The following is a 51,071-nucleotide window of genomic DNA, read 5'->3' on the forward strand; positions in this document are numbered from 1 at the left end:
CCTCAACGCCGAAACCGCGTGACGGGTCCCTTCACCAGGGTCTCCGTGGCTCTGTACGCAGGCTCACGAAGGCCAGCTGCGCCGGGAGCTCGGTGACGACCAGGCCGAGCGGGTCCAGCCGCGGCCGGCGACGCGCGAGGCCTTCGCCGTGTCGCTGAGGAGGCCTACGGACAGTGGATAGGGTCACCGGGGTCAGGGCTCGCGAGGCGGACGGGGTGTGTCGGGTGGCTCGGGTTGCGGTGCTCTCCGCGGGGTCGTGGGGGACGACGATGGCGAAGGTGTTCGCCGACGCCGGCAGCGACGTCACGATCCACGCCCGGCGACCCGAGGTCGTCGCCGAGATCAACGTCCGGCACCAGAACGCCCGGTACCTGCCCGACGTCGTCCTGCCCGACCGGCTCCGCGCGACGGCGGACCCGGTCGAGGCGCTCGCCGGGGCCCGACATGTAATGCTGTCGATCCCGGCGCAGACGCTGCGGGAGAACCTCGCCGCCTGGGCCCCGCACATCGAGCCGGACGCGGTCGTGGTGAGCTCGATGAAGGGCATCGAGACGCATTCCGGGCTGCGGATGTCGGAGGTGATCCACCAGGTCACGGGCATCCCGTTCGAGCGGATCGCGGTGCTGTCCGGGCCGAACCTGGCCCGGGAGATCGCCGACGGTCAGCCCGCCGCGTCCGTGATCGCCTGCCCCGACGAGACGGCCGCGGTCGCACTGCAGAAGGCGTGCCACACCCCGTACTTCCGCCCTTACACGGGCACGGACGTGGCGGGCTGCGAGCTCGGCGGGGCGATCAAGAACGTCATCGCACTTGCTGTCGGTCTCGCGGCCGGTTTGGGCATGGGCGACAACTCCCGTGCCCTGCTCGTCACCCGGGGCCTCGCGGAGACCGCGCGACTCGGCCAGGCGATGGGCGCCGACCCGCTGACCTTCTCCGGCCTCGCAGGGGCCGGCGACCTCATCGCCACCTGCTCCTCGCCGCTGTCCCGGAACCGGACCTTCGGCGAGCACCTCGGGCAGGGAATGAGCATGGAGGAAGCCACGACGGCGACGGGGCAGACGGCTGAGGGTGTGAAGTCGTGCCGGGCCATCCTGGACCTGTCGCGGGCCCACGGGGTCGAGATGCCGATCACCGAGGTCGTCGCCGCGGTGATCGACGGCACGACCAGCGTCCCGGACGCGACCGCCGCGCTCATGTCCCGGACGCCGAAGCCCGAGCAGTACAGCGCGTGATCGCCATCCGTGCAGGTCGCGCATACGCAAGAGCCGAGGTGGGGCCGCTTCGCCCCGCCACCACCCCTCAATGCACCCGTGCGACCCTCCAACTGGCGCCGCTCGAAGCCAACATGCCGGGGCGTCACAGCCAGCGTGGAGCTCCGGTGCGGCCGACATGGGAGGCCAGGAGGCCAGGTGAGCTGCGGAAGCCGGTAACAGGGATCAGTTCTCGAGACGCAGATCGGCGAGTTCTGCAAAACCGCATGGCCCATCACCCTCGACGCCCCACTGAGCTCCGGTGGGGCGTCGAGGGTGTCGGCACCTGCCAGCGAAAGAGACCGCAAGCACTCTTCTCCGGTGGTGGGTGTGCGATCCGATCAACGAGAGCAGAGAGCTCACCGCCGAATACGACACGAAGCCCGGTCTGATCCTGGATCGACAGGCTGCCACGCGGTGACGAGGGACGGGACGCGGGATTTCGGTTTTCGGCCGATCTGTTCCGTCAGTTGATCGGGGGGGCGCGGTCCCGACCCCGTCGGTCATCCGAGTGGTTCCAACTGGTGCGCACCCACCCGGTCCTGCTGCGCTGGGGCCTCTACCAGGCCGCCGTGTCCGGGGCGTTCAACGCCTTCTGGACGACCGTCTCCTTCGTCCTGACCGGGCCCCGCTTCCACTACTCCCCCATCGGGGTGGGCGTGTTCGCTCTCGTCGGCGCGGCGGGTCCCGCTATCGCCCCGTTCGCGGGGCGGTGGGCCGACCGGGCACTGGTGCGCCCGATGACCGGCGCCACCTTCGCGGTCGCGGGCTTCGGCGGACACAGCGTCGTGCTGATCGCCCTGGCCGCGGCCCTGATCGACATCGCCGTACAGACCACCCTCATCCCTCAGCCGGCACACCGTCTACCAGCTCGACCCGGCCGCCCGCACCCGGCTCAACAGCGCCTTCATCGCGACGTTCTTCATGGGCGGCGCGGCCGGATCCCGACTCGGCTCGGTCGTCTGCCACGCCGGAGGCTGGACCGCGCTCCCCCTGCTCGGCGCCGCGCTGCCGCTCCTGGCCCTCCCCTACTGGGCCACGGAGCGCGGGGGCGGAAGGCGCCGGGCCGGATCACGCCGTAGCGGCGGGCGGCCGGGAGCGTTCCATGTCCGCCCCTCAGCATCAAGTTCGGGGCCCGATGAAGAGTCTGAGCGTGTCCAGGGCCATCTTGTCCGTCACGGCACTTCGACCGGACAGACGGTGAACAAGAATCCAGCCCTGCGGTGAGGCTCCCGCGAAAACGGACGCGCCGCCTGTCGCGCCGTTGTGCCACACAAGGCTCCCCGCCTTCTGCCAGGCCGGTGCCGGTTCACCCAGCCTGCGGTCGACAAGCAGGTCGGTGAGGAGGCGGGCGGCGGCCCGGGGAGTGGCCCACAGTCCGCCGGCGGGAAGAATCGCGCCGTCCATGGTCCAGGGCTGCCGAGTCCGGCCGAACAGCCCCCTGCGGCACAGTCGTCTGCCGGACGGCGGATCGGTGGCGACGTCGGCGATGCCGAGGGGATCGAGGAGGTGGCGGTGCAGCAACTCCTCGTACGGGGTGCGGGTGGCCGCGACCAGAGCGGCACCCAGAAGCGCGTATCCGAGGTTGGAATACTCCTCGGCCGTCCCCGCGGGAGCCGTGACCAGGGTGTCGAGGTGCCGTGCGACCGAGTCCAGGGCGTCGGCGTCGAAAGCCGCGTAGGGATCGCGCCCGCTGATGCCGGGAGGCATTCGAGGAAGGCCCGAGGTGTGCTCGGCAAGCCGGCGCAGGGTGATTCCCGTGCCGCTGGGCACCGGCAGGAACAGCTCCAGCGGGTCGTCGAGGCTCAGGACACCGTCGTCGGCCAAGGCCGTCAGGACTGTCGCGGTGAGCGGCTTGGTCAACGAACCGATCTGTACGAACAGGTCGGGGTTGTGGCCGTGAGAGATCTGGGGTGCCTGAAAGCTGCTGAGTATGCAGGTGGGAACTCGGATCATGATGATCTTCTGTCGTGTGTTCGGGGCGGCGCGCGTGCCGCCGTGCCGACGGGCGTGCGACGCCGGTGGGTGACTGTCCGGCGATGGATGAATCGAGCGGTCTCCCTGATGGCGGCCATCCGCTGGAACAGACCAATGATCGCGGTCCGTTGACCGGGGCGGATCGCAATGAGCTCCGGTCCGGCTGGAGTTGGCCGTGTGGTGGGCCAGTTCCTCGAAGACGTCAGCAGGTGTGCCGGTGCGGGCGGGGTCTGGACCGAACGGATGCGGGCAGCGGCCTGCGTGGAGTCACGCTGCCGCCGCTCGGCGAGTGGACGCGCGGGGCGCCCGCTCAGGCCGACGCGAGCCAGAGTTCGAGGAGAGCCTCCCGCTCGCGCGACCGGAGAACTCTGGCCGGCCGGGTCTGTTCCCACCACTCGGTCATGACGGTGGGAGTGGCGGTGCCCCGTGTGAAGCGGCTGATCAACTGGCGGGAGAGATCGACCTCGCGCCCGGAGTAGGCGACGGCGGCGCTGGAGTGGACAGGCGTCAGGACCGTGCCATCGGGTGCGGCGATGGATACGGTCATCTCGGTGGGACTGCTCGGCACCCAGGCGTCCAGGGCTGCCGCGGCGAAGGTCGCGGCGTGGGTCGCCCAGCGTTGCAGAGTGGAGCGGACCGGGACTTCGGTGACCTCGAGGCCCTCTATGTCGGACCACGCCCAGTCACGTTCGTGTGGACCGGTGACGCGGGGCCCTGAGGTCTTCAGCACCACGCAAGGAGCCGGTGCCGTCGCCGGGGCACCCACGTACACGCCGTCTGCTGAGACCCAGAACAGTCCCACCGTGGTGCCGTCGCCGTGGGATCGGAGGGGCGGGGTCGCTTCCATTGCCTGTCTGTCTCTCCTTGGTGGAATGCTGCAACCGCGAGCTTGCACGGCGCACGGTATCGAAGTGCGGCCTTCCGGCCGAAGGCGCCGGGAAGGCTACACCGACTCCTCCGCGAGCGTGACTTCGACCGCGCGGCCGCCTGGCTCCTTCTCGTTCCGGGCTCTCCGGATCGGCCGGACGGCCAGATTCGCCACGGCGGAAACGGCCTTGCCGAGTTCCTTGTCGAGAAAGACGAGGTCACAGGCGATCATCGTCAAAGCGAAACCAGTCAGGCCCATGCACAGACCAATGGCAACGTGGAAGCTGATCGACATGGCGGCGGCCCAGGGCCGGAGCGCGGGGACCAGCACTCCGAGGGGGAAGTAGACGAGGAAGATGACGGTCATGTACGTCCCGGCCACAACCAGGAAATCGTTGTGATAGATGAGGTTCGAGACGCCGGGGAACGCGAACTCCGGAACGCGGAGCACATAGAACAGGGCGGTTCCGTCCTGCCACATCTGTCCCTGCACCTTGTACAGACCGCTGACGACATACACCAGGCACATCTGCGACGCGATCGCCACAACGCCGAGATTGTGCAGAGGCGTTGCCAGTGAACGCACCTGCGTCGGCAGGCGCCGGCCGAGCCTTTTCGCGCGGCCGGAGGAAAAGGAGAACCGGTCGTAGCAGCGGGTGGCCAGGAGCATCGGGAGCACCAGGTAGGCGAGGTTGTCGCCACCGTCGAGCAGGACCGGCTGACGTTCGTAGAGGGACCACAGGAACACCCAGTGGCAGGCGAGTCCGGCCCTGCCGCCGATGCCCAGGGTCACCATCAGAGCGGTGATCAGGCCCAGATGGAAGACCAGTTGGAACCATGCCTCCGACGAACTCCACGCATACAGGCTGAAGGAGCCGTTGCTGTGGACCTGCGCAACGAATTCCCGCCATGGAAGAACGGCGTCAGGACCGAAGAGGTAGTCCCGGTCGGCGTACTGACTGACATAGAACATCAGGCCGACGAACCCCAGGAGGGCACGGGTTCCGGAGACGCCGACGACACCGAACGGCACCGAACTCCACCTGTCGACCGTGGAGATGAACTTCTTCATCCGACGTCCTCCGCATTCCGCCACTTCAGATCCTCGAAGCGGGTCGTGCCCCTGGCGGAGGAATCCTTGCGCCGCGACCATGAAGGCAGCTCGTGTACGTACATGCGCACCTGCACGGCGGAGGGCGAGCCGTCACACACGTTCGACAGCTGGGACAGTGAGTAGCGCGCGAGGAAGGTCTCTGCCTCCTTCCGGGAAGTCTTCTCATAGGGAAGGAGAGGAACCGGTCGCTTCTTCTTCTCCATCTCCTTGTTCCGAAGTCGCGCCAGAACCGGATCGGGACTGTCCATCTGTGTGATGGTCCCGCTGACGAGCCGGTTGATGCGAGACGGAAAGAACCGGTCGTGCTGAACTCTGGCCACGTAAGGGCGGGAGACGTCATAGAAGCCGGTGGCCCTGCCGTTCGCGCACTTGGCCCGCGCGAGAATGCCACGGTCGTCCGACAGGGGGTCCGGGGCGAAAAGCATCCAGTTCTGCGACAGATACGGTTCCGTCAGCGCGTTCATCTCGTCGTAGTAGCGCAGCTTGACGGGGTTCAGGGGTGTCTGGGTCAACGCCGCGATGGACAGGTAGGCGCCCAGGAGGGCGGCCCCGGCAATGAGGACCGCCCTCCTGAGGACAACGTGCTCGGTCACTTGTCGAAGACCGTGTCGACCGCCTCGACCCCGTCGACACCCTTGGCGGGCGCCACGTGAGTCCCGAAGAAGTCGTTGGCCACCTGACCGGCCGCCTTCGCCACGTGCGGGCAGGCCGCACGACCGTGGACCGCGGCCTTGCCCACGACCTTGCCCAGAAGACTGCCCAGGCCCGCGGGCGCCCTCTCGACGCCCGGCCGGACAACCGCCGGAGCGGAATCCGCCTGCGGCGCGGCGGCTTGCGCGGTCCCCTGCATGCTGAGCACAGCCGCGACGCCACCCATGGTGATGCCGGCCACGGCGAACAGCTTCTTCTTCATCTTCTCTCCTTGCGCCTGTCGAATTCCGATCAGGCTTTCTCATTGCTCGGCGCATGCCGAGCCATAGAAGAAGGAAGGAATGTTGACAGCACAGAACAGTGCCGCCGATGCCGGTGCTTCGCACAAGTCAAAAGCACCCGGCTCCCCCTACTGACACGGGGCCACTGCGGCATGTGGTCAGCATGCCGCCCTGCCGGTACCGGATATCCGGTACTCCAGCGCTGTCCCCGTTGGCTCGAATACTGGCACACCTCGAATCTATGTTTCTCACCAGTAACACCCCGGAGTGACTGAAAACGATCAACAGAACCGGCCAACCGCACCCGAAATGATCCAAAATTCAATATTTACTTCCACTCAAAACCAGACACGCCCGAGGCCCCCTTGTTGATCATGGACCGGCATCCCTCCGCTCCCTGCCGGGAACGGCTTGGCCGAAAATGCACCCTTCCGCTGGAGCCCGTACGCCCTGATGCCCCCTCAAGGTCCGGTGCCGGCGTCCGGACCGTGCACTCAGGGCCGGTGGAAGGAAATACGTGGCCGGCGCCCCCGTACCCGGCAAAGTGGACGCCACCTGGCGCCCTGCGGCCGATTCGTCATCGAGTCGGGCGTTCCGCCGCTGAGCTTCCTGCCCGCTTCAGACATCCGCGAGCGCAGCCTCCGACGCCTTGATGCGCGACAGGTGGTGGATGGGATCGGAGCCTTGGGCTTTCGTGAAGGCTTCCGCCGACGTTCCGGCCCTGGTACGCGCAGATGCCGGCGCCAGAGCAAGAGCGGAACAGGGGCTTGTCAGCGCAGGTCAGGTCAGATGCGCTGAACGCGAGGATCATCGAGCGCCTTACGAGCTTGGCTCGCGTGGCGGACACCGCACTGTCGCCACGCGATACGACAAGCCCGCCGTCCGCTACGAGCCGACCGTGCTGATTGCAGCTTTAACGAATGGCTTTGATCGGAGGTGGCCTTCCCGACCTCGTTCACCAGTCCCGGCCGGCGGTCAGCTCCTCCGCATCCGCGTCCGTACAGGTCCTAGGGCAGCGGGAAGGCCGTGCACTTCGGGTCGTCCAGGCATGCCTGCATCTCATCCTGGCTCGCCTGGTTCCGCGTATTCAGCGCCTCTATGTACATCTCCGCCTGACCTGGCAGGCCTCCGCATTCAGTGGGCTTGGCATCCTTGTAGGTGTCGGAGTTGACGTAGGCGTCGGGGTCGGCGTTCCTGCTGTCGATGGTCTTGGACCACGCGTCGACGCATGCTGCCCGCTTCTGGGCGGCGCTGAGTTCGGGTGTCTTTGCTGCTGTGACGGTGACGGCGGTTTTCGGTTTACTGCCGGGGTTGGAGCAGCCGACCAGCACGAGAGCGGCGACGGTGGCGAGTGCGACGGTGGCCGTTCTGCGGTTCATGGTTTTCCCAGGTTTGTGCGGTGTCGGGATGCTACTGAACCTGAACGAGTGATGTCGGGGGCGTTCGGCAGATCCAGAGCTCCTGGTCCGGTAGTGCTGGGACTGTGAGGTATGCGCAAGGTGGGGGCTTCACCGACGCGGAGAGGGCTGCTCGCGAGCGAGTGCGTCCGGATGCGGTGGCCCGGTTCGAGGCCGGGCAGACGACCAGAGCCATCGCGACCGCGCTCAGGGTGCCGGAGCGGTCGGTGGAGCGGTGGCGACGTCAGCGGCGTGAGGGCGGTCCAGCTGGTGTCGCCTCGAAAGGGTCGCCTGGCCGATCCCGGCTGTCCGACGGCCAAATCGCCAGGCTGGAACGGAAGTTGGAGCGCGGTCCACTCGTACATGACTGGGCTGATCAGCGGTGGACGTTGGCCCGTGCGAAGACCCTGATCGGTCGGATGTTCCACGTCTCCTACACCGTGGACCCGGACATCGCCTTCGGGTGAGCAGACCGGGGCGGGCGGGCAACGGGTGAAGCATCGGCTTCGCCGCGTAAGGGTCCTGCGTCGTAGGGTGGTCTTCGGTGCTTGCCGTGATGGCGTATGGTGGGGAATACCGACGCGGGGTGGAGCAGCTCGGTAGCTCGCTGGGCTCATAACCCAGAGGTCGCAGGTTCAAATCCTGTCCCCGCTACTGCTGGAGAGGGCCCGGATCCACACGATCCGGGCCCTCTCCCTTTCCCGGACGATCGCCCGCCTGGCTCCTGCCTGGTACGAGGCCGGGCGGCTGGGCATCGCAGCTGGCTGCGCGGGCAGTGTTCGGCGTCGTACCGGCGCGGCGCCGGCCTCGGCGGCAGGTTCGGCTCTGAGCGCGGCGTGCAGCAGCTGGTGGTGGGCCATCGGCGGCCCGGACTCGTGACGGTCCCGGCCGGGCCGTCACGACGGGCGGAGTCCGTCAGTCCCGGTAGTCGGGGGCGATCCGGTCGGGCAGGCGGAGCATCGTGGTCCATGCGAGTTCGAGCGCGGCATTGTCGTGCAGATCGCCTTCGGCCCTCCCCTCGAACTGCCGGACGGTGTGTTCGCACACCTCGTACGGCGGGACGACGAGCGCGGCGCCGCCGGCCTGGGCTGCGATCTGGATGTCGCAGGCCATCTCCCGGTAGTACATCCGCAGGAACGCAGCGTATCCGTGGCCACGTGACGCTTGCGCCCTTTGATCTTCTTGTCGACGTCGACGCCCTGCCTGTCCTCAGCGACGTTCGCCGAGGTCTTCACGCTCTGCGCATCGATCGACTTGCGCTGGAGTGCGCTCGAACTCGTAGCGTCGCAGACACCACTACGGCGCACGAAGCCCGTGTCGCCATCCGCCTCTCACGGGATGCCGGCGTTGGAATTCGCCGGTTGAATCGATGAGGGGCTTCGTGCGCTCGAACGACAGGGAAAGGCTGGGACACGACATGCAGAAACGCAGTCTGCGGGACCTCCAGGTATCACCCATCGGCCTTGGGTGTATGGGCATGTCCGCCTTCTACGGATCCACCGATCGGCAGGAGAGCATCGCGACCATCCGGCGCGCCCTCGACCTCGGGGTGAACTTTCTCGACACCGCGCAGATGTACGGGCCGCTCACCAACGAGTCGCTCGTCGGCGAGGCGATCCGGGGACATCGCGAGGAGTACGTGATCGCGACGAAGTTCAACTACCGGATGGACAACGCCGTGCCGGGCGACATCAGTACGGTCGGTCCGCAGGACGGCTCGGCCGAGCACGTCCGCACCTCCGTCCACGGCTCCCTGCAACGTCTGGGTACCGACCACATCGACCTGTACTACCAGCACCGGGTCGACCCGAACGTACCCATCGAGGAGACGGTCGGCGCGCTGGGAGAACTGGTGACCGAGGGCAAGGTGCGGTGCATCGGCCTGAGCGAGGCGAGCTCGGAGACCATCCGGCGCGCCCACGCGGTGCACCCGGTCACCGCGGTGCAGAGCGAGTACTCGCTGTGGTCACGGGACGTGGAGGCCGAGGTGCTGCCCGCCTGCCGTGAGCTGGGCATCGGCTTCGTGCCGTACTCGCCGCTCGGCCGCGGCTTCCTCGCCGGGCGGTTCACCTCGACGGACGAACTGGACGCGAACGACTGGCGCCGGGAGAACCCGCGTTTCCAGGACGCCAACCTGAAGGCGAACCTGCAGCTGGCGGCAAAGGTGAAGGAGATCGCCGCCGAGAAGGACGTGAGCCCGGCCCAGCTGGCAATCGCCTGGGTGCTGGCCCAGGGTGAGGACCTGGTGCCGATCCCGGGCACCAAGCGCCGCACCTACTTGGAACAGAACGCCGCCGCGGTCGGCATCGCGCTGACCGAGGAGGACCTGGCCCGCATCGATGCGGAGCTGCCCGAGGCGGCGGGTGAGCGGTATGACGAGGCAGGGATGCGAGCCGTCGATCGGTAGCGGGTGTGTGGCCGGACAGAGGACACACGGCTGCCAGGGGCACCGACGTCCAGCTCATCCAGCAGGGCGCGGGCCTGGCCGATCTCGTCGTCCGCCACCGTCACGAGCGGCCGGGCCTCACCGAACCGCTCGGCGGTCCTGCCCACCTCGATCCCGTAGTTCCGGACCGTGTTCGCGTTGCCCAGCGAGTCCAGGAAGACGTCGGCCGCCGCCCGGGCGGTGAGTATCTTGCAGGTCGGCAGCTGCACGACGGTGGGCATCGCTTCCGCTTGCCACAGATATCCGCTTGCCACAGATAACAGGGCCGCTCCGCACAGCAGCCGGAGAACGTCACCGCAGGCGACGGATCAAGCTACCGCAGATATTGGGGCGTTATCTACGGGAAGACTTCTGCGCCGCCCTCCGGCCGACATCCCGTCAGCCGCCCACCAGCGGCGCGGAAGGCTGAGCGCCAGTTTCCGTTCCGATGTTCCTCAACCCCCGAAAGCCCTGTGAGTTCACGGGAACTGAAGGTTTCTCGTTGGGAACCCGAGGGTCTGGTGTCCAGTTTCCCGGGTGCTGCTTCTTGGGTTCGTTGTGAACCCGCGCGTGTGACCTCGCTGATGTGCGGGTGTGTGCCGCCCGGACTCAGTTCACGCTTCGTCACGGTGGGTGAGGTGGCCGTCCGCGAGCCGCCAGTAGTGCTGATGGGGAGTCAGTTGCCAGGTCTCGTTGGCGGCGATCGCCTGCGTGATCCATTCGTGGAGTTGCGGGAGCGCATACGCCCGTAGAACAGCGCGGGTGGCAGCCCGTTCAGCGGTATCGACCGGGTGGACGTCTATGCGGAAGCCGACCATGTCCGGGTTCATGCTGCGGCCGTAGTTGCGGGAGATCGGAGCGATCCATTCTGCTCCCAGAACGATGGTCTCGCTGTCAGTTCCGGTGAGGAACCGCAGGTCCGTGACTCGGGTCATGTAGGGGCCGAGACACTCGTTGATGTCGGTGGTGGTCAGTGGCCAGGCACGGTGCCGGGGCAGTCTTCGATTTCGTGCGGACATGGAAAGCAGAATGGCAGAAGGTCACTGTCGGCCCTCACGGGATTTCTGTTCGGCGGCCGCTTCCAGAAGCTGTCGGGTGCAGTCCGCGTAACGCATCGCGGTCTTCTCGTCGAGTCCGAAAACCTCGGCGAGGTGGAGTGGGTCGGGCCCGTGGGTGAGGGCCTCTGCGAGTTGCTGCTCGACGCGGAGCCGCTCCAGCGCCGCGCCCTGCCCTGCCCGCACATCGAAGCGCTGATCCAGTGGTTGCCGGCGCGGCTGGTCCTGGTAGCGGTCTGGTTGTTGATCAGCAGGGCGCGAGCCCTTCCAGACGCTCGGCGAGCCAGCGCCCGAAGGAGGGCCTCGCTGTCGTCCAGGAAGATCCCCATCGCGTTCATGATCTCGCGCAGGTCGCGCTCGGGCGGGCGCCCGATGTTCAGGCGATCGGCACTGATACGCAGCGTGGCCGCAGCGGCGGAGCAGAACTCCGCTCCGCTCCGGGCGGTGCGCGACGGTCTCGTCCAGCCGTTGTCAGCCGCTCTCGAGCGCATGCTCCGGCGTGCCATCGGCCGAGGAGAGATTGACCGGGGCCGCCCCGGGCCGGCATTCGTACCGCCCATGTCGCTGGGCCCAGTGATGGTCCACGACCTGCTCGACCGTCAGGAACCTGTACCTGTACCTGTACCTGCACCTGCACCTGCACCTGCAGCGCTCGCCTCCCACTTCACAGCCGTCAGCGTGCCCGCACTCAGCTCCCGTCCTCCCCTCAGGTGATCTCGCCCTCTGCCCTTCAGCAAGCAGGAGACCCCGACACCGGACAACGAGACGGATCACATGTCGCGATCCGGGACCGACCCTTCACCCGCACCGCAGACGGACGCCGACAGTCCCCCGGTCCACGCTCGTGCATCTGCTCCCCGGCCGGCGCCGGTGCAGTCGGCGCCGGCCGGACAAGTGCGTGCGCAGCCGGCGGGCGCTGAACCCGCGGAGCCCGGGGCGCCAGGGCACCGGGCCCACTCCGCCGTCACGCATCGGCGGGCCTATTCGTGACGGCCGGGGGCAAGCGGGGTGCCGGCATTGCGGACGACGCCGGCGATCCAGGCCATGGCCTCGGGCACGTCATAGTTGCCGGCGTGCGGCTGGTTCCAGGCGAGCTGGTAGTCGACGTTCTTGACCTGCTTGTCCGCTTCGAGCGCGCGGTCGAGGTTGAGCGAGATGATGAACGAGGTGTCCCGGTCGCGGGTGCCGTTGCGGACGTACCAGTTCGGCGCGGTGTCGGCGCTGGTGCCGACGAAGTCCATCGGGTTGATCAGGTGGACCTGGTCGTCGACGGTGGTGCTCTTCTTGCTGGTGTACTGGTCCCAAGTCAGCCCGGTGTCGTCGGTGCCGCTTCCGTCGCCGGCGACATTGTTGTGATTCCAGCTGTACTCGGTGTAGTTCATGTACTTCTGGGTCGACGGGCCGAAGAGGTTGGTCTCGGTGCCGCTGGTGGTGTTGCCGTTGACGCCCACGGCGTCGAAGGCGGGAGTCGTCTTGAGGGCGGCCTGGGTGGCGACAAAGGCGAGGTACTTCGCCATGTCGACAGAGAGCACCTTGTCGGTGGCGTTGTCGGCGTCGATCCAGTCGTTGACGTACGACTTCGTGGTGGGCGGGCCTCCGGGGCCACCGGACTGGATCTCAAAGGTGCCGCCCAGAGGCGGAATCGTGTAGGCGGGATCCGTCTTCATATAGGTCTCCGCGGAGCGGATGACCTCTTTCCTGATGGTGTCGAGCATGTTCGCAGCGGTGAGCTGGGAGCCGTCGGGGTTGCGCAGCCCGAGCCTCTTCTCGTACGCGGGAAACTGGGCCGCGATAGCGGCGGCGTCCACCGGCGACGGGTTCTCACCGGTGGTATCGCGGGTGGCGAGGATGTTGTACAGCCACTCATAGGCTCTGTCGGCGTTGCCGAGGTCGGTGATCGGGCAGTACGCGTTGACGGCGAAGACGTCATCGCGCAGGGTGCTCCGGCCACTCGCGTCGATGCCTGCGGCGCCGATCGCGGCAAGGTAGGGGTTGTACTCGCCGCTGTTGCCGGACGCGCCCAGGATCGAGGACAGTGCGCCGCCGCCGCTGGTGCCGTTCACGACGATCCGCTCGGCGCTGCCGGGCATCGTTGCGTCGTTGAGGCGCAGGTAGCGGACGGCAGCCTTGGCGTCGGCCACCGCGGCAGGGGCTTTGCCCGGAGACGTGCCGTCGGCGCCGATCAGTCCGCGGCTGCGGTTGGCGACGTCGGCGAAGACATAGCCGGCCTTCAGCGCGGCGCCGACGTTGCTCGTCGCGCTGTTGTAGGAGGTGCCGTTGGTCACGCCGGCCTTGATGTAACTGGCCATCCAGCCGCTGTTGTTCACCGCGAAGTAGATCGGCGTCTGCTGGTTGCCAAAGGCGCTTTCGGGGACGAACACGTTCATGCTCTCGTAGCCGCAGGCGGTGTTGGGGATCGTCGTGCTGCCGCCGCCGGGACCGCCGGGCTGCTGCGCCGCCGCAGCGACCGGGTTCGCGACGTAGCAGATCTCCTTGTACCAGCGCACGTTCATCGGCTGGCCGTCGACCGAGACGGTGATCGTCGTGTAGGCGGTGGAGTCGAAGGCCAGCGCGGCGTCCTGTGGGTCTGCGAAATGGGCGCTTCCCCGCGAGTGGGCCGCTCCGGTGGCGGCCGCCGCGACGGAGGCCGGCACCGGGGCGGCAGTAAGCACGAGGGAGCCCGTGATCGCCATGACTCTCAGGAAATCTCTACTGATCACCGGGTGTCCTCCGCGCTTGCCCGTCGCTCGGGTCAGTGCATCGCGTCCGAAGGACGCAGTGGGCCGCTGCATGGGCGTCTCCCCTGATTGAGCACCAAGTGCTCCGCTGATGCCTTGGGGCCAAGGCGTGACGGACGCTACAAGATTGTTAACAATATGCCTAGCAATCTATCGGACACTTTTGCTGACACTTTTCACTCCTGCGGACTTCCGGACAGCTCTCAGCCGGCCAACTGCGGACAACCCGACCGCCCCTGCCCGACAGGCGGGGTAGGCCCTTCCCTGCCTTGCCCTGCCCTGCCCTGTCCAGGCAGGACGCACCTGGAAGCTCCGCACCGAGCAGCCCGACCAGATGAGTCGAAAGGGGCCCAACAAACGCAGTACCGGGCCGCGGACTCAGGAACCGATGCATCGGTCGCGGCCGACGCCTCCGGCCGTTGTCTTGGGCGACAGAATCGTTGACCACGTGCCCCGCACAGCCACGTCTCCCCCGCGTTGGAGCTCGCGGGATCTCAGCGCCGATGGGAGGCGGCAACGGCATGCGGGTTCCCCTATCCGAACAGGTGTTGGCCTGTCGAGCACGCACACCCTCGAATGCCGTGCGTGCGGATGCGACATCACCACACCCGCACGAACAGCTGATCTCATACGCTCAGCCCAGCCCGAAAGCGCACCGGGCAAGGTCATCCAAAGAAGCGGCCTGGGTCGTTCCATTGGCGAGGCAGTGAGAGCGGGCAGGCTCCCGTCCGACAGGTCGGCCGGACGACCGGCCGGGCCGGCCTGGCGCACCGCGCGGGGGATGATGGGGATGGAATGACGGAACGCGAGGTCAGGAGCTTCCATGGCGAAGCGGGTCCACCAGCCCCGTGAGGACGCGGAGTTCGATTTCATCCTCGGGATGAGCAGAGTCCCGGTCCTCGCATACTTCACCGGGACATGGCCCAAGGCGATCGAGCCCTGCCGGGCGATGGACCTCGTCGTGGGTGGCATCGCCGACGAGTACACGGGCCGCCTGACGGCCGTCCGCACCGACATGACGCGCTGTCCGTCCGCAACCGAGCGATACGGGATCACCGGAGCCCCGTCCTACGTCCTGCTGAAGGAAGGAGAGGCGGTGGCCCACGGCACGGGGCCCATGACCATCGCCGAGGTACGGAAGTTCCTGGACGGTCACCTCTGAGCAGCCGCCGCGGCACCGGGGCCGCTGCCGTCCGTCACGCAAGCCGTGGGCGTGCTGTCCTCCGCCAGGACGAGATCACCCGCCGCGAGACCGTCGCCTTCCAGCGCAGGCTCCAGCGGGCGAAGTTCGAGCAGCAGGTCACTGCGGTTTTTTCCCGCTCTCCCGGAAGGGCCTCGTTGTACAGGCCGCCACCGGGCCTATCGCGCGGCCCCGTACGGGTTATTTCGGTACGGCGACACGGTGTCCACGCGGAAGAAGGGGGAGTCAGTCTCCGGACCCGGACACGGGCTGACGAAATATCGCAAAGAAAGGTGGAAGAGATGCCTCTCCCCCTCCCCCTCCCCCTTCCCCTCCCCCTCCCCGCTGACGAGGTCATGTGCCTTGAGGAGTGGCGTCTGGAACTCGCTGAGGGCGACACCGACTGATTCGTTGCCGTTTCCGGCGGCGGATCCTTGTGCGAGGGTCCGCCGCCTCAACTGTGAGGGGAGTCGATGAACGTGACGGACGCATCCACGCTGCGGCGGCCGGTCGTGGATGAGGTGCAGGGGCGGCTGGTGCCAGATCCGTACCGGTGGCTGGAGGACGACACGGCGGCCGAATGCGCGCAGTGGCTTGCCACCCAGGATCAGATGCTCGCCAAGCACTCATCGGCCTGGCGGACGAGGCCCGCTTTCCGGGCACTCCTTGGTGAGCTGATGGACTGCGGGGGCGCGGCGGTGCCTGCGGTGTCGGCGCCTGTGGTGCGGGGGCGGCGGCGGTTCTTGCTGCGCCGGCGGGCTGGGCAGGAGCTGCCGGTGCTGGTCACCGTCACGGGCGGGGAAGGGTGGGAGGTCGAGGATGTAGTGCTCGACCCGATGGGCCTGGATCCGTCCGGGAGGACGGCGCTGTTGGCGTGGCGGGCGTCGTGGTCGGGGCGGCTGGTGGCTTTCCAGGTGGCGGCCGACGGCGCGGAGGCGCCTGTTCTGCGGGTACTGGACGTCGCTGACGGCCGGGTGGTGGACGGGCCGTTGGCTCTGGGCCGGCCGACCGCGGTGGCCTGGCTGCCTGACGACACGGGCTTTTACTACGTGACCGGGTCGGTGGGCGAACCGCGCCGGGTGAGACTGCACCGCATCGGGGACGATCCCGCGCACGATCCGGTCGTTTTCGAAACGGCGATGCGCCACCTGTCGGTTTCCCTGGGCCCCGAGGGCCGCTGGCTGCTGGTGAGCGCCGCACCCGGGGCGCAGACCGGCAACGTTCTGTACCTGGCGGACTTGGAAGCTGATGTGACCGGCGGGCGGGGGCTCGGCACGCCGGATCTGGTGACGGTTCACGACGGGACGTCCGACGGCAGCAGCGCTCTGGTCAAAACCGGCCCGCGAGGTCTGCTGTATGCCATCACCAACGCGGGAGCTCCGCGCGGGCGGGTGTGCCTGCTCGATCCGGCGCAGCCGCGCTCTGCGGCCTGGACCACCGTCGTCGAGCCCGGCCCCGACGTCCTGCTGTCCGCCTGCACCGCCTTGAGTGATGCGGGCAGCGGGGAGATGAGGCTGCTGGTGAGCACCGTAAGCAACGGCGTTCCCAGCCTCGCTCTGCACGAGGTGACCGGGCGGCTGCTCACCGACATCCCCACGCCGGGGACTGGTCCGGGCACGATCAGCGGTCTGACGACCCCGCCGGGGGACGCGGACCGGGTGTGGTTTCGCTACACCGACTTCCTCACTCCTCCGGCCGTCTACCGGTTCGAGCTGCCGCAGGAGCGGTGCCTGCCAGAAACGAGCCACCTGCTCCAGACAACGCCCGTCCGCCCCCGAACGCCGGTGCCCCGGCAGGAACCACCTGTCGTACGGCAGCTCACCTACCTCTCCGAGGACGGCACCCCTGTCGGCCTGTACCTCATCACCCCTCCCGGGCCCGTTCACGGCCCGCGCCCCGCTCTGCTGACCGCCTACGGAGGCTTCGGCGCCTCCGTGGCCCCCGCCTACTCGCCCACCATCACCGCCTGGGTCCGGGCCGGCGGCATCTACGCCGTGGCCGGCGTCCGCGGCGGCGGCGAACACGGCACCACCTGGCACGCCGCGGGCAGCGGACCCAACAAACCCAACGCCTTCGCCGACTTCGCGGCCGCCGCCTGCCACCTCATCGACGAGGGCCTGACCACCCCCGCCCAGCTCGCCGTCAAAGGGTCCTCACACAGCGGACTGATGGTCGCCGTCGCCATCACCCGCAACCCCGAGCTCTACGCCGCTGCCGTCTGCTCCGACACCCTGACCGACATGGTCCGCTATCCCCTGTTCGGCCAGGGCGCGTGGTGGACAAACGAGTTCGGTACGCCAGACGATGCCGGCCTGCTCGACACGCTGCTCAGCTACTCGCCCTACCACAACGTCCGCCCTGGCACCCCTTACCCCGCCGTCCTCCTTACCAGCACACGCATCGACCCCCGGGTCGGCGCCGCCCACATGCGCAAATTCACCGCCGCCCTCCAACACGCCACCACAAGCGGCAAACCCGTCCTCCTGCGCACCGAAGACGGAGTCGGCCACGGCTCCCGCGCTCCCTCCCACTACGCCGACCTCCACAGCGACGCCCTCGCCTTCTGCGCGGAACACACCGGCCTCACATCCCCCGGAGACCGGAAAAATCGTGGGAGGGGTGAGCCCTGACCGGTTGTTGGATCAGGCCGCGAACTCGACCCTTCCGGGGGTGGTGAAGCCGGGGTACCAGCGGGCGAAGTCGTCGGCGAGGTCTCCGTTGATGACCCGGGTGCGGACTTGCAGCAGCAGGTGGGCGCCTCGTGGTGACCAGCGCATCTGCTGTTTCTTGACCATGCGCTTGCTGATGACCTGGTCGACCGCGGACTCGGCCGTGGCGCTGGAGACCGGCTCGCCGCAGCGGTGGCGCTCGCCGTAGTTGGGGATCTGATCGGCGTTGCCGTGGATGTAGCCGCAGGACTCGCCAAGTCGGGTGGAGAACGCCTGTTGCGTGTCGCTGGGGTCTTCGGTGCACAGGATCTCGAAAGTCCTCCACGAGGTCGTCGAGGAGGTCCAGGGCACGGAAGGTGTTGCCGTGCCACAGGAAGTGCTTGATCCGTTCCAGCTCGGCGTCCACCCGTTCGGGGTCCACGGTGAACGGGTCCTGGTCGTCGGAACCCCGCAGACACGACCACGCATCGTCCCTGACAAGCCGTCAGGGACGACTCGGGGTTGAGGCGGGGACATCACTGATAGCGGTTGCCCGGTCATGGCCAGCACTCTGTGGTCATGTTGAACACGACCGCCGATGGCCGCATCCCGTCTCTCGCCCGCCGCGCCGCGCTCACTCTCGCCGGCGCCGCTGCCCTCACGGGGCTGGTGGGGGCGTACACCCCGAGCTTCGCGTACGCGGAGCCCAGTTCGACCACTACGCGGTCCGCAACCGACTTCAGCGACTGCCCCGCCCTTCCGGCCGGGGCCGACCCCGCGCGCTGGCGGTGCGAAGTCCACACTGCGGCACCGCAGTTGACGATAGGGAAGGTCACTGTAGCTCTCGCTCCGATCACCATGACGCACGCCGAGGGGCCGATGCCGGACGGAACGAAGGCACAGGTATGGGGTGCGATGCACAGCACACCCACCGCCCTCCCGGGCGGGCTCACCGGCACTGCGGCAGATGAGCACGCGCGACTCCTTCGGCTGGCGATCAAGCCGGAGTACGGTGGCCGATCCGACTTCTATACCGGGCAATTCAGCCTTCGCCTCCGGCTGTTGAGCCCTCTGCTGTCGCACCGATGCACCATCGGTGCGAGCGCGCCGGTCGACTTCCAGCTCAAGCGGTCGGGGCCCTCGCAGTGGGTCTCACAGGATCCGCCGGTGATCAAGTTCTCCGCCTACGACGACACCTTCACCGCGCCCGCAGCCGAAGGATGCGGGCCCCTGACAGTGCCACTCAACCGGCGACTGGGGCTGCCGGCACCGAGCGGAAATCTGATGACCTACGACGCGACCTACACATTCCGGATGTACGACCAACTGCCGCCTGTGTAATGCCAGAAGTCCATCCTCGCCCTACCAGGCCCCGGGCCCGATACGCCTCCATCGCTTCGCGTCTGCGAACGACCGGGTGAGACGCAAGCACGAACGGGGTTGCGCGGAATCGATCTCTCACTCGGTGGTGTGAACTTCCGGGCCACACCCGTAGCGACTCATCCACACCGTGCGTTTGGGCAGTCGTGTCCGCTCTGGAATTCCCGCATATCTCGCTCTGGCTGCTCAACCACTTCAGCACCTTCGCACTGGCCGTCGTCACCGTCGGCGGGACAGTCCTCCTCGCTGTAGGCGGCAGTGTGCTGTTGCGCCGCAGGTACCCCTCGGTGGCCCGTGGCGAACACAACGAGATGGTCGGGGTGACACTCGGCATGTTCGGCGCGATCTACGGGATCATCCTCGCCTTCGTCATCGTCACTCTCTGGACCCAATTGGAAGACACCCAGACCATCGTCGCTTCCGAGGCCACCGACGCGGCGCTCATCACCCGTGACGCCGCCGCGTTCCCGGCACAGGTGCGTGCTCGTCTCGACTCCACGATGAGCGGCTACGTCCACGCGGTCGTCGAGGACCAGTGGCCCCGGATGCGCGCGGGAAACCCCAGCTACGGGGCCACGGAAACCCACCTCGGAGCCGCGTTCCAGGTGCTCCAGAAATACGACCCGAAGAGCCAGAGCGAGCAGGTCTTCTACCAGGAGGCCGTCACTCATCTCAACGACGTCGCCTCCCAGCGCCGCGCCCGCATCACCATGGCACGCCAGGAACTCCCGCCGCTCCTCCAGGCCTTGGCCTTCGGCGGCGCACTCGTCCTGGTCCCCCTCACGTTCCTCTACGGCATGCGCAAACTGAGGGTTCAGATCCTCTTCGTCGCCTCGGTCGCCGGGCTCATCGGCTTCAGCCTGCTCCTGGTCTTCGTCCTGGACCGCCCGTTCGCCGGTGAACTCAGCGTCAGCCCCGCCCCGTACAGAGAAGGAGCCCTCGCCCAGTACTGGAGCCGGGGAACCGACGACGTAAGTGCTGAGCACTGAGCGCTCAGCACTGCATGTCGGCTCGACCGGCGAACTCGGTCTGCGCCAGATGGTGTTCGATGTCGTCGAACGGTCGCTGAACGAGGCCTTGGCCGACCGGTGAGGCTGCATCGACGGCACTCTCACCGTCGCCGGTGGTGCCCCGGTGACCGACGACAGGCCGGGTATCTCTGTGGAAGCGGCTGAGTCACGCCGGCGGTCCCAGCCTCGAATGAGGTCACGCGGACCCACACTGGGCGGTGACGGCGACGCCGCGCGCCTCTGCGTCCGCGACTGAACGGGGCAGCGGCGGACGCCTGAGGACACAAGGCCCGGTCACCACCTGGCCGTAGCTCGGCGAAGTGGCGCAGGTTCAGTCCGGTGAACGGGGCCGTCCAGGACGACTCCGGCGCCGTGATGCACCAGCCACACCATGATCATCCCGTTCCGGCTGATCCCTCCGGCCGGGCGAAGGCGAGGATGTCGGGGACCGCTTCGCGCAGGCTCGCGAAGTGACGGTGTACGCCGACCACCGCAGTCGCGGTGTTGACGCCCCACACCGTCATTCCGGCTCGCAGCCCCGCTTCGACTCCGGAGGGGGCGTCCTCGATGACCAGGCAGTCCCCGGGCCGGGCACCGAGCCGCTCGGCGGCCAACAGGTACGGCGCGGGCGAGGGTTTGCCTTCTTCGACTGCGGCAGCGTCCACGATGACGTGCGGGACCGGCAGGCCCGTCCGACTAAATCGCCCGCGCACCCGGTGCTCGTAGTTGGAGGTCACGAGTGCCCACGCCCCCGACGGCAGGGCGCCCAGCAGCTGGGACGCGCCGTCGAAGGCCGCGTAGACGCCGGACCGGACGTCGTCATCCTCCAGTTCGTGCAGCGCAGCCAGGCACTCACCTGGATCCTGGTCCGGAGCCACCTCCGCGAAGGTCTCCATCGGCCGTGTCCGCAGGGCCACCCGATAGACCTCAGCCGCGTCCAGCCCGTATCGCCCGGCCCACGTCGCCCAGACCCGACGCTGGTTCTCCACGGCGTCGATCAGCGTGCCGTCGACATCGAAGAGGACGCACTTCCTGGGGCCGGGCTGCACACGCTCACTCATCACGCCGTGATCATGCCAGGGGGCCCTGAAGATCACGCGCGCTCCACCGCGGCCGTCCTGTCCATACCGATGCCGGAAGCGCCCGCTGGACCACCGTCCACTCGCTGTCCGTCACGTCCGAGCCGTAGCCGTAGCCGTAGCCGAATGATCAGCCCTGCGGATCCGGCGGCTTGACCTCGACCTGGCGCAGACCCTGGTCCCTCAGCTCAGTGCGCTGCTCCGTGCGATGGCCACGAGCAATGTAGTCCCGCACAACCACTTCAATGGCGTCCTGGGGCGATCCGACCCCGGCCAGGACCATCACCTCCACCACCAGCTCGGCATCGAGACTGATGTTGACCTTGGCCACGGTGCTCCCCTTCGTCACTTTGCTCAGAACTCTACTGAGCATTTCATCGCATGCGCACGACGATGCCACGCAGGGAGAACTCCGTCCGCGACCAGGTCGCCGAGGGAGGGAGTACCGTTCGGACGGCCCGCTGCCGCGTCAGCCGCAACACGCTGCGGACCACACTCGACCGAAGTCGATGTGGTTGTGGGTGACCAGGCGCTGCTCGGCTTTCATGCGACCAATTGGGCAGCGCACCCGGCTTCCCCGTCAACTACGGCCCGAATGCCGGACCGGCGTTGAGCGGTGGTGCCCATCTGGTCGTCCATCTCGCCCAGTTGGGCAGGATGACCGCACCCGAACCCGCCACGATGGCCGACAGTCACCTGCGAGAACGCCCGCGGCACGGCTCTCCCTACATTTCCTATCGATTTACTAGGAAAGCATTGACCACTCGCCCAACGGGTGCGCAGGATGATGTACATGCCCCACACGCAGCAGCGACTCGTTCGTCGTCGGCATGTCGACTTTGGTCACGTCGTCAGCGCCGCCTGTTGTCGCGTGTAGGGCACGCGACACACGCGTTGCGCGTGCCACCGCCCCTTCTCTCTCACCCCGGGTGATCAGGCGAAACCACCCCTGCGGCAAGCCGGGCAGGGGGTGTCGCCGGATCGTCTCCCGTACGACGCGTGGGCCACGAGTACGTGGCCCACCCGCAAGAGAGTCCCAACACGGCGCCTCGTCGCCGACCTTGAGGAGACCACCACCATGGGCGTTGCCATCGCGCCGTCCGGACCCGCCTCGGATTCCGACCGGACCGGACCCGACCGTGCACACTGGCTGCGCGCGGCCCGTGAAACGGCGGACGACCTGGCCACGGACGCGGTGGCCAGGGAGCAGGCAGGCAAGACCCCCTTCGACGAGGTGTCCCGACTGCGTGAGGCGGGACTGCTGACGCTCCTCGTACCGGCCGAGTCCGGGGGAGGCGGCGCGGACTGGCCCACGGCCTACGCCGTCGTCCGGGAGATCGCCTCGGCAGACGGTGCGATCGGCCAACTGCTGGGCTGTCACTACTTCCTGTCGTGGAGCGCCCAGTTCTTCACCGAGCCCGCCCGCGCCGCTCAGGTCGAACGGCAGCCCGCAGCGCAGCAGTTGGCCTGGGGCGGTGGCTTCGCCCGTCAGGAACCGCCCCTGAGGCTGACCAGGAAAGGCGGCGGCTACGTACTGGACGGCCGGCAGAGCTACGCCACAGGAGTCCTGGTCGCCGACCGCCTCGCCGTACGCGCCGAGCGGGCCGACACGGGCGAACCATTCGCCGTGGTCGTCGATCCCACCCATCCCCGCGTGAGGATCGACGGCGATGCCGACACCTTCGGCCAGCGGCTCGCGGCCGGCGGCAGCGTGGACTTCGACTCCGTACCGGTCGCTGCCGACAACGTAGTCGGATCCCTGTCCGCGGACGAGGATGTCCTGTCACCCCTGACCGCCGTCACCTCGCCGGTGGGACGCCTCCTCTCCGTCCAGCTCCTTCTCGGCATCGCCGAGGGAGTGCTGGTCGAAGTCCGCGAGTACAGCAGGGCAGGCCACTCACTCTGGCATCCGGCCTGGCCGGTCGGCTCTCCCCAGGACCCGCGGATGCTGACTCTCTACGGAGAACTCACCGTTCTCACCCGTTCCGCCTCCGCGCTCACCGAGCAGGCGGTGCAAGCCGTGCACGGCGGGCTGGCACGCGGCGAAGACCTGACCTACGACGAGTACGCGGAGATCTCCGTCCTCGTGTCCATGGCCGAAGCCGCTGCTTCCAGGGCTGCGCAGGAGTCCACCACTCGCGCCCTCGACATCATCGGCGCCCGCTCCACGTCCTCACGGCTGGGTTTCGACCGCTTCTGGCGCAATGCGCGGACCCACACCCTGTACGAGCCCGTCGCCCACCGACTCCGTGACGTCGGGGACTACTTCCTCAACGGCGCGCACCCTCCGTTCGTCCTGCCTGTCTGACCAGGAAACCGTGGAGCAGCGGATCAGTGACAAGGCGCGCACGTTCCACGGTCGACCGCGCGCCCGGTCGGCGGCGGCTCGCGGCCGACCGGGCGTCCGAGCGGTGCTGTCACCCAGGGGCCGCCGCCGAGGCAGGAGCCGCCGGGACAGTCGCGGTCGGCGACCATCGTCCCGGCCCGCGCCGACGGCCCGCTCAGCCACATCGTCGAGGGCGTCGACGACACCCGCCGCACGCCTGCCGCCGCTTGAGGAGCTGGACCGTTGGGCAGGGGCAGGAATCCGTGCTCCTGCCCGATGGCCCGCCCGCGGTGGAAACCGATCGAAGCCGTACGGGATAATGCGCACATGCGGATCTCAGCCAGGGCGGACTACGCGGTACGTGCCGCGCTGCAGCTCGCCGCGTCACGGGATGACGGGCCATTGAAGGCCGAGGCGATCGCCGACGCCCAGGACATTCCGCACAAGTTCCTCGAAGGCATACTGAACGACATGCGCCGGGGCGGTCTCGTGCTCAGCCAGCGCGGCGGCAACGGCGGCTACCGCCTGGCCAAGCCTGCCGGGTCCATCAGCATCGCCGACGTCATACGCACCGTGGACGGACCGCTCGTCTCGGTGCGCGGGGTCCGCCCCCCGGACCTTTTGTACACCGGCCCGGCCCAGTCGCTGCTCCCCCTGTGGATCGCGCTGCGGTCCAACGTGCGCGAGATCCTCGAGGGCGTCTCGCTCGCCGACGTCGCTTCGGCCCAACTGCCCCCCGACGTCTCAGCGTTGACCAATACCCCGGGCGCCTGGGCGAACCCCTGAGACCGCGCGCCCGCGGCCGACCTCACAGAGCGGGACAGCGCGTCCGTTGTGTGGCACCCGTGAGAGCGCTGGACCGCAGGAGCGGGATGCCGCCCCTGCGGTGGCGCCGTCTGTCCTCGTACGCCTCGCCGAACCCCGGACAAGCTGATCCGAGAGCCCACTGTCAGGCACCGGACGCGTGGAGCTCCTCCGGGTGGAACCGGTTGGCCGGCACCGCCAGCCCGTAGTGCTCGCGCAGGGTGGTGCCTTCGTACTCCTCACGGAACAGGCCCTTGTCGCGAAGGATCGGCAGGACGTGTTCGATGAATCTTTCCAGGCCGGACGGCAGGGCCGGCGCCATGATGTTGAACCCGTCCGCGGCACCGCCCTCGAACCAGGTGACGATCGCGTCCGCCACCTGTTCGGGCGTGCCGGTGAACTCGAAGTGGCCTCGGCCGCCGCCGAGCCGCGAGATGATCTGGCGGACCGTCAGCTTCTCGCGTACGGCGAGTTCGATGATCAGGTCGGAGCGGCTCTGCGAGCCCTCCAGCTTCGGTCTCGCGAGGATGAAGTCCGGTAGTGGTTCGTCGAGTTCGAACACCGACGGCTCGGTCTCGAAGACCGCGGCGAGCTGACGCAGCCCGTACTCCGGGACGCGCAGGTCGTCGAACTCCTTCGCCAGCGCGCGGGCCTCCGCCTCGGTCGACCCGATGTACGGGACGATGCCCGGCAGCACGATCACGCCGTCCGGGTCACGCCCCGCGGCTCTGGTCCTGGCCTTGATGTCGGCGTAGAAGCCGGCCGCGCGCTCGTACGTCCGGTGGGCGGTGAAGATCGCCTCGGCGTGGTGTGCCGCGAAGTCCTTGCCGTCCTCGGAGGAGCCGGCCTGGACGAGCAGGGGGTGCCCCTGCGGGGGTCGCTCGACGTTGAGCGGGCCGGCCACCGAGAAGTGCTTGCCGCGGTGGTCGAGCCTGTGGAGCCGGGCGGGGTCGGCGTAGCGCCCGGTGGTCTTGTCGGCGACGACGGCCTCGGACTCCCAGCTGTCCCACAGTGCCTTGGCGATGTGCAGGAACTCGTCGGCCCGGGCGTACCGCTCGGCGTGGTCGGGACGGTCGACGAGGCCGAAGTTGGCCGCCTCGTCGGCGCCCGCCGAGGTGACGATGTTCCAGCCGGCCCGGCCGCCGCTGACGTGGTCGACCGACGCGAGGCGACGGGCGAGGTTGTAGGGCTCGTTGTACGTCGACGACACGGTCGCGATGAGTCCGATCCTGCTGGTCGCCTGAGACAGCGCGGTCAGCAGGGTGAGCGGCTCGAGCTGGCCCGGCGGCCGGAACTCGCCCGTGCCGGTGATCGCCGGGCCGTCCGCGAGGAACAGCGAGTCGAACTTGGCGCTCTCCGCCAGCCGAGCCAGTTCGATCCAGTGCCGCAGGTCGAAGTCCGCTCGCGGGTTGCTGTGCGGGAGCCGCCATGCCGCCTCGTGGTGTCCCGCCTCCATGAGGAAGGCGTTGAGGTGGAGCCGGCGTCTTCTCTGGTCGCTCACAACTGCTCTCCAGTTCCGTTCGTGGTGTGCTTGATCAGCCGACCGACAGCTTCGAGCTGTCGTATCCGGTCGGCAGGAGGTTGTCGGTGATCGACGGGACGTCGACCTTCTTGGTGATCTGCCCCGCCTCCAGGAAGGCGTCGGCGAGCTTCTGCTCCGCCTCGATGTCCGCCTTCGCCACCGGGGTCACCCGGGTCTCGAAGGCCTTCAAGGACACCTTGGCGTCGTCGAGGGGGATGCCCTCCTCCTTGGAGATCGCCTCCGCGTACTTGTCCTCGTGCTTGATCGCCCACGCGAACTCGTGGGCGAGCCGCTGCAGAACGTCGGTGAGAGCCGCCCGCTTGGTCTTGTCGCTCAGCGAGCTCTCGCTCGCGACGTAGTAGCTGCTCGTCTGGTCGATCGGCGGGAGACCCTTGGCCAGGATGCGCGCGCCGTTCTTGACCGCGATCGCCGACTGCGGGTTCCAGATGGACCAGGCGTCCACCTTGCCGGTGTTGAAGGCCGTGGCGCCGGCCGCCGGGTCGAGGAAGGCCAGCTTCACGTCCTTGGGGGTGAGGCCCACGCTCTTCAGCGCGTTCAGTGCCAGACCGTGAGCCGAACTGCCCTGCGGCACAGCGATCTTCTTGCCCTTGAGGTCCGCGAGCGTCTTCAGCTTCGAGCCCTTCGGCACGATGATGTTCTCGTTCGCCTGGGTGGGCCTGAGGGAGCGGTTGACCGCGACGACCTTGAAGCCGTACTCCTTCGCGGCGCCGGTGATCGGCGGCACGTCGCCGACGCTGCCCAGGTCGATGTCACCCGACGCGGCCGCCTGCACGAGTGGCGGGCCGTAGGTGAAGCGGGCGAACTTCACCTTGTAGGGCGCGTTGTCGAACACGCCGGTGATCTTCGCCAGCTCCTGGCTGCCGTCACCGCCGTTGTCGCCGATGGTGAAGGTGTACTTCTTCCACTCGGGGTGGCTGCCCGCGCCCGATCCGCTGGAACTGCTCAGGGGTGCGGCGGCCTCCGAGGTCGATGCGCAGGCGACGAGGGTGCTCCCCAGGGCGAGCAGGCCGACGGCGGCGACTGTGCGGGAGGTGCTTCTGGACATGGGTTCTCACGTGCTTTCTGTGCTGGAGCGGGGGAAGTCGGTGGGTGTGGCCGGGGAAGTCGGCCGGCGTGGCGGGGAAGTCGGTCGGTGTGTCCGGGAAATGGGTCGGTGCGGCGGGGAAGTCGGTCGTCGTGGCGGAAGAACTCAGTGCTGGTTGGCCAGGCCGAGGTCCTCCAGGAGCGCGGAGCGCAGCTCCTCCCGCGCGATGCTCGCCTCCCGGTCCGCGGCCGAGAGTTCGACGCGGTGCGAGGTGCCGATGCGTCCGTCACTCATGACGACGACGCGGTCGGCCAGCGCGATCGCCTCGTCGACGTCGTGGGTGACGAGCAGCATGGCCGCGTGGTGTTTGCTCCGCAGCGCTCGCACGAGGTCGTGCATGCGCAGCCGCGTGATCGCGTCGAGTGCCGCGAACGGTTCGTCGAGCAGCACGAGTTCGGGCTCCGAGACCAGCGCCCGCGCCAGTGACACCCGCTGGGCCTCGCCACCGGAGAGCTCCTTGGGCCACGCCTTCTCACGGCCCGAGAGTCCGACTTCGGCGAGCACGTCGAGAGCCCGCTGGTCGGCGTCCGCTCCGTGCAGGCCGAGGGTGACGTTGCGCAGCACCCGTTGCCATGGCAGCAGACGGTCGGCCTGGAACACGATCGCCCGCTTCGCCGGGACCTCCACCCGCCCGCCGTCGGGCCGGTCAAGACCGGCCAGCAGCCTGAGGAGGGTGCTCTTGCCGCAGCCGGAGGGGCCCAGCAGGACCACCAGCTCCTCGTCGGCGATGGTGAGGTCCAGCTGGTCGAGGACGACCCGGTCCCCGAACCGGCGGACGACGTTCTCGACGACGGCACCTGCCTGCCGGCGGGGTCGTGCGCTGCGCGGGGAAGCCGTGATGCTCATGCTGCCTCATAACTGGGGCGCCACCGCAGCAGCACCCGCTCGAGAGCCCGGACGAACTGGTCGGCGAGCAGACCGAGGAGCGAGTAGATGACCAGCCCGACGAAGACCTGGTTGGTCTGGAGGTAGGTCTGCCCTTGAGTGATGAGGAAGCCGAGACCCTTGTCGGCGTTGACCGTCTCCGCGGCGACAAGGCCCAGAACGCTGTACGCGAGAGAGAACCGGAGACCGACCAGGAACCCCGGCAGGGCTCCGGGCACCAGGACACGGGTCACCAGGCGCCAGGTGCCGGCGCCCGTCGTCCGCGCCATCTCGATCAGCCGCTGGTCGACACCCCGGATCGCGGCGAAGAGGTTGACATACATCGGAACGCCCGCGCCGAACGAGATCAGCAGGACCTTCGTGAGCTCGTCGATGCCGAACCACACGATCATCAGCGGCAGCACCGCCAGGAGCGGAATGGTGTTCAGCACCTGCACGACACCGTTGAACAGGTACTCGCCGCTGCGCAGCAGCCCGCCGAGTACGCCGGTGACGATGCCCACCGTGAGACCGAGCGCGAGTCCGATGCCGGCCCGTTGCAGTGAGATGGCCAAGTCCGGCCCGAGGACGCCCTGTTGCCACAGTTCGACAGCGGACTTGACGATGGACGTCGGTGCCGGAGCATAGGTCTTCTTCAGCACTCCCGCCGTGGCCAGGATCTCCCAGGCGATGAGGATCACGACCGGAGTCGTGTAGATCCCCAGCGGCCAGCGCAGCCGCTCGCGGAGTGCGCGGAGCGGGGTCTGCCTGCGGGTGTCGCGCGGCAGGAAGACCTCGCGTCGCGGGGCACTCGTCGTCTCGGCGGCCGACGGGACGACGGCCGGCCTCTCGAGGCTGATCTCGGTCATCGGGCCGCCACCTCCAGCACCTTGCTGTAGTGCGAGGCGTCACCGACGAGTTGCTCGCTGCGGCGGCCGTCGACACCGACCGGCACGTCTGCCGCGACCTTCACATGGCCGAGGCGGCGCGGATGGTCGTCGTAGTGGTCCACCTCGTAGTGCTGGGTGATCCTGTTGCGGAGGATCAGCGGCTGGGGTGCCGTGAGGTCGACGTCCTCGACGACCGCGCCGATGCGGCCCATGAGCTTGCGGATGGGTGGAGGCATGAGGAGGTCCCTCTCGAGGAATGGGGCGCACCGCCGGGTGCTGAGAGTCGGAGTGGGTGATGGCGGCGACGAACGGCTACGGAGCCCGTACTCGGTCCGGTCTCGATACGAGGGCCTCGGCGACTACGCAGGAGGTACCGGACGAAGGTCAGGCTGTGTGGTGGAGGTCGTGCCACCGCACCGGTCGGCGCACACCGTCGGGGGTGTTTCGCTGAAGTCCCGTCGGGACCGCGCCACTTGCGCGACGTGCCCCTGGCTCGCAGCCGAGGGCACATCCCCTCGCCGGCCTCGCGTTGTGCGGCACCCGCTTCTCCTCAGGCAGAGAGGCAGGAACGCAGAGAGGACGGAGAGAAGAAGGCAGTCACGCGGCGGGGACCACGGTCTCTCGGGAGACACCGCCGGGGCGGGTTCGCACCGCCCCACGTTCCCTCGGAAGACACCACTGGGGCGGTTTCGCGCCCACCGGCCGGAGTTACGCCTTCGGAGCGCACCGGCCGACGGCGAGGACCGCTTCGTGGATCAGCGACACACCTTGGGGATCAACGACAACAGAACGCGCTGGAGACGTGCGCCAGGTCGATGTGGCGCCTCCGAGTCAAATCCACGCGCGGGGTCATGGAACGTGAGTTGAGCAGACGTCCGCGCCCTCGGTCAATAAGTTTCGGACAGGTGTCTCACATTGCGGAAGCCTGGACCTTCTCCCCCTGGAGAACGAAGCCGTGGACGGCGCCACGTGAGAGCCGGACCTCTGGTGCGGCGCGGCGGAGCCGGTCCGGCTCCGCCGCGGATCGCGCCCCGCAGTGCCTGGCGTCCCTCCCCCGAACCGGGCAGTGGCTGGCACATCTTCCCGTCCGCCGCCGGAAACCCCAGGTCGGCGCGGCATTTGGTCACCCATCAGGTGGCGCAATGTTTCTGCAACACGAGTATCCCTATCGGATCGATAGGGTTCGACCCGTGCCTCCCACCGACCGCATCCGAGACCACGCCGGCCAGGGCGCGACCACTGTCGCCGCCCACCGTGCGCGGCGCCGACTGCGCGCCGACCGGGCCCGGCAGCTCGCCGACCTCCTCCGCCACCAGCTGCTCACCGGCGGCTTCCCCACGGGCACGTTGCCGCACGAGTCGATCCTCGCCGGCGACTACCGGGCCTCCCGCAACACCGTCCGTCAGGCCCTCGACCTCCTGCGCGCCGAGGGCCTCGTCGAACGCCAGCCGGGCGTCGGCACGGTCGTCGTCGCCCAGAAGTACCCCCACGGCCTCGAACGCTTGATGGGCCTCGCGGAAACCCTCCACGAACACGGCCGGGTCGCCAACGAGGTCCGCACGGTGGGCCCCGCCCCGGCACCCGCCCCGGTCGCTGAACGCCTCCACGTCCCGCCCGGCACCGAGGTCCTCTACATCGAACGCCTGCGCCGCCTGGGTGGTCTCCCCCTCTCCCTCGACCTCACCTACATCCCCCTCGACATCGGCACCGCCCTGCTCGGCGCCGACCTGGAGAACACCGACGTCTTCCGCCTCCTGGAAAGCATCACCGGCCAGCCCCTCGGTCACGCCGAGATCACCCTGGAGGCGGTGACCGCGGACGCCCACTCCGCCGCCGTACTCGAAGCCCCGCGCGGCGCGGCCGTCCTCATGCTGGAACGGCTGACGCACCTCGCCGACGGCCGCCCGGTCGACCTGGAGTTCATCCGGTTCCGCGGCGACCGCATCACGATGAGCGGCCTCCTGCACCGCTCCCTCTGACACCGCCCTTCCCCTCCGCACGACCTTCCCGGAGACAGCCATGCCCTTGGCACCCCAGCGGGCCGACGTGCCTGTGACCATCGACCAGTCGAAGTGCATCGAAGGCTGCACGCTCTGCGTGGACATGTGCCCGCTGGACTCCCTCGCCATCGACGACAGCAGCGGCAAGGCGTACATGCACGTCGACGAGTGCTGGTACTGCGGCCCGTGCGCGGCTCGCTGTCCCACCGGAGCCGTCACGGTCAACATGCCCTACCTGCTCCGGTGAAAGGCCCTGAACTCCCATGAAATACAAGGCAGTTGCCGCAAGCGCCCTCCTTCTCCTCCCCCTGACGGCCTGCGGCGGCAGCGCTTCCGCGGGAGGCGACGGCTCCACCATCACCGTCACCGTCGGCTACCAGTCCAAGACGATCAACACGGTCACGGCAGGCACCCTCCTGCGCTCCCTCGGCTACTTCGAGAAGGACCTCGACGCCCTCCATGACGGCCACACCTACAAGGTCGACTGGCAGGACTACGCCACCGGTGCTCCCATCACCGCCCAGATGACCGCCGGGAAGATCGACATCGGCTCGATGGGTGACTTCCCCCTCCTCATCAACGCGGCACGGGGCAGGCAACTCGGCCGCCCCACCCACCTCGTCTCGGTCACCGGCTACAACCTCCGCGGCGGCCTCAACACCATCGTCACCGCCCCCGACTCCAAGATCCGCTCCCTCGCGGACCTGAAGGGCAAGAAGGTCTCGACGAGCATCGGCTCGGCCGCCGACGGCACACTCGTACGCGCCCTGCAACGCGCCGACATCGCCCCGGACAAGGACATCGAGAAGCTCAACCAGCAACCGGCGGTGGGGGCTTCGGCGCTCTCCGCGGGCAGTGTGGACGCACTGTCGCAGTTCGTCGCCTGGCCGGGCCTGCTCGCCTACCAGGGCAAGGCGAAGGCCCTTTACGACGGCGCCCAGTTGAACCTGCCGACCTTCCACGGCGTCACCGCCCGCGAGGACTTCGCCGAGAAGCGGCCCGCCGTCCTGGAGGCCTTCCTCACAGCCCAGGCGAAGGCCACGGACTATCTCGACGCCCACCCCGTCTCCGCCGCCGAGAAGGTCGCCGAAGCCACCGGGCTGCCCGCCGAGGTCGTCTACCTCTACAACGGAGCCCACGGCATCTCCACCTTCGACCCGGCGATCAAACCGCGGCTCGTCTCCGCCCTGAAGGACGACGTGTCGATCCTCCGGTCGGCGAAGCTCACCGGGGACATCGACGTGGACTCCTTCGTCGACGACCAGTACGCCAGGAAGGCCCTCGGAGCCGCCTACGCCAAGCGCCTCGCCACCCTGCCCGCACCGGTCGCGAGCGAGGTGTGGCCCAAGGACGCCGAGCAGACCCGTACCTTCAAGTCCCCTGCGGCACTGCTGAGTTACGTCGCCCAGCACAAGAACGCGATCCGCGCCGCCTACGTACCCGACGCCACCACCGGCACCCTGTGGTTCGCCGACAAGGCGGTCTGGGCGGCCGACGGCGACCAGCTCCTCCCCTTCGTCGCACCGGCGACCGCGAAGGCCTACGTCGCCGAGCACAGCGGCGCCCGCGTCATCACGTACGCCGCCGCACTGCGACGGGCGTCATGACCCGGGACGTGCGACAGGCCGGCCGGTTCACGCCCCGGTATCCACGGCGAGCGGGCCGGTTCGTCCTGCGCCTCGGCTCGCCGGCGGCCGCCCTCGGCATCTGGCAGCTGCTGACCGGCCTGGACGTCGACCTGTGGCTGCGCTTCTCGCAGTTCCCCACGGTCGCCGACGTGGCACGCGCCTTCGCCGACCGTCTGTCCGGCCCCGACTACTGGACGGACCTCACCGACAGCCTCACCCGCATCCTCACCGGCTTCCTGCTCGCCGCCGTCCTGGGCGTGGCCACGGGCGTACTCGTGGCCCGCTCCCGCCTCGCCGCTGACCTGCTCGGCCCGCTGCTGGAAGTGATCCGGCCCATCCCGGCCATCGCCCTCGTCCCCGTGGCGATCCTCCTCCTGCCCTCCGACGAACAGGGCATCGTCTTCATCACCTTCACCGCCGCCTTCTTCCCGGTCCTGGTCTCCACCCGGCACGCCGTCCGCGCACTGACCCCCGTATGGGAAGAGGCGGTACGCACTATGGGCGGCGGCCGCCTGCGGATCCTCGCCTCGGTCGTCCTGCCGGGCGCGCTCCCCGGCATCTTCGGCGGCCTGTCCGTCGGCCTCGGCGTCTCGTGGATCTGCGTCATCTCCGCCGAGATGATCTCCGGCCAGTACGGCGTCGGCTACCGCACCTGGCAGGACTACACGATCGTCAACTATCCGGGCGTGTTCGTCGGGATGGTCACGATCGGTGTCCTCGGCTGGGTCACCTCCACCGCCGTGGAGGTCGTGGGCCGTCGTCTGACCCGCTGGCTGCCGCGTACGTCGTACGTGCCCGGCGCGCGGATCCCTCGGCGGCCGCGCGGCGCCACCACCCCCGTACCGGTGACACCCGGGACCGAGAAGGACGTGCCCCATGACCAGCTCGTCTGACGTCCGTTCACCGTCGCGTACCGGAGCGGGACTCGCCCTGCGCGACGCCACCCTCGGCCGCCCGGACGCGCCCGTGCTCCACGGGGTGGACCTCGACGTGGCCCCCGGCGAGATCCTCACCGTCGTCGGCCCCTCCGGCTGCGGCAAGTCGACACTGCTGCGCACCCTGGCCGGACTGCTGTCCCCCCTCGCCGGAGAAGTCACCCAGGACACGCTCCGGCTGACGGGACCCTCCGCCGACCGCGCCCTGATCTTCCAGGAGGACGCCCTCCTGCCCTGGCGCACCCTGCGCGCGAACGTCGAACTGCCCCTCGCCATCCAGGGGTTGCCTCGCGCCGGACGCCGAACCCGGGCCGAGGCCTGGCTCACCCGGGTCGGTCTCGCCGGGCAGTCCCGCCGGCTGCCGCACCACGTCTCCGGCGGCCAGCGCCAGCGCGCGCAACTGGCCCGCGCCCTGGCGCCGGCGCCACGCGCCGTCCTCATGGACGAGCCCTTCGGCGCCCTCGACGCCCAGACCCGCGCCGGTATGCAGGACCTGCTGGTGGAGGTGTTGCGGGGCACGGGCGCGACCGTCGTGTTCGTCACCCACGACGTCGACGAGGCCCTGTTCCTCGGCGACCGGGTGGCACTGCTCCGCTCCGGCCGCCTCGCCGCGCTGCACGACGTGCCTCACCCGCGCGACCGCGCGGCGCACGACGACCCGGCGCGCGTGGCGCTGCGCCGCGAAGTCCTCTCCTCGCTCGGTACCTGAAAGGCACTCCGGTGACCACCCCCGTGAACACCCCCCTGGAGATCCCCGCCCTCGGCGACGCCGAGGAACTGAGCTGCGACGTCCTCGTCATCGGGGGCGGCACCGCCGGCACCATGGCAGCGCTGACGGCCGCCGAACACGGTGCGGACGTGATCCTGCTGGAGAAGGCCCATGTCCGTCACTCCGGCGCACTCGCCATGGGCATGGACGGCGTCAACAACGCGGTCGTTCCGGGCCGCGCCGAACCCGACGACTACGTCGCCGAGATCACCCGCGCCAACGACGGCATCGTCGACCAGTCCACCGTCCGCCAGACCGCGACCCGCGGCTTCGCCATGGTGCAGCGCCTCGAGTCGTACGGGGTGAAGTTCGAGAAGGACGAGCACGGCGAGTACGCGGTCCGCCAAGTACACCGCTCCGGCTCCTACGTGCTGCCCATGCCGGAGGGCAAGGACGTCAAGAAGGTCCTGTACCGGCAGCTGCGGCGGCGTGAGATGCGGGAGCGGATCCGCATCGAGAACCGGGTGATGCCGGTGCGCGTGCTGACGGCGCGGGGACAGGCCGTGGGAGCCGCCGGATTCAACACCCGTACGGGGCGGTTCGTCACCGTCCGCGCGGGCGCCGTGATCCTGGCGACCGGCGCCTGCGGCCGCCTCGGCCTGCCCGCCTCCGGCTACCTGTACGGCACGTACGAGAACCCGACCAACGCGGGCGACGGCTACGCCATGGCATATCACGCGGGCGCCGAGCTCACCGGCATCGAATGCTTCCAGATCAACCCGCTGATCAAGGACTACAACGGCCCGGCCTGCGCCTACGTGGCCAACCCCTTCGGCGGCTACCAGGTCAACCGGCACGGGGAGCGCTTCGTCGACTCCGACTACTGGTCCGGGCAGATGATGGCCGAGTTCGCGGCGGAGGTGGCGTCCGACCGGGGCCCGGTGTACCTGAAACTGAGCCACCTCCCGGAGGAGTCGGTCGCGGCCCTGGAGTCGATCCTGCACTCGACCGAGCGCCCGACCCGGGGCACGTTCCACTCCGGCCGCGGCCACGACTACCGCACGCACGACGTCGAGATGCACATCTCCGAAATCGGTCTGTGCGGCGGCCATTCGGCTTCGGGGGTACGGGTGGACGACCACGCCCGTACGACCGTCCCGCGTCTGTACGCCGCCGGCGACCTGGCCTGCGTACCGCACAACTACATGATCGGCGCGTTCGTGTTCGGCGACCTGGCCGGCGCGGACGCGGCCCAATACACGGCGTACGAAGGCGATTTGCCCTCCGGCCAACTGCGCGAGGCGCACGAACTGATCTACCGCCCCCTGCGCAACCCGGACGGTCCGCCGCAGCCCCAGGTCGAATACAAACTGCGCCGCTTCGTGAACGACTACGTGGCCCCGCCGAAGTCCGGCGCCCGGCTGTCGCTCGCTCTGGAGGCGTTCGAGCGGATGCGCGCCGACATCGCCGCGATGGGCGCCCGTACCCCGCACGAGCTGATGCGCTGCGCCGAGGTCACCTTCATCCGCGACTGCGCGGAGATGGCGGCGCGGGCGTCCCTGGCCCGCACGGAGTCCCGCTGGGGCCTCTACCACGACCGCCTCGACCACCCCCGGCGCGACGACGCGTCCTGGTTCCACCACCTGGACCTGTACAAGTCCCCTTCCGGCACTATGGAGTTCACCACCCGTCCGGTGGCTCCGTATCTCGTTCCGGTCGACGGATTCACCCCGGTCGGCGGCCCCTCCCGTCACCTCGGCGAGGTACACCCGGAGCAGGTGGCGACGGCGGGGGCCCGGGAAGCGGCGCCGGTGACGATGCCACCCGAGCCCGCGCCGAGCGGCACGACCGTCGGCCCCGGTGCCGGGATGGACCCGCCGACCACACCGCGCCTGCTCCAGCTCCTCGCGCTCGCGGAGGAGGAACCCGAACTCTCCGCCGTCGTCCCCTACTTGACCGATGCCGATCCCAGCGTCCGCCGGACGGCCGTCACCGTCCTGACGGAGACCGTGCCGCCCGGTACCGGACCCGCCCTCGCCGCGGCACTCGTCGACGCCGACGCCGGTGTGCGCGAGGCCGCGGCCGGCTCACTGCGCGAACTCGTCGAGACGCTGCCGGCCGAACAGGCCCTGCGCGACGGCCTCACCGCTGCTCTGTCCGGAGACGACCCCATCGTGCGTGCCGCCGCCCTGGACGTCCTGCGTGCCCTGCGCCTCGGTGACGCCGAACTGTTCGCCGGTTCCCTCTCGGACTCCAGCATCGCCGTCCGCATCGAGGCCGTGCGGGCGCTCGTGTCGGTCGACGCCACCCAAGAGGTGGCCCGAGCGGCCAAAGACCCGTCCCGCGAGGTCCGCGTCACGATCGCCAAGGCACTGGGCACCGCTGTCGCCGGGCAGCTCGGCCGCACGACGCCGACAGGCCCGGGACCAGGGACGGCCCACTCCGCCCTGGCCGAGCTCGTCGACGACCCGGACGCCCTGGTACGTGCGGCCGCCTACGAGGCACTGGGCACCACCGGCTGCCCGGCGCCGCTGGACACCCTCGCCGTGGCCGCCCTGTCCGACGCGGCCTGGCAGGTCCGGGCCGGCTCCGCCAGGGCTCTGTCGGCCGCGAACCCCGCCCTGGCCGTCCCTGCTCTCGCCAAGGCCCTCGCCGACCCGAACGCCGACGTGCGCAAGGCGGCCGTACTCGCGTTGACCCGGCACCGTGCCACCGGGGACGCCCGTACTGCCCTGGCCACGGCGACGGCGGACTCGGACGCGGATGTGCGGGCCTACGCGGCGCGAGCGCTGTGACGGTGACGGCGTCCCGCGCCTCGCGCCTCGCACCGAAAGCCGGGCGGGTGGGGTCGCGGCCCGGGGCGCCGACCATGTGCTCCGCACGCGCTGTCTGTCCCGACAGGCGGCGAGGCGAGGTTGGACATCGGGCGCCCGTGGGGGTTCCGCCTGATCGGGCTTGACGTTGCCCCTGGGGGCAAGGTCTATGTTCATCGCATCATGAGGATCAGCGAGGTCGCGCGACGCGCGGGTGTGACGACGAAGACGGTTCGCTACTACGAGTCGCTGGGGCTGATCAATCCCGCCCGGCTCGCCAACGGCTACCGGGACTACTCGGAACACGACGCCCGCATGGTGGGCGAAGCCCGGGAGCTGAACCGCCTGGGGATTCCCGTCGAGCGAACGCGTCCGTTCCTCGAATGCCTGGCCGACGGCCGGGCGCACGCGGACGACTGCCCGTCCTCCCTGGCCGCCTACCGCGACGCCATCGACGAGCTGACCCTGCGGATCGAGGCGCTCAGCACCCGCCGGTCCGCGCTGTCCCGCCTGCTGCGTGAAGCCGCCTACCGCAACAGCCTCGCCGACAGACCCGTCATCGAAGGGAACATCGTGAGCCACCTGACCCAGCTACCCGCGGATCTGCCTGTCCCCGAGGACGACGGAGCGGCCGCTCACCTCCCGGGCCAGGTGGTGCCGGACATCGAGTTGCACGACACCGCAGGCGGCATCGTCGCGCTGCGCGCCCTGGGCGCGGGCCGGTCGATCGTCTACTGCTACCCGCTCACCGGCCGTCCCGACACAGACCTGCCGGAAGGGTGGGACAACATCCCCGGAGCACGAGGGTGCACCAGTGAGGCATGCGACTTCCGCGACCACCACGGCGACCTCAAGGCCGCCGGAGCGACCCATGTGTTCGGTCTGTCCAGCCAGAGCACCGCCTACCAGAAGGAGGTGGCCGACCGGCTGCGACTCCCCTTCCCGATGGTCTCCGACACAGGCTTCCGGCTTGCCGCCGCGCTGGACCTGCCCACGTTCGAAGCCGGCGGAGTGGTCCTCTACAAGAGGATCACCCTCGTCGTTCGTGACGGCGTGATCGAGCACGTCTTCTATCCGGTCTTTCCGCCGGACAAGCACGCCCGACAGGTGCTCCGATGGCTGCGGGACAACCCCATGTGACCGGACTCATCACTCATCGGGACGACGATCCGGGCAGCGCGGGAAGTCAGTCGGCGGGCGCGCCGCCCGGGCGCGCGGTGAAGACACACACCAGCGGCCACAGCCACGACGTGACCAACACGGTGACGAGAACCGTCCAGGGGGCACGGCGCCGCCACAGCAGCGGCAGTGCGTGCAGCGTGAGCAGTGAGGACAACAGGCCGATGCCCCAGGGGCCGGCTCCACCGTCGTGCTGCTTCCAGCCCTCCGCGGCCACCAGCAGGACGATCAGAGGGAGCACGGCCGCGGTGAAGGCGAGCACGGTGTCCGTCAGCCTCTGCTCGCGAAGGAAGCGACGCCGCCGGGGATTCAGGGCGGACTGCCGGGGACCGGTGGTGTCGGGAAGTGTGGCGCGAACGCTCCAGCCCCCGTCCGGCCGGGGGCCGGCGGTCAGGTCGCCTCCGACGGCCGCGGCGCGTTCCCGCATGCCCGAGACACCTCTGCCGGATCCCATTCCTCTGTAATCGGGTGTGCCGCGCGGAGCGGCGTTCTCCACGGTCAGCTCCAGGGTCGCGTCCTCACGCCGTACGGCGACCCGCACAGCGGCTCCGGGCGCGTACCGCAGGGCGTTGGTCAGGGCTTCGCGTGCGATACCGTGCACCGCCTCGGCGGAGGGTCCGGCAAGGTCTTCGGGTATCTCTGTGGCGATCGGGCGGCCCAGGCGGCCGAACGCGGCCACCAGTTCGTGGATGCGTCCGGCCATCGGCCGGGGGTCGGCGTGGCCCGCGTCCCGCATCGCCGCGACCAGCCGCTGAATCGCCGTCAGGGTCTCGCGCCCGGTCCGTTCGGCGAACTCCATTGCTTCGGGAACGAGTTCAGGCCTGCGGTCGCCGAGTCTGCGGGCCGCGTCCACCGTGACCACGACCGACGTCAGATGGTGTGCGCTGACGTCGTGCAACTCGCGGGCGAGTCTGCCGCGTTCGGCTTCCCCGGCCTGCTGCCGGTTCTCTTCCGCCCCGGCCAGCAGTCGGGCCGCTGCCAGCTTCCTGGCCAGCCACTGGCGTCGTGCCTGTCCAAGGCCGGCGCAGATGACGTACGTGGCTGCCTGGAGCACCAGTTGGGTGGCCAGTGCTGTCCGGAAGCCGATCTGTACGACCGCCATCAGCCAGGACGATCCGACGGCGGCGCCAAGGGCGCGCGTCGTGAGCCCGGCGGAACGGCGGACGGCGACGGAATACAGGGCGACCAGCAGACCGAGATCGGCGTACGCGTCGTACGCCATTGCCTGGCCCAGCACTGACGCCCCCAAGGTCCACACCAGCACCCGCACGGGCGCGGTTCGCCGCCGGGTCAGCACGACAGTCTCGACGGCAACGGCGACGAGGATGCCTACGAGGGCCGCCGGGCCCGGTGCCGGGCTGTCCGTCACAGCGGCGCCGTGCCACAGCCACACGATCTGTGCGGATGCGAGCAGCACCGGGAGCGCCCAGTTCCGTGTCGTCTCCATGTCGGGCACGAGCGTAGGGGGCGCCGCCCGGTCGGGACAGACAGACATCGCTCGGCGGTCCGAGGCGGGTGCGTGTCTGCGGCGGAAAGGGCGAACGGCGAATCGTCTCTACCCTGCGACAGAGGCGTCGTTCCTCCGCTGCGACGACGACTCACCGCCCAGCCGACGGAATGCTGATGGCCATGGACATCACTTCACTCACTGTCGCACTCAGCGTGGTCGTGTTCCTCGCGGCCTCCGTCCTGACCGCCTCCAACGAGCCTCCGTTGTGGGTCTATGCCCTTACCTGCGTGGGCTCTTGGCCTGTGAGCAGCGCCCTGCTCAACGCGCCCGCCTTCGCCTCCACGGTCGGGAACAGCACTGTCGGCCAATGGGCCGTGCGGCTCGCCGTCACCTCCACCTTCACTGCCGTGTTGAGCTTCTTCGTCGGCAAGGACAGCCGCGGGCCCGACGACAATCACGCCGCTGACGGCTCCACGTCCCCTCACCCAGGGGCTGAGCAGCGACCGGCCAGGCCCCGCTACTGACCTGGGCTCGTCAGGGTGAGTCGTCTCGGCGTGCCCGATGGGCTCGGCGTGGTGGCTGTATCTGGTGGTGTCTGAGGTATGCGGATGGGGTCGGGCTGACTGCTGCGGGGCGCCCTCGACCTGCTTGAGGCCCTCGTCCGTAACCGGCTCGGGCGCCTGCGACACCGGCCCGATACCCTCGACGGCTCCATGGCAGGCACCGGGCTTATCCTCGACGACCCAACGTCACCCGACCGAGCCGAAGTCAGTAATCAGTAATCAGTAATCAGTAATCAGTAATCAGTTTGACCGATGGACACGGCCTGGGCAGGCTCCAGCACGACCCGCCTTCCCCTACCGGGAGACCACGGATGACTTCTCACCTGCACGCGCTCTGCTTCGATGCGCACGACCCGCTCCGTCTCGCGCGCTTCTGGGCCGACTTTCTCTGCTGGGGGACGTCCGAGGACCCCTCCGCCGGCATCACGTTGCTGCCCAGCGACGACACCGGGTTCCGGCTCCGCTTCCTCCCGGCCCAGGAACCGAAGACCAGCCAGAACCATATGCATTTCGATCTGACGAGCACGTCCCTCGACGACCAGAAGCAGGTGGTGGAGAGGGCACTCGAACTCGGCGCCCGGCACATCGACATCGGGCAACGTCCGGAGGAGGGGCATGTGGTGCTCGCCGATCCGGAGGGCAATGAGTTCTGTGTCATCGAGCCGGGCAACAGCTTCCTCGCCGAGTGCGGATTCATCGGAGCTCTGGCGGGCGATGGTTCGCAGGAGGCCGGGTACTTCTGGAGCCGGGCGCTGGGCTGGCCGTTGGTCTGGGACCGGGACCAGGAGACCGCGATCCGTTCACCGCACGGCGGTCCGAAGGTCACGTGGGGTGGTCCACCTCTGATGCCGAAGGCAGGGAAGGAACGGCTGCACTTCGATCTCGCTCCACCGGCCGGCGGTGACCAGCAGGCGGAGGTCGACCGGCTCCTCTCCCTCGGGGCGACGCGCATCGACATCGGCCAAGGGGATGTCGACTGGGTGGTGATGGCCGACCCCGACGGTCACGAGTTCTGTGTCCTGACACCCCGATAAGCCCGGTCTTCGGTGTTGATGGGCTCGTCGTACCACAGTCCGAGTCCTCTGATCCACTCCTGGCGAACCCTGCATCGCGTTGTCTCGGTCCTCGGAGAAGATGCCGAACACATCGAGGATTGCGGTGTGGATCCAATCGCTGCGATTCGCGTCGGCGACTGCCAGCGCCGAGGCGACCACCGCCAACCCGATCCTGTCCTTTCGTCGAAGCGCGGCTTCCGCGGTCACCCGGGTGACGAAGGTGTCACCGGGGTCGAGCACAAGCTCCAGCAGTGACCCGGAGGCCTCCTGCATCTCGGCGAAGCCTGCCAGGCCGTGACCGGCATCGGCCCGGTCACGGTAGTCGTCGCTTCGCCCGAGCTCGCGAAGTGCCACGACAGACGCAAGCCGCGGTCTCTGTCCACCCGCTTACCCACCCCTCCCGCGATTTCCGGTCAAAGTACACCGGGGCACCCTCCGGATGATCGCTGGGACAGGACCAAGGTCCGTTCCCGCGGATCAAGGCGTCATAGGCTCCAGGACATGCACAGCACTTTGACGGAGCACGCCCGGTGTCTCTACGGAGACGAGTTCGGACCGACGCCCGAGTGCGACCTCGACCACCGGGAGCACTACTTCGTCGAGGAACTGACTTTCGCTGACGCGGATTCGATCCTCGTCATGCTCCGTGAGCTCTGCCCGCACGTGGTCGATGGCCGCCTGCCGGTCTGGGTTCGCAATCTCTCCTACCGATTGGTGCTCCTGCAGCGACCTGACGAGCCGGCGCTGATGCGCGAGGCTGCCCAGAACTTGTGGCTGCACGGACCGGACTGGGACCGCGTCGCGGCGGACCTGACGAGGCGGGCAGACGCCCTGGAGCCCGGCTGAGTTGGGCCGCGGTGTTCATGGTGCGAGCCGGAGACCGATCGGGACGCCTCGGCGAGGTCGCCGCCACGGAGACCAACTTGGCCCCTGTTGAGTTCACAGCTGGTGCGTCCATCGGCTTCCGCACCCGGGTGGCACTGGATTTGGTCGTCGTGGATCCACTCGGCCGACGCAGTCCGGTCACCGAGGCCGCCTTGACCTGATCAGGTCGCGCGAGAAGGTACCAGTTAGGTACCCTGGCGATATGCCATCACTGAACGTGACCTTCACCGAGGAAGAAATGGAAGCCGTGCGTGCGTCTGCCGCGGCCGAGGGCAAGAGCCTCAAGCAGTACATGCACGACCTCGGCGTCCGTGAGATGCAGCGCAAGCAGTTTGTGGCCGGCGCCGTCTCGTGGGCGGACAGGCTGCGCGCCGAGTTCGACGAGGCCTTCCCGGACGAGATCCCCCCGTCCCAGCGCGGCGAGGGAGCCACCGCCGCCTGATGACCCTGTACATCGATGTCCCTTGGCTCCTGGACGTCCAGGACGCCGCCCTCGGCAATGACGACGTGTCAGTCACCGACTACTCGGCCCTCGTGGCCGCCGTCGCGCGCCACAGGACACGCATGCCGACCCTCGCCACGTCCAACCCCGACGCCGCGTGGCGCGCCGCCGCGCTCCTGCACACCATCGTGCGCCTCGAACCGCTCCCCCACCGCAACAGCCTGTTCGCCGCCTTCGTCACCGGCCAGTACATGGAGCAGTCCGGGGAAGGAATCGACCCTCCCTACGGGGCCCTGTCCGACCTGATCAGAAAAGTCCGCGAGTCCCGGCTGGCCATCTACGCCATCTCCGACGCCCTACGTTCCTGGCGGCTGTGACGCATCGGAGCGAGGCCGAAGTCCGCGGGGTCAAGCCGGGACGGCCTTGACGTCACCGACGGTGACCAGCATCTGACACTCCTTGACGACATCCCGGGTGTTCATGGCTGGCGAGGGCGCCTGCGGTCTGGAGAAGGCGCGTGCGGGTGGGGGTCCCACCCGCGGCTATTCCACCGTCACTCGCACGCAAGCAGCACCAGGGTGTGCGCACGCGTGCCGGCATGCTGCGTTTCCACGGCGATCACGAATGGTTCTTCGAGGTCACTGGCTCCTTGCAGAACAGGTCGGCCCGGGCCGCTCGCGACGCGTCGCCGAGGACACCGATCTCCTCCTGCCCCTGCTCGACGACCCCGACCCCGAAGTACGCGTCGCCGCCACCTCCGCACTGGCGGCCGCCTCCGCCCGCGCGCAGAACACCCTCTCCGCGTTCCACGCCCGCCTGCTGCTCGCCGAACATGACCCGGACGTACGCGCAGGCCTGGTACGGCGATTACACAACCGGCCCGGGCGCACCAGGATTCGTGGACGGTGGCGTGTCTGCGACGGCCGCGAGCAGGCGGTCCACGGCCTCGTCCACCGTGGAGCGGGGACAGCCCAGGTTCACCCGCATGTAGCCGTGGCCCTCGATCCCGAACTTCTGTCCCTTGTCCAGCCACAGCCGTGCCCTGGTGAGCATGAACTTGTCCAGCGACTCGGCGTCCATCCCCAGTCCCCGGCAGTCCATCCACGCCAGATACAGCGAGTCGGCCGGCAGGACCCGCACCTTGGAGGTTGCGGAATTGACCGTCTGCGCGAAGTACGCGTGATTGCCACGCAAGTACGTGAGCAACTCCTCCAGCCAGGGCTCACCGTGTACATAGGCAGCCTCGCCCGCGACCATGCCCAGCACGTTGACCAGCGGGAACATGTTGCGCTCGTACTGGCGGGCCAGTTCTGCCCGCAGTCTGGGATCAGGCACGAAGACGTTGGCGCTCTGCAGGCCGGAAAGGTTGAACGTCTTGCTGGGAGCGGTGCAGGTGATGCTGTTCCGTGCGAACTCCTCGCCGAGCGAGGCGAAGGGGATGTGCTTGCGGTCCGGATTGATGATGAGGTCCTGGTGAATCTCATCGGAGACGACCAGGACCTCATGCCGGGCGCAGATCTCGCCCATGGCCCGCAGTTCGTCCTCCGCCCACACGTTCCCAGTGGGGTTGTGAGGGTGGCTGAGGATGAACAGCTTGGTGTCGGGACGGATCGCGGCCTCGAACGTCGAGGCGTCGAACCGGTAGCCGTCGTCGGTCCGCTGTAGCGGCGCGAACGCGAGGTGGCGGCCGTTCAGCAGGACGTCCTCATGGAAGTGGACGTAGACCGGGGGCTGGATGAGCACCGAGTCGCCCGGCGCGGAGAACGCCTGCACAACGGTCTTGAGCGTGGTGATGATGCCGGCGGTCTGCATCACCCACTCCGGGGGGACCTCCCATCCGAATCGCTTGGCCTGCCAGCCGGTCACGGCGTCGAGGTAGCTGTCGGTCGCGCCACCGGGATACCCGAAGACGCCGTAGTCGACAGCCTGGTGGAGCGCGTCGATCACGGCCTGGGGGGCCTTGAAGTCGGTGTCGGCAACCCACATCGGCAGCGGGTCGGCCGCGGCCTCGTCGGCCGTCAGGAACTGATGTGCGCTGGCCCACTTCATGGAGTTGCTGTTCCTGCGGTCGACGACGGCATCGAAGACCGATCCGGTCTCGGCCGTGGGGGTGCTCTGCCGCGTCAGGTCCTGGGGGGTGGTATCAGGTGCCATGACTGGATGCTAGAGCCGCATCGGACAACGGTCGCCCGTTGCGACGCGCCGTCCGGATACAGACCCCGAGGCAGTAGCCGGCAGGTCGGCTTGGAGATCGGCGGCTTTCACACGGGTCAAGGCGAGACGGTGCTGACCGGCTCTCGGCTACCACCTGCACCGGCCCTACGGCGAGCTGATGGACCCCGTGGCTGGACATCGTCGCCCACGCCGTCGGTCACAAGGTGCACGAAGAGCAACTCCTGCGGGACACCGTGATCGGCGTGTACAACGTTTTCGAGTTCACGGACGAAGGGCGCACAGCGCCGTGCCATCGGTGCGGACGGGAATTCACGGCCAGCAGCTACTGGACACACAACTACCTGTACGCCTGACTCGGCCCTCCAACGCAGCGAACCGGCAGTACCTTTCCGGAGCCTGGGAAGTCCCGGACGGTGAAGTCGCGTCCGACTCGATCGTGAGCGTCGATCCGCGGTCGCTCGGCCAGTGGCCCAGGACGTCCGCCGCCGTCACATGCGGAGGCGCCTTCGCGGCACCACCGCCGACGCCGCCCATGCATCGTGGTCTCCCGCCCACCCGCGCTACGAAGCCGCGAGGCGCCCGCCATCAGGCCTTGCGAGCCGGCCCCGCGGCGGGTGGTTCCGTGCTCAGAGGGAGTCTCTGTCCGGCGTCCGGCGTCTGGCATGTGCGGTGTTCCGTGCGGCCGATCGGATGACTCGTTGGTGAGGCGTGCACGGTGAATCCGGATGCGGGCCTAGCCTTTCGCGGGTCCGGACTTCCCTCCGCTCTGTCCGGATCTGCCGTACTGGTCCGAAAGGAGTGTGGGGGTGGCGCTTTTGTCCGGCATCCATGGCCTCCTGCGGGCTCAGCTCGCTCTGTGCCTGTCGGCAGCTGTGCTGGCCGGCTGCGGGAGCGGAGGCGGTGGACCGGTGACGCTCAACTGGTACAACTTCCCCGATGATTCCGGAGCGTTGGCCAGTGCGGCAAGCGCCTGTTCCAAGCAGTCCGGCGGGCGCTACCGGATCAGTTACAACAAACTGCCGCGCACCGCGGACGGGCAGCGCCAGCAGTTGGTGCGCCGGCTGGCCGCCAAGGACGACACGGTCGACATCATCGGGCTGGACGTCACCTGGCCCGCCGAGTTCGCGGAAGCCAAATGGATCATGCCGTGGACAGGGCACAACCGCACCGCGGCCACCCGGGACACCCTGGAGGTCCCGCTGCAGACGGCCACGTGGAAGGGCCGGTTGTACGCCGTCCCGTACAACACGAACACCCAACTGCTCTGGTATCGCAAGGACCTGGTCCCCACGCCGCCCAAAACCTGGGCCGAGATGATCGGGATGGCCGGCCGTCTGGCGAAGCAGGGCAAGCCGCACTACGTGGAGATCCAGGGCGCGCAGTACGAGGGACTCACGGTCTGGTTCAACACGCTGGTCGAGAGCGCCGGCGGCTCCATCCTGAACGCGACCGCCACGGCTCCCAAGTTGGGCCCACCCGCCGTGCGCGCGGCCTCCGTCATGAAGACCCTGGCCACCTCGGCCGCAGCCGACCCGTCCCTGTCCAATCAGATGGAGGACCAGAACCGGCTGGCCATGGAGTCCGGCAGCGCGGCCTTCGAGATCAACTACCCCTTCGTGTATCCCTCGATGAAGGCCAACAACCCCTCGCTCTTCAAGCAGTTCCGATGGGCCCCCTACCCGGCGGTCGACAAGGACCGGCCGGCCAAGCCCACCATCGGCGGCATCGACCTGGCCATCGGCGCCTACTCCCGTCACTCCGCGTTCGCCTTCGAGGCAGCGCTGTGCCTGCGGAACCGACAGAACCAGTTGACCGCCGCGCTCGAGGGCGGGCTCCCGCCCACGCTCCGCCCCCTCTACTCGGACCCCTCGCTGGTCAAGAACTACCCCTTCGCCTCCACCGTTCTGACGGCCCTGGAAAACGCCAGCATCCGGCCCAAGACCCCCGCCTACCAGAACGTGTCCATCGCGATCTCGCACACCCTGTCGCCACCGAACGGGATCGAACCGAGACCGGATGTGCAGAAGATCGGCGACCAGATCAAGGACGCCCTCAACTCAAAGGGGCTGATCCCGTGACCGCATCGGCTCCGACCGCCTCTCAGGACACACCGCCGCCCAAAGACGACCGCGCTCTGTCCGAAGGGGCCCGGCAGGAGCGCCGGTTGGGCTGGCTGTTGTGCGCACCCGCCGTGATCGTCATGCTCGCCGTCACCGCCTACCCCATCGTCTACGCGGTCTACCTGTCACTCCAGCGATACGACCTGCGCTTCCCGCAACAAGCGGAGTTCGTCGGCCTCAGCAACTACGGCGCCGTGCTGTCCTCCGAGTTCTGGTGGCAGGCTCTGTGGGTGACGGTGTTCATCACCGTGGTCTCCGTGGTCGTGGAACTCGTCCTCGGCTTCGCCCTGGCGCTCGTGATGCACCGCACCATCTTCGGCCGTGGGACGGTTCGCACGGCCATCCTGATCCCGTACGGCATCGTCACCGTGGTCGCCGCCTACTCCTGGCAGTACGCCTGGACCCCGGAAACCGGCTACCTGGCCGATCTCCTGCCCTCCGGTGACGCTCCCCTCACCGAACAGTGGCCGGCCATCGGTCTGATCATCCTGGCCGAGGTGTGGAAGACCACGCCCTTCATGGCCCTGCTGCTGCTCGCCGGCCTCGCCCTGGTACCGGAGGAGACGCTGCGCGCGGCCCAGGTGGACGGCGCCGGAGCCTGGCAGCGCTTCTTCCTGGTAACCGTCCCCCTGATGAAGCCGGCCATCCTGGTCGCCCTGCTCTTCCGGACCCTGGACGCCTTCCGGATCTTCGACAACATCTACATCCTCACGTCCGGCGCGCACAACACCGGATCGGTGTCCATCCTCGGCTACGACAACCTCTTCACCGCGCTCAACCTCGGCATCGGCTCGGCCATCTCCGTACTCATCTTCCTGTGCGTGGCGTTGATCGCCTTCGCCTTCATCAAACTCTTCGGGGCGGCCGCCCCCGGCTCTCAGGAAGGGGGACGCTGATGTCCGCCGCCGGACGACGACGGATGACGGGGTGGGCCCTGGTCAACATCATCGTGATCGTCTATGCCCTGTTCCCGGTCTGCTGGATCATCTCTCTGTCCTTCAAGGACCCCAGCACCCTCACCGACGGCAGCTTCATCCCGACCGAGTGGACCTGGGAGAACTACCACGGGATCTTCCAGACCTCCGAGTTCACCCGCGCGCTGATCAATTCCATCGGCATCGCGCTCATCTCCACGGTGATCGCGGTGGTGCTGGGCACGATGGCTGCCTACGCCGTCGCCCGGCTCCGGTTTCCCGGCAAGAGCCTGCTGATCGGCATGTCGCTGCTGATCGCCATGTTCCCGCCCATCTCGCTGGTCTCGCCGCTGTTCAACATCGAGCGGATCATCGGCATTTTCGACACGTGGATCGGTTTGATCATCCCGTACATGACCTTCTCCCTGCCGCTCGCCATCTACACCCTGTCGGCCTTCTTCCGGGAAATTCCCTGGGACTTGGAGAAGGCGGCCAAGGTGGACGGTGCCACCCCGGCACAGGCGTTCCGGCTGGTGATCGCTCCGCTCGCGGCGCCGGGCGTGTTCACCACCGCGATCCTGGTGTTCATCTTCTGCTGGAACGACTTCCTCTTCGCGATCTCGCTGACCTCGACCTCGGCGGCCCGGACCGTGCCGGCGGCCCTCGCCTTCTTCACCGGAAGCAGTCAGTTCGCCCAGCCCACCGGTTCGATCGCCGCCGCCGCCGTGGTGATCACCATCCCCATCATCATCTTCGTGCTGCTCTTCCAGCGGCGCATCGTGGCCGGGCTCACCTCCGGAGCCGTCAAGGGCTGACCGGCGGCAGCCGTTCGTCAGGACAAGAAGGACCGACCGTGGCAGAGATCGTTCTCGAAGGCATCACCAAGCGCTACCCCGATGGTGCGGTGGCGGTGAAGGACGTCAACCTCAGTGTCGGGGACGGCGAGTTCGTCATCCTCGTCGGTCCCTCCGGCTGCGGTAAGTCCACCACCCTCAACATGATCGCCGGGCTGGAGGACATCACCGAGGGCACCCTCCTGATCGACGGACAGGTCGTCAACGACAAGACCCCGAAGGACCGTGACATTGCCATGGTCTTCCAGAGCTATGCCCTGTACCCGCACATGAGCGTGCGCGACAACATGGGTTTCGCGCTCCGGCTGGCCAAGGTGGACAAGGCGACCATCCGCGAAAAGGTCGAAGAGGCCGCCCGCATCCTCGACCTGACGGAACATCTGGACCGCAAGCCCGCCAACCTCTCCGGCGGTCAGCGCCAACGGGTGGCAATGGGCCGGGCCATCGTGCGCGACCCGAAGGCGTTCTTGATGGACGAGCCGCTTTCCAACCTGGACGCCAAGCTCCGTGTCCAGATGCGCACCCAGATCTCCCGCCTCCAGCAACGCCTGGGCAGCACCACGGTCTACGTCACCCACGACCAGACCGAAGCCATGACACTGGGCGACCGGGTGGTGGTGATGCGCGGCGGAGTCGTGCAGCAGATCGGGACCCCGCAGCGCCTCTACGAACAACCGAAGAACCTCTTCGTCGCCGGGTTCATCGGTTCGCCCGCGATGAACTTCCTGCACGCCACCGCGGAGGACAACCGCCTGCGCACGTCGGTGGGCGCCCTCGACCTCAGCGACCGGCTGCGCCGCAGCCTCGAACGGCACGACGCCCCCAGGGACCTGATCGTGGGGCTGCGCCCGGAGGCCTTCGAGGACGCCGCCCTGGTGGACCGGGGCAGGATCGGATCGGGTACGACCTTCAGCGTGGACATCGACGTGGTCGAATCCCTGGGATCCGATGTCTACGCCTACTTCACCGAGGACGAGTGGCAGCCCACCGCCACCTCCGAACTCGCCGAGCTCGCGGCCGACTCGGGGGTGACCGACACCGGCGCGGGCGGACACCAGATCGTGACCCGCCTCAACGCCTCCACGCAGGTCCGCGAAGGCAGCCGAGCCGAACTCTGGGTGGACACCGCCAAGATGCACGTCTTCGACCCGGTCTCCGGGACCAACCTGACACTGTCCGACGAGCCTGCCGACTGACTCTTTGGACGGTCTGATGCGACTCCGGGCTTCCCCAGGCTTGCAGAGATACGCGCATGTCACCCGGGTAGGCCGTTCTCGTAGAGTGGCTCGCCGGTACCAGCGGGGGGAAGCAAGCGTGACGGAAGTTGCTCAGGACACCGGTGCGGCGGGCGCCAGTCGCAACACACCTGCCCGGATCAGCGTCTGGGCCGCCTTCCTGGGCGCCGGTCTGATCGCGGGCATCTTCCTGACGCCGATGTTCTGGCTGCTGTACGGCGGGGTGTACACGTTCCTGGTATTCGCGTTCGGTGTTGTCGCGATCCCCGCCGGACACCTCGGCCGCCGCCGGGGCAAGCGCCTGGGCGGCCGCGACCGCGGCGTTGCTCTGCTCGGTATCGTGACCGGCTGGATCCTCATCTTCTTCAGTCTGCTGCTGGTCCTGGCGTACGCGGGGCTACTGGCCGGTCTGGCGTTCCTCGCCGACTCCGCTTCCTGAGCGGGGCGGTGACCGCCCGACTGATGTGCCGACGGCGACGGCAGCGCGTCAGCGGCTGCCGGAAATCCATTGGCGTCTCCGAGCACGAGCCTCATAGGTTGTGCGCTCGTGACGGATGACCCGATGATGCGCCCGAACCCGCGCGACCTCGGCCGGGTGTTCAACGAGGTGCCGGAGCTCTACGACCGGGTCCGGCCCGGGTATCCCGACGACCTGTTCGCGGACCTGGTCGCCGTCACCGGCATGGACGACAGGTCGTCGGTGCTGGAGGTGGGCTGCGGTACCGGTCAGGCGACTCGCTCACTGGCGGCGCTCGGATGCTCGGTGACCGCCATCGAGCCGGGCGCGGACATGGCCGCACTCGCTCGTCGGCGGATCGCCACCTTCCGCAACGTCGAAGTCGAGACGTCGACGCTTGAGGAGTGGGACGACCGCGGTCGACGCTTCGATGTACTCGTGGCCGCGTCGTCGTGGCACTGGGCCGACCCGTCGATCGGCTGGCGGCGAGCGCACGACCTGCTCCGTCCAGGAGGTTGGACGGCACTGCTGGGCAACGTCGTTGTCCGCCGCCCGGGTGAGCCGGAGGTGTACGCCGAGACCGCCGATCTCCACGAGCGGTTCTGCCCCGGGAACACCGGCTGGGGTCATCCTCCGCTGGAGGACGACGTTCGCGCCACTGACGAGGGTTGGGGCCTGGTCGACGATCCCGGCGGGTTGTTCGGCCCAACCATCGTGCGCTGGTACCCGACCGTCCAGTGGTTCGACGGGAACGGCTTCGCCGATCTCCTTCGCTCGACGTCGCTGTACCTGAGGCTCGCCCGCGACGTCCGCGAGCCCCTGCTCGACGCCATCGCCGAGCGCATCCGCACGCGGATGGACGACCGAGCGCCACGCCGCTATCTGAGCGTCCTCCGTGCCGGACAGCGCACCGAGTGAGGCCCGGGTCCGAGCGCTGAACTACCGGCCGCAGCCTGTGGGCTTGCGGATGTGAGGCCTCGTAGGCTCCTTCTGCTGCGTCACCGGGCAGCAGCCGGAGGTGGGTGAAGACGCGCAACTCCCTCGCGCGTGGCTCGGGATGCTGCGAGGCATGCACGAGGGTGCCTGCCGTCGCG

At 68.5% G+C, this 51,071-nt stretch carries 49 protein-coding genes, 1 tRNA gene and 4 pseudogenes; 31 read left to right on the forward strand and 23 right to left on the reverse strand.

Annotated features, from left to right (window positions below; all coding sequences use genetic code 11):
- Nucleotides 1–215 precede the first annotated feature (215 nt).
- Nucleotides 216–1,232, forward strand: coding sequence for an NAD(P)H-dependent glycerol-3-phosphate dehydrogenase (locus N4G66_RS38170; protein WP_261708929.1), 1,017 nt, complete (start codon nt 216–218; stop codon nt 1,230–1,232).
- 542 nt (nt 1,233–1,774) lie between these two features.
- On the forward strand, nt 1,775–2,332 hold the full coding sequence (locus tag N4G66_RS38175; protein WP_261708886.1) for a hypothetical protein: 558 nt from the start codon (nt 1,775–1,777) through the stop codon (nt 2,330–2,332).
- A gap of 40 nt (nt 2,333–2,372) precedes the next feature.
- Here N4G66_RS38175 and N4G66_RS38180 read toward each other — a convergent pair whose 3' ends face one another.
- The 6 genes from N4G66_RS38180 to N4G66_RS38205 all read right to left on the reverse strand — a co-directional run bounded on the left by N4G66_RS38180 (nt 2,373) and on the right by N4G66_RS38205 (nt 7,519).
- Nucleotides 2,373–3,206: a serine hydrolase domain-containing protein gene (locus N4G66_RS38180; RefSeq protein WP_261708887.1), complete on the reverse strand. Its 834-nt coding sequence runs from the start codon at nt 3,204–3,206 to the stop codon at nt 2,373–2,375.
- A gap of 331 nt (nt 3,207–3,537) precedes the next feature.
- Nucleotides 3,538–4,074 carry a hypothetical protein gene (locus tag N4G66_RS38185; protein ID WP_261708888.1) on the reverse strand — a complete coding sequence of 179 codons (537 nt, stop codon included), beginning with the start codon at nt 4,072–4,074 and terminating at the stop codon, nt 3,538–3,540.
- 96 nt (nt 4,075–4,170) lie between these two features.
- A complete protein-coding gene (locus N4G66_RS38190) occupies nt 4,171–5,166 on the reverse strand; it encodes an HTTM domain-containing protein (RefSeq protein ID WP_261708889.1) in 996 nt (331 codons plus the stop codon).
- Nucleotides 5,163–5,801, reverse strand: a complete 639-nt coding sequence (locus N4G66_RS38195; protein ID WP_261708890.1) for a DUF5819 family protein — start codon at nt 5,799–5,801, stop codon at nt 5,163–5,165. The genes N4G66_RS38190 and N4G66_RS38195 overlap by 4 nt, the downstream gene beginning before the upstream one ends.
- Nucleotides 5,798–6,121: a hypothetical protein gene (locus N4G66_RS38200; RefSeq protein WP_261708891.1), complete on the reverse strand. Its 324-nt coding sequence runs from the start codon at nt 6,119–6,121 to the stop codon at nt 5,798–5,800. Before N4G66_RS38200 ends, N4G66_RS38195 begins: the two co-directional genes overlap by 4 nt.
- A 1,026-nt stretch (nt 6,122–7,147) precedes the next feature.
- On the reverse strand, nt 7,148–7,519 hold the full coding sequence (locus N4G66_RS38205) for a hypothetical protein (RefSeq protein WP_261708892.1): 372 nt from the start codon (nt 7,517–7,519) through the stop codon (nt 7,148–7,150).
- 104 nt (nt 7,520–7,623) lie between these two features.
- Between N4G66_RS38205 and N4G66_RS38210 the strand changes: the two are divergent.
- Nucleotides 7,624–7,983 (forward strand): annotated as a pseudogene (locus N4G66_RS38210) (helix-turn-helix domain-containing protein); the annotation flags it as partial.
- Between the two features lie 134 nt (nt 7,984–8,117).
- Nucleotides 8,118–8,191: transfer RNA gene (locus N4G66_RS38215), tRNA-Met, on the forward strand.
- Between the two features lie 261 nt (nt 8,192–8,452).
- Here the strand turns inward: N4G66_RS38215 and N4G66_RS38220 are convergent.
- Complete coding sequence (locus tag N4G66_RS38220; RefSeq protein ID WP_261708934.1) at nt 8,453–8,665, reverse strand: hypothetical protein; 213 nt, start codon at nt 8,663–8,665, stop codon at nt 8,453–8,455.
- An 11-nt stretch (nt 8,666–8,676) separates the two neighbouring features.
- Nucleotides 8,677–8,787 (reverse strand): annotated as a pseudogene (locus N4G66_RS38225) (IS5 family transposase); the annotation flags it as partial.
- 167 nt (nt 8,788–8,954) lie between these two features.
- On the opposite strand from N4G66_RS38225, the gene N4G66_RS38230 reads away from it, so the two are divergent.
- On the forward strand, nt 8,955–9,944 hold the full coding sequence (locus tag N4G66_RS38230) for an aldo/keto reductase (protein WP_261708893.1): 990 nt from the start codon (nt 8,955–8,957) through the stop codon (nt 9,942–9,944).
- 59 nt (nt 9,945–10,003) lie between these two features.
- Here N4G66_RS38230 and N4G66_RS38235 read toward each other — a convergent pair.
- From N4G66_RS38235 to N4G66_RS38245, 3 genes and pseudogenes are all read right to left on the reverse strand, one after another.
- Nucleotides 10,004–10,204: pseudogene (locus N4G66_RS38235) on the reverse strand (site-specific integrase); the annotation flags it as partial.
- Between the two features lie 372 nt (nt 10,205–10,576).
- The gene (locus tag N4G66_RS38240; RefSeq protein WP_261708894.1) at nt 10,577–10,981 is read right to left on the reverse strand and encodes a hypothetical protein; all 405 of its coding nucleotides are present in this window, start codon (nt 10,979–10,981) and stop codon (nt 10,577–10,579) included.
- 21 nt (nt 10,982–11,002) lie between these two features.
- Nucleotides 11,003–11,203 (reverse strand): hypothetical protein, encoded by a 201-nt coding sequence (locus tag N4G66_RS38245; protein ID WP_261708895.1) that lies wholly within the window; start codon nt 11,201–11,203, stop codon nt 11,003–11,005.
- Between the two features lie 186 nt (nt 11,204–11,389).
- Here N4G66_RS38245 and N4G66_RS46080 point away from each other — a divergent pair, with 186 nt between their 5' ends.
- On the forward strand, nt 11,390–11,731 hold the full coding sequence (locus N4G66_RS46080; RefSeq protein WP_391858956.1) for a TetR-like C-terminal domain-containing protein: 342 nt from the start codon (nt 11,390–11,392) through the stop codon (nt 11,729–11,731).
- Between the two features lie 266 nt (nt 11,732–11,997).
- Here the strand turns inward: N4G66_RS46080 and N4G66_RS38250 are convergent, their stop codons facing one another.
- On the reverse strand, nt 11,998–13,710 hold the full coding sequence (locus N4G66_RS38250) for a subtype B tannase (RefSeq protein WP_261708896.1): 1,713 nt from the start codon (nt 13,708–13,710) through the stop codon (nt 11,998–12,000).
- 868 nt (nt 13,711–14,578) lie between these two features.
- Between N4G66_RS38250 and N4G66_RS38255 the strand changes: the two genes are divergently transcribed.
- The 3 genes and pseudogenes from N4G66_RS38255 (at nt 14,579) to N4G66_RS38260 (ending at nt 17,565) form a co-directional block, all read left to right on the forward strand.
- Complete coding sequence (locus N4G66_RS38255) at nt 14,579–14,917, forward strand: thioredoxin family protein (RefSeq protein WP_261708897.1); 339 nt, start codon at nt 14,579–14,581, stop codon at nt 14,915–14,917.
- Nucleotides 14,918–14,973: 56 nt separating this feature from the next.
- A pseudogene (locus tag N4G66_RS46295) lies at nt 14,974–15,060 on the forward strand (ATP-binding protein); the annotation flags it as partial.
- 354 nt (nt 15,061–15,414) lie between these two features.
- Entirely contained in the window at nt 15,415–17,565 is a 2,151-nt protein-coding gene (locus N4G66_RS38260; protein ID WP_261708898.1) for a prolyl oligopeptidase family serine peptidase, read from the forward strand.
- Between the two features lie 12 nt (nt 17,566–17,577).
- Here the strand turns inward: N4G66_RS38260 and N4G66_RS38265 are convergent, their stop codons facing one another.
- The gene (locus tag N4G66_RS38265) at nt 17,578–17,955 is read right to left on the reverse strand and encodes a hypothetical protein (protein WP_261708899.1); all 378 of its coding nucleotides are present in this window, start codon (nt 17,953–17,955) and stop codon (nt 17,578–17,580) included.
- A 207-nt stretch (nt 17,956–18,162) separates the two neighbouring features.
- On the opposite strand from N4G66_RS38265, the gene N4G66_RS38270 reads away from it, so the two are divergent.
- Nucleotides 18,163–18,924, forward strand: coding sequence for a hypothetical protein (locus N4G66_RS38270; RefSeq protein WP_261708900.1), 762 nt, complete (start codon nt 18,163–18,165; stop codon nt 18,922–18,924).
- A gap of 209 nt (nt 18,925–19,133) precedes the next feature.
- The gene (locus tag N4G66_RS38275; protein ID WP_261708931.1) at nt 19,134–19,952 is read left to right on the forward strand and encodes a bestrophin-like domain; all 819 of its coding nucleotides are present in this window, start codon (nt 19,134–19,136) and stop codon (nt 19,950–19,952) included.
- A 416-nt stretch (nt 19,953–20,368) separates the two neighbouring features.
- Here N4G66_RS38275 and N4G66_RS38280 read toward each other — a convergent pair whose 3' ends face one another.
- Together N4G66_RS38280 and N4G66_RS38285 are read right to left on the reverse strand one after the other, a co-directional pair.
- Nucleotides 20,369–21,037: an HAD family hydrolase gene (locus N4G66_RS38280; RefSeq protein ID WP_261708901.1), complete on the reverse strand. Its 669-nt coding sequence runs from the start codon at nt 21,035–21,037 to the stop codon at nt 20,369–20,371.
- 145 nt (nt 21,038–21,182) lie between these two features.
- Nucleotides 21,183–21,383, reverse strand: a complete 201-nt coding sequence (locus N4G66_RS38285) for a type II toxin-antitoxin system VapB family antitoxin (protein ID WP_261708902.1) — start codon at nt 21,381–21,383, stop codon at nt 21,183–21,185.
- 747 nt (nt 21,384–22,130) lie between these two features.
- Between N4G66_RS38285 and N4G66_RS38290 the strand changes: the two genes are divergently transcribed.
- A complete protein-coding gene (locus tag N4G66_RS38290) occupies nt 22,131–23,360 on the forward strand; it encodes an acyl-CoA dehydrogenase family protein (RefSeq protein ID WP_261708903.1) in 1,230 nt (409 codons plus the stop codon).
- Between the two features lie 345 nt (nt 23,361–23,705).
- Complete coding sequence (locus N4G66_RS38295) at nt 23,706–24,164, forward strand: RrF2 family transcriptional regulator (protein ID WP_261708904.1); 459 nt, start codon at nt 23,706–23,708, stop codon at nt 24,162–24,164.
- Between the two features lie 163 nt (nt 24,165–24,327).
- Here N4G66_RS38295 and N4G66_RS38300 read toward each other — a convergent pair whose 3' ends face one another.
- The 5 genes from N4G66_RS38300 to N4G66_RS38320 all read right to left on the reverse strand — a co-directional run bounded on the left by N4G66_RS38300 (nt 24,328) and on the right by N4G66_RS38320 (nt 28,799).
- On the reverse strand, nt 24,328–25,683 hold the full coding sequence (locus tag N4G66_RS38300) for an LLM class flavin-dependent oxidoreductase (protein ID WP_261708905.1): 1,356 nt from the start codon (nt 25,681–25,683) through the stop codon (nt 24,328–24,330).
- 34 nt (nt 25,684–25,717) lie between these two features.
- On the reverse strand, nt 25,718–26,770 hold the full coding sequence (locus N4G66_RS38305) for an aliphatic sulfonate ABC transporter substrate-binding protein (protein WP_261708906.1): 1,053 nt from the start codon (nt 26,768–26,770) through the stop codon (nt 25,718–25,720).
- Between the two features lie 144 nt (nt 26,771–26,914).
- A complete protein-coding gene (locus tag N4G66_RS38310; protein WP_261708907.1) occupies nt 26,915–27,655 on the reverse strand; it encodes an ABC transporter ATP-binding protein in 741 nt (246 codons plus the stop codon).
- Entirely contained in the window at nt 27,652–28,542 is an 891-nt protein-coding gene (locus N4G66_RS38315; RefSeq protein WP_261708908.1) for an ABC transporter permease, read from the reverse strand. The genes N4G66_RS38310 and N4G66_RS38315 overlap by 4 nt, the downstream gene beginning before the upstream one ends.
- Nucleotides 28,539–28,799 (reverse strand): hypothetical protein, encoded by a 261-nt coding sequence (locus tag N4G66_RS38320; protein ID WP_261708909.1) that lies wholly within the window; start codon nt 28,797–28,799, stop codon nt 28,539–28,541. Before N4G66_RS38320 ends, N4G66_RS38315 begins: the two co-directional genes overlap by 4 nt.
- A 954-nt stretch (nt 28,800–29,753) precedes the next feature.
- Here N4G66_RS38320 and N4G66_RS38325 point away from each other — a divergent pair.
- The 7 genes from N4G66_RS38325 to N4G66_RS38355 all read left to right on the forward strand — a co-directional run bounded on the left by N4G66_RS38325 (nt 29,754) and on the right by N4G66_RS38355 (nt 37,788).
- Complete coding sequence (locus N4G66_RS38325) at nt 29,754–30,542, forward strand: GntR family transcriptional regulator (RefSeq protein ID WP_261708910.1); 789 nt, start codon at nt 29,754–29,756, stop codon at nt 30,540–30,542.
- A gap of 40 nt (nt 30,543–30,582) precedes the next feature.
- On the forward strand, nt 30,583–30,810 hold the full coding sequence (locus N4G66_RS38330) for a 4Fe-4S dicluster domain-containing protein (RefSeq protein ID WP_261708911.1): 228 nt from the start codon (nt 30,583–30,585) through the stop codon (nt 30,808–30,810).
- Between the two features lie 16 nt (nt 30,811–30,826).
- Nucleotides 30,827–32,170 (forward strand): ABC transporter substrate-binding protein, encoded by a 1,344-nt coding sequence (locus tag N4G66_RS38335; protein ID WP_261708912.1) that lies wholly within the window; start codon nt 30,827–30,829, stop codon nt 32,168–32,170.
- A complete protein-coding gene (locus N4G66_RS38340; protein ID WP_261708913.1) occupies nt 32,167–33,084 on the forward strand; it encodes an ABC transporter permease in 918 nt (305 codons plus the stop codon). Before N4G66_RS38335 ends, N4G66_RS38340 begins: the two co-directional genes overlap by 4 nt.
- Nucleotides 33,068–33,835: an ABC transporter ATP-binding protein gene (locus N4G66_RS38345; RefSeq protein ID WP_261708914.1), complete on the forward strand. Its 768-nt coding sequence runs from the start codon at nt 33,068–33,070 to the stop codon at nt 33,833–33,835. Before N4G66_RS38340 ends, N4G66_RS38345 begins: the two co-directional genes overlap by 17 nt.
- Before the next feature lie 11 nt (nt 33,836–33,846).
- Nucleotides 33,847–36,630 carry a fumarate reductase/succinate dehydrogenase flavoprotein subunit gene (locus tag N4G66_RS38350; protein WP_315903740.1) on the forward strand — a complete coding sequence of 928 codons (2,784 nt, stop codon included), beginning with the start codon at nt 33,847–33,849 and terminating at the stop codon, nt 36,628–36,630.
- Nucleotides 36,631–36,831: 201 nt separating this feature from the next.
- A complete protein-coding gene (locus N4G66_RS38355; protein WP_261708915.1) occupies nt 36,832–37,788 on the forward strand; it encodes a MerR family DNA-binding transcriptional regulator in 957 nt (318 codons plus the stop codon).
- 46 nt (nt 37,789–37,834) lie between these two features.
- On the opposite strand, the gene N4G66_RS38360 is transcribed toward N4G66_RS38355, so the two are convergent.
- Nucleotides 37,835–39,274 (reverse strand): sensor histidine kinase, encoded by a 1,440-nt coding sequence (locus tag N4G66_RS38360; RefSeq protein WP_261708916.1) that lies wholly within the window; start codon nt 39,272–39,274, stop codon nt 37,835–37,837.
- Between the two features lie 182 nt (nt 39,275–39,456).
- Here N4G66_RS38360 and N4G66_RS38365 point away from each other — a divergent pair, with 182 nt between their 5' ends.
- The 5 genes from N4G66_RS38365 (at nt 39,457) to N4G66_RS38385 (ending at nt 42,599) form a co-directional block, all read left to right on the forward strand.
- The gene (locus N4G66_RS38365) at nt 39,457–39,801 is read left to right on the forward strand and encodes a hypothetical protein (protein ID WP_261708917.1); all 345 of its coding nucleotides are present in this window, start codon (nt 39,457–39,459) and stop codon (nt 39,799–39,801) included.
- Nucleotides 39,802–40,151: 350 nt separating this feature from the next.
- A complete protein-coding gene (locus N4G66_RS38370) occupies nt 40,152–40,874 on the forward strand; it encodes a VOC family protein (RefSeq protein ID WP_261708918.1) in 723 nt (240 codons plus the stop codon).
- 522 nt (nt 40,875–41,396) lie between these two features.
- Nucleotides 41,397–41,741: a hypothetical protein gene (locus tag N4G66_RS38375; RefSeq protein ID WP_261708919.1), complete on the forward strand. Its 345-nt coding sequence runs from the start codon at nt 41,397–41,399 to the stop codon at nt 41,739–41,741.
- 241 nt (nt 41,742–41,982) lie between these two features.
- Nucleotides 41,983–42,222, forward strand: coding sequence for a hypothetical protein (locus N4G66_RS38380; protein ID WP_261708920.1), 240 nt, complete (start codon nt 41,983–41,985; stop codon nt 42,220–42,222).
- Nucleotides 42,222–42,599 (forward strand): toxin Doc, encoded by a 378-nt coding sequence (locus tag N4G66_RS38385; protein ID WP_261708921.1) that lies wholly within the window; start codon nt 42,222–42,224, stop codon nt 42,597–42,599. The genes N4G66_RS38380 and N4G66_RS38385 overlap by 1 nt, the downstream gene beginning before the upstream one ends.
- A 241-nt stretch (nt 42,600–42,840) precedes the next feature.
- Here the strand turns inward: N4G66_RS38385 and N4G66_RS38390 are convergent, their stop codons facing one another.
- Entirely contained in the window at nt 42,841–43,056 is a 216-nt protein-coding gene (locus tag N4G66_RS38390; protein ID WP_261708922.1) for a hypothetical protein, read from the reverse strand.
- Between the two features lie 33 nt (nt 43,057–43,089).
- Nucleotides 43,090–44,376, reverse strand: a complete 1,287-nt coding sequence (locus N4G66_RS38395; protein WP_261708923.1) for a MalY/PatB family protein — start codon at nt 44,374–44,376, stop codon at nt 43,090–43,092.
- 827 nt (nt 44,377–45,203) lie between these two features.
- On the opposite strand from N4G66_RS38395, the gene N4G66_RS38400 reads away from it, so the two are divergent.
- The 6 genes from N4G66_RS38400 to N4G66_RS38425 all read left to right on the forward strand — a co-directional run bounded on the left by N4G66_RS38400 (nt 45,204) and on the right by N4G66_RS38425 (nt 50,895).
- On the forward strand, nt 45,204–46,475 hold the full coding sequence (locus N4G66_RS38400; RefSeq protein WP_261708924.1) for an ABC transporter substrate-binding protein: 1,272 nt from the start codon (nt 45,204–45,206) through the stop codon (nt 46,473–46,475).
- Nucleotides 46,472–47,413: a carbohydrate ABC transporter permease gene (locus N4G66_RS38405; protein WP_315903741.1), complete on the forward strand. Its 942-nt coding sequence runs from the start codon at nt 46,472–46,474 to the stop codon at nt 47,411–47,413. Before N4G66_RS38400 ends, N4G66_RS38405 begins: the two co-directional genes overlap by 4 nt.
- Nucleotides 47,413–48,246 (forward strand): carbohydrate ABC transporter permease, encoded by an 834-nt coding sequence (locus N4G66_RS38410; RefSeq protein ID WP_261708925.1) that lies wholly within the window; start codon nt 47,413–47,415, stop codon nt 48,244–48,246. Before N4G66_RS38405 ends, N4G66_RS38410 begins: the two co-directional genes overlap by 1 nt.
- Before the next feature lie 38 nt (nt 48,247–48,284).
- Complete coding sequence (locus N4G66_RS38415) at nt 48,285–49,481, forward strand: ABC transporter ATP-binding protein (protein ID WP_261708926.1); 1,197 nt, start codon at nt 48,285–48,287, stop codon at nt 49,479–49,481.
- Between the two features lie 118 nt (nt 49,482–49,599).
- Nucleotides 49,600–49,959, forward strand: a complete 360-nt coding sequence (locus tag N4G66_RS38420; RefSeq protein WP_261708927.1) for a DUF4190 domain-containing protein — start codon at nt 49,600–49,602, stop codon at nt 49,957–49,959.
- 108 nt (nt 49,960–50,067) lie between these two features.
- Nucleotides 50,068–50,895 (forward strand): class I SAM-dependent methyltransferase, encoded by an 828-nt coding sequence (locus tag N4G66_RS38425; RefSeq protein WP_261708928.1) that lies wholly within the window; start codon nt 50,068–50,070, stop codon nt 50,893–50,895.
- The last annotated feature ends 176 nt before the right edge of the window (nt 50,896–51,071 follow it).

The organism is Streptomyces rhizosphaerihabitans (assembly GCF_025399795.1).
GTDB lineage: Bacteria > Actinomycetota > Actinomycetes > Streptomycetales > Streptomycetaceae > Streptomyces > Streptomyces rhizosphaerihabitans.

What these genes read in the sequence shown, in the direction of transcription:
- N4G66_RS38395 (WP_261708923.1), bottom strand. Translation starts at nt 44,376, where the DNA reads ATGGCACCTGATACCACCCCCCAGGACCTGACGCGGCAGAGCACCCCC.
- N4G66_RS38340 (WP_261708913.1), top strand. Translation starts at nt 32,167, where the DNA reads ATGACCCGGGACGTGCGACAGGCCGGCCGGTTCACGCCCCGGTATCCA.
- N4G66_RS38365 (WP_261708917.1), top strand. Translation starts at nt 39,457, where the DNA reads ATGGACATCACTTCACTCACTGTCGCACTCAGCGTGGTCGTGTTCCTC.
- N4G66_RS38355 (WP_261708915.1), top strand. Translation starts at nt 36,832, where the DNA reads ATGAGGATCAGCGAGGTCGCGCGACGCGCGGGTGTGACGACGAAGACG.
- N4G66_RS38370 (WP_261708918.1), top strand. Translation starts at nt 40,152, where the DNA reads ATGACTTCTCACCTGCACGCGCTCTGCTTCGATGCGCACGACCCGCTC.
- N4G66_RS38385 (WP_261708921.1), top strand. Translation starts at nt 42,222, where the DNA reads ATGACCCTGTACATCGATGTCCCTTGGCTCCTGGACGTCCAGGACGCC.
- N4G66_RS38305 (WP_261708906.1), bottom strand. Translation starts at nt 26,770, where the DNA reads ATGTCCAGAAGCACCTCCCGCACAGTCGCCGCCGTCGGCCTGCTCGCC.
- N4G66_RS38330 (WP_261708911.1), top strand. Translation starts at nt 30,583, where the DNA reads ATGCCCTTGGCACCCCAGCGGGCCGACGTGCCTGTGACCATCGACCAG.
- N4G66_RS38230 (WP_261708893.1), top strand. Translation starts at nt 8,955, where the DNA reads ATGCAGAAACGCAGTCTGCGGGACCTCCAGGTATCACCCATCGGCCTT.
- N4G66_RS38185 (WP_261708888.1), bottom strand. Translation starts at nt 4,074, where the DNA reads ATGGAAGCGACCCCGCCCCTCCGATCCCACGGCGACGGCACCACGGTG.
- N4G66_RS38205 (WP_261708892.1), bottom strand. Translation starts at nt 7,519, where the DNA reads ATGAACCGCAGAACGGCCACCGTCGCACTCGCCACCGTCGCCGCTCTC.
- N4G66_RS38360 (WP_261708916.1), bottom strand. Translation starts at nt 39,274, where the DNA reads ATGGAGACGACACGGAACTGGGCGCTCCCGGTGCTGCTCGCATCCGCA.
- N4G66_RS38320 (WP_261708909.1), bottom strand. Translation starts at nt 28,799, where the DNA reads ATGCCTCCACCCATCCGCAAGCTCATGGGCCGCATCGGCGCGGTCGTC.
- N4G66_RS38290 (WP_261708903.1), top strand. Translation starts at nt 22,131, where the DNA reads ATGGGCGTTGCCATCGCGCCGTCCGGACCCGCCTCGGATTCCGACCGG.
- N4G66_RS46080 (WP_391858956.1), top strand. Translation starts at nt 11,390, where the DNA reads ATGTTCAGGCGATCGGCACTGATACGCAGCGTGGCCGCAGCGGCGGAG.
- N4G66_RS38390 (WP_261708922.1), bottom strand. Translation starts at nt 43,056, where the DNA reads ATGTTCGGCGAGCAGCAGGCGGGCGTGGAACGCGGAGAGGGTGTTCTG.
- N4G66_RS38315 (WP_261708908.1), bottom strand. Translation starts at nt 28,542, where the DNA reads ATGACCGAGATCAGCCTCGAGAGGCCGGCCGTCGTCCCGTCGGCCGCC.
- N4G66_RS38375 (WP_261708919.1), top strand. Translation starts at nt 41,397, where the DNA reads ATGCACAGCACTTTGACGGAGCACGCCCGGTGTCTCTACGGAGACGAG.
- N4G66_RS38410 (WP_261708925.1), top strand. Translation starts at nt 47,413, where the DNA reads ATGTCCGCCGCCGGACGACGACGGATGACGGGGTGGGCCCTGGTCAAC.
- N4G66_RS38250 (WP_261708896.1), bottom strand. Translation starts at nt 13,710, where the DNA reads ATGGCGATCACGGGCTCCCTCGTGCTTACTGCCGCCCCGGTGCCGGCC.
- N4G66_RS38380 (WP_261708920.1), top strand. Translation starts at nt 41,983, where the DNA reads ATGCCATCACTGAACGTGACCTTCACCGAGGAAGAAATGGAAGCCGTG.
- N4G66_RS38335 (WP_261708912.1), top strand. Translation starts at nt 30,827, where the DNA reads ATGAAATACAAGGCAGTTGCCGCAAGCGCCCTCCTTCTCCTCCCCCTG.
- N4G66_RS38255 (WP_261708897.1), top strand. Translation starts at nt 14,579, where the DNA reads ATGGCGAAGCGGGTCCACCAGCCCCGTGAGGACGCGGAGTTCGATTTC.
- N4G66_RS38345 (WP_261708914.1), top strand. Translation starts at nt 33,068, where the DNA reads ATGACCAGCTCGTCTGACGTCCGTTCACCGTCGCGTACCGGAGCGGGA.
- N4G66_RS38220 (WP_261708934.1), bottom strand. Translation starts at nt 8,665, where the DNA reads ATGTACTACCGGGAGATGGCCTGCGACATCCAGATCGCAGCCCAGGCC.
- N4G66_RS38200 (WP_261708891.1), bottom strand. Translation starts at nt 6,121, where the DNA reads ATGAAGAAGAAGCTGTTCGCCGTGGCCGGCATCACCATGGGTGGCGTC.
- N4G66_RS38270 (WP_261708900.1), top strand. Translation starts at nt 18,163, where the DNA reads ATGTTGAACACGACCGCCGATGGCCGCATCCCGTCTCTCGCCCGCCGC.
- N4G66_RS38190 (WP_261708889.1), bottom strand. Translation starts at nt 5,166, where the DNA reads ATGAAGAAGTTCATCTCCACGGTCGACAGGTGGAGTTCGGTGCCGTTC.
- N4G66_RS38240 (WP_261708894.1), bottom strand. Translation starts at nt 10,981, where the DNA reads ATGTCCGCACGAAATCGAAGACTGCCCCGGCACCGTGCCTGGCCACTG.
- N4G66_RS38180 (WP_261708887.1), bottom strand. Translation starts at nt 3,206, where the DNA reads ATGATCCGAGTTCCCACCTGCATACTCAGCAGCTTTCAGGCACCCCAG.
- N4G66_RS38295 (WP_261708904.1), top strand. Translation starts at nt 23,706, where the DNA reads ATGCGGATCTCAGCCAGGGCGGACTACGCGGTACGTGCCGCGCTGCAG.
- N4G66_RS38310 (WP_261708907.1), bottom strand. Translation starts at nt 27,655, where the DNA reads ATGAGCATCACGGCTTCCCCGCGCAGCGCACGACCCCGCCGGCAGGCA.